This is a genomic window from Micromonospora sp. NBC_01699 (assembly GCF_036250065.1).
Lineage (GTDB): Bacteria > Actinomycetota > Actinomycetes > Mycobacteriales > Micromonosporaceae > Micromonospora_G.
In genome coordinates this window covers 2,300,222-2,357,892 of sequence record NZ_CP109199.1, presented here as the reverse complement: position 1 = coordinate 2,357,892, position 57,671 = coordinate 2,300,222, and the positions used below count along the sequence as shown (strand labels likewise).

Genomic DNA, 57,671 nt, shown 5'->3' with positions numbered 1-57,671 from the left:
TCCGCTGGAAAGTGATCTCATGTTTGCGCAGGTACTGCCGCAGACGTTCACGTCCCACCATGACGACCCGGTCCGGGTTGCCGGCGAGGTACTCGGCGAGCTTGCGGATGCTCCACCTGGTGAACGGGCGCCCGAGCTTCATCGGGCGGGTGTTGGCCGTCGCGACGATGAAGGCCTCATCGTCAGGACTGATCTGGCGGGGACGGCCACCCGCCCACCGAGGGTCCAGGCTGGGCATCCCCTGCTCGTTGAACCGGTGGATCACCTGCCGCACGGAATCCTCGTCGGCCTGCACGAGGCGGGCGATCGCCGGCACGGTGTTCCCTCCGGCCGAGGCGAGCACAACCATCGCCCGCCGCAGCCGGACAACCGAGCCGGTACCGCGACGCACCAGGCGTTGCAACCGCTGACCCTCTTGATCACTCAATCGGCGTACTCGAACGGGTTCTGCCACCCGCACAGCCTCGACCCCATCGAACCTCACACCATGAACCCGGTCCGGCGTGTCATTGGACCCGGCCAACGTTGGTGGTCAAGGCACTAGGTGGGGGGTGGGAGGGAGCGGCGCCAGGGGGTGTCCGGGGGGATGGGGGTGGCGGAGGAGTGGCGTTGGTGGGCTGGGGGGAGGGAGGTCCACCAGCGGTGGCGCAGGGTTGCCAGGTCGTCGGGGGAAACTCGGCCGGGGAGGCGGAGGCGGGCCATTCCGCCGTCGGGGTAGACGTCCAGTCGGACCTCGGTTGCGGTGCGGGCGTCGGGCAGGGGGAACCGGTGTCGGGTGTCCGGTTGCAGGCGGACGCGGGGCAGCAGGTCGAACCAGGCCCACTCGTCGGCCGGATCGGCGTACCGGGTGTCGATGCCGCGCAGCGCGGCGGCGCCGGGCGCGTTTCCCTTGAAGTGGCTGGTGTCCAGCTCGGCGAGGCGGATCCGACCGGGGGCGGCGAGGCGGACGCGTACCCAGTCGTTGCCGGTGTCCCGGCGTCGCGCGGTCTCCCAGCCCTCGCCCATCACCCGGGCCAGACCGGGCGCGATGAGCTGGTTCGGTGAACCGTAGAACCGGTTGCTGCAATCGGTCACCAGGCCGCCGTACTCCAGCGCCGCGAGGTCGACCAGGCCGTCGGGGAAAAGCCGGGGATCGGGTACGACGATGCCGTGCACCCGCAGCCGGGCCACCCCGCCATCCGGGTGGATGACCAGCCGTACGTGGGTGAACCGGTGCGGGTCCGTCACCGGGAAGGCGTTCTTCGTGTCGCCCCGCACCGCCGAGCGGGGCACGATCGGCAGCCAGTCGGCGGCGGCCAGCTCGGCCGGGCTCGGGTAGCCCTCCAGCCCGCACGCCTGCACGGAGACGTACGGCGGGTAGTTGCCGGTGAAGAAGGCGGTGTCGACCACCACCCCGGAGATGATCCCGGCGGCGCCGAGCCGGACGATCGCGTGGTCGTCGCCGGGTTCACGGCGGCGGCGGGTCTCCCAGCCGTCGTACACCTGGCCCTTGGCCCCGAAGGTCTGCGGGGTGAACGTCGGCGGGCCGGTGTTGACCAGGTTGTCCCGGGCGGCGAAGAACTCGTCGTTGGCGTCGACCACCGACCCGCCGAGCAGCCGGGAGGCGAGGTCGGGCAGCTCGGTGAAGTCGGCCATCAGGCCCCCCGGCGCAGGAACCGGCCGCGCGGCGGCTGGTCCGGCCGGACCGGGTCGCCGCGCAGCCAGGTGGCGCGGACCTCGCCGAACAACTTCCGACCGGCGTACGGGGTGGTCGGGTGGCGGTGCCGCAGCAGGGCCGGCTCGACGGTGAACCGGCCGTCGGGGTTGAACGCGACCAGGTCGGCGTCGGCACCGGGCTCGATCCGCCCCTTGGTCGGCAGCCCGGCGATCTCCGCCGGCCGGCGTGCCATCCAGCGGACCACCTCGGACAGGCTGTGTCCGCGCTGGCGGGCCTGGGTCCAGATCACCGGCAGGCCGAGCTGCAACGACGAGATGCCGCCCCAGGCGGAGCCGAAGTCGCCCCGGTCGAAGTTCTTCAGCGCCGGTGGGCAGGGTGAGTGGTCGGAGACGACACAGTCGATCAGACCGGCGGCCAGGCCGGACCAGAGCGCGTCCCGGTTGGCGGCCGAGCGGATCGGTGGGCAGCACTTGAACTCGGTCGCGCCGTCGGGCACCTCCTCGGCGGTCAGCGCCAGGTAGTGCGGGCAGGTCTCGGCGGTCACCCGTACCCCGTCCCGGCGGGCCTCGGAGATCATCGGCAGTACGTCGGCGGCGCTGAGGTGGAGGATGTGCACCCGTGCGCCGGTCGCCCGCGCGGCGGCGAGCACGGTGGCCACCGCCTTCGACTCGGCCTGTGGTGGGCGGCTGGCGACGAAGTCGGCGTACCGGCCGGACTCCGGCGCCGGCAGGATCTCGGCCGGGTCCTCGGCGTGCAGGACGAACAGCGCGTCGACCGCCTCCAGCGCCCGCCACAGCCCGGCCGGGTCCAGCGGCGGGAACTCCGGCACCCCGGAGTCGATCAGGAACGCCTTGAAGCCGAGCACCCCGGCGGCGTGCAGCCCCGGCAGGTCGGCGATGTTGTCCGGCACCGCGCCGCCCCAGAAACCGACGTCGACGTGGCAGCGGCCGGCGGCGGCCCGTCGCTTGGCCCGCAGCGCGTCGGCGGTCAGGGTCGGCGGCAGCGAGTTCAGCGGCATGTCCACGATGGTGGTGACCCCGCCGGCCAGGGCCGCCCGAGTGGCGGTCGGGAACCCCTCCCACTCGGTCCGGCCGGGCTCGTTGACGTGCACGTGGGTGTCCACCAGGCCGGGCAGCAGGGCCAGTTCGCCCAGGTCCTCGCCGGCCACCGCGTGGTAGTCCTCGATCGCGGCGATCCGCCCGTCGCGCAGGCAGACCGCCGCCGGGCGCTCCCCGTGCGGCGTCACCACCCGACGCGAGCGCAGTACCAGGTCGTAACGGGGGTCGTCGTTCCGGTCGTCGCTCATGCCCACCACCTTCCGCTGTGTTTGGCCGGCTCGCGCTGTGCTTCACCGGTCCGGGTCGGGCCGGGTCGGGCCACGGGTCACAGGGCCGTCAGTTCGGCCCGGTCGAAGCCGGCCTCGTCGGGGTCGAACGCGCCGCAGTCCAGGCCGCGCAGGAGGAATCCGGCCAGCGCCCGCGCGGTGGCCGGCTCGTCGAGCACCCCGGTGCTGCGCCGCTCCAGGTACGCCCGCAGCCGGTCCCGCGCCGCCACCCGCCCCTGCCGGAAGAAGCCGTAGGTGGCCCCGAACCGGGTCGGCAACTGCGCCGGGTGCATGTCCCAGCCCTGGTAGATCCCCTGTTCGAGGGAGCGGCGAACCAGCCCGGCGTGCAGGCTCCAGGCGGCCCGTACGTCGGCTTCGTCGCCGACCGGGAGCACGTTGGTCGAGCCGTCGGAGAGGCGTACGCCGGTGCCGGCGGCGACCACCTGCATCACCGCCTTGGCGAAGTCCGCCACCGGGTGCGCCATGCTCTGCTGCCCGGCGGCGACGCCCAGCGCCGCGCTGTAGTCGTAGGTGCCGTAGTGCAGGGCGGTGCACCGGCCGCCCGCCACGGCGATCATCCGGGCGAGGGTGGCGGTGCCGTCCGGGCCGAGTACGGCCGGCGGCGTCTCCACCTGCAACTCGAACCGCAGCGCCCGTACGGGCAGCCCGTGCGCCGCCTCCAGCCGCTCACAGAGCAGGACCATCGCCTCGACCTGCGCGGGTGCGCTGACCTTCGGCAGGGTCACCACGAAACCGGCCGGCGGTGGCCCGTCCAGCGCCTCCAGGAAGATGTCCAGGGTGCGTACGGCGCGGTGTCGGCTCGGGCGTTCCAGGCTCTTGATCCGCAGTCCGCTGAACGGCAGCGGTCCGGCCGCCCGCAACGCCTTCGCCGCGCTGCGAGCCGCCTCGTCCTCGACCCGGTCGGGCTGCACGCCGTACCCGTCCTCGAAGTCGATCCGCAGGTCCTCGATCGGTTCCCGGTCGAGTTTGCGCACCACCCGCTCGTGCAGTTCACCGTCGTACGGCGGCGGCGGAAACTGGGCCAGTACGGCGAGCGCCGCCGCGCCCCACTCCGGTACGACGCCGGGGTGCATCCGGTCGGCCGGCAGGTAGACGGTGTGCACCGGTTGCCGGCCGGACGCCGGTCCCGGATAGGTCCGGACCAGATCCGCGTCGACCGGCCCGAGCAGGGCGTCGAGTTCGGCGTAGACCGAGGGGTCGAGTGTTTTCCACTGTGGAGTGTTGTCGGCCACGGTCGGTATCCCCCATCCCGGAGTCACCCTGTGCAGCTGATCCTGCTAGCACCGTAGCCGTTCCGGCCCCCACAGTCAGCACCAAGACCATCACTTATGCATACCTATTGATGTATTGGGCCGCAGCTCCTAGGCTGACGTGCGGCATCGACCGTACGAAGGCCGATGCGCGAAGGCCGCCGGGACCTCGACCACGGGTCGACCACGCCCGGCTCGGCGACGTAGGGGGAAACGCTGGGCGGAGATCTCCCTGCCGAAGAACGCAACGGCCTGCTCGGCCGGACGGAACTGCTGGCCGGCATCGAACGACGGCTCGCCACGGGCGGCGGGGTGGTGCTCGCCGGACCCGACGGCATCGGCAAGTCCGCGCTGCTGGACGTGGTCGCCGCGACGGCGGCCGAACGCGGGGAACTCGTCCTGCGGCTCAGTCCGGCCGAACCCGAGCGGTCCCTGCTCTACTCCGGACTGGTCGACCTGTTCACCCAGCTTCCGCCGGACGCGGTGGAGGCGCTGTCGGCGCCGTACCGGGCGGTGGTCGAAGCGGTCCTGTCCGGCTCGCTCGGCAGCGAAGGCGAAGGCGGGTTGGCGTGCCGGCGGGCGCTGTGCCGGGTGCTGGAGACGGTGGCCGCCCGGCAACCGGTCCTGCTGGTGCTCGACGACACCCAGTGGCTCGACGCGGCCTCGGCCGGGATGATCGGCTACGTCGTACGCCGCACCGGTGACCAGCCGATCCGTACGGTGGCCGCCCGGCGGCTGGTCGAACCCGGCTCGGACCACTGGGCCAGCCGGCTCTGTCCGCCGCCGGTGCTGGAGCTGACCGTACCGCCGCTGGCCGCCGACGACCTGGCCGCACTGCTGGAGGCGCACGGGCTGCCGTGCCGGGCGGCGAGCCGGCTGCACGCGGACAGCGGTGGCAACCCGTACCTGGCGCTGGCGCTGGGCGGCGCCTTCGGACCCGACCCGGAACCGGCCTGGCGCCCGGTGCCGCTGCCCGAGCCGGTCCGGACCCGGCTGCGCCGGCGGATCGACGCGCTGCCGACCGGGGTGGCCGAGACTTTGCTGGTGGCGGCGCTGGCCACCCGCCCGACGGTGACGCAGTTGTGCCTGGCCGGACGCCCGGACGCCGAACGGGAGATCCGGCTCGCCGGCTCGGCCGGACTGGTCCGGCTGGACGGCCCGGTGGTCTGCTTCACCCCGGCGGGGGTGGCGACCGTGCTGGTCGACGAGGCCGAGTCGACGCGCCGGGCGGCGATCCACGCCGCGCTGGCCGGGGTCGCCACCGACCGGGCCGAGGATGCCCGGCACCGGGCGCTGGCCGGTTCGGGTCCGGACGCCGAGGTGACCCGGTCACTGGTCGCGGCGGCCGAGGCGGCCCTGCGCCGGGGCGCCCGAGGGCTGGTCGCCGAGCTGTACCTGCTGGCCGCCGACCGTACCCCGCCGGGCTGGCCCCGGCAGGAGTGGCTGGTCAGCGCGGCGGAGGCGGCGGCCTCGGCCGGGCAACCCGACCTCGCCGGCCGGGCCGCCGAGGCGGTGCTCGCCGGTGACGCCACGGCCGCGCACCGGGTCCGGGCCCGGATCGCGCTGATCGACCTGGCCGGACAGGCGCTCGGCGAGATGGACCAGGCGTTCGCGGCGGCGCTGGCCGACGCCGAGAGCGAGGTCGCCCTGCTCGGGCCGCTGCGACTCAGACTGGCCTGGCGGGCCCTGGTCGCCGGCACGCCGGACCGGGCGGTGGCCGAGATCGACGGGGCGATCACCGCCGCGCGGGCGGCGGGCGACCGGACCACCGAGGCGATGGCCCTCGGCGTACGGGCCCAGGTGCAGCGGGTACGCGGCCATGCCGACTATGTCGACACGCTGGCCCGTGCGCTCGCGCTGCCGGTGCCGGAGTTGACCGGCTGGCTGCACCTGACCCCGCGCTACCTGGCCGCCCGGTTCGCCCTCGCCGACGACCGGCTCGACGCCGCCCGTGCCGAACTGCTCACCATGCTCGCCACCGCCGAGCGCGGCGGCGGTGAGGAGCTGATCGGGGTGCTGCGCAGCCTGGCCGAGGTGTCGGCCCGTTCCGGCCGGTGCCGGGAGGCGTTGCAGCACGCCCAGCGGGCGATGCGGGTCTGCGAACAGACCCGGGGCAGCCCCGGCCCGTGTTGGTACACCCTGGCCGTGGCGGAACTGGCCGGGGGCAGCGTGACCCGCGCCCTGGCGTACGCCGAACGTGGGGTGCGCGCCTCCGAACAGGAACGCGACAGCATCTTCCTCTGCCGCAACCTGCACGTGCTCGGTCAGGCGCGGCTGCGCGCCGGGCAGCACCGGGCCGGGGTGGACGCGTTGCGGCGGCTGCGTGACCTGGAGGCCGAGCAGGGCGTCGCCGACCCGTCGCTGCTGCGCTGGCACGGCGACCTGGCCGCCGGCCTGGCCGCGCTGGGCGCGTACGACGAGGCGACCGAGACGATAGCGATGGGTCGACGGGCGGCGCTGCGGCTCGGCCACTGCCCCGGTGTGCTGGCGCAACTCGACCGGGCGGCGGCCCTGGTGCTCGCCGAACGCGGCGACCCGGGGTCGGCGGTGGACCTGTCGGCCGCCGCCGCGCAGTGTTTCGCCACCCTGGACCAGCCGATCGAACGCGGGCACGCGCTGCTGGTCCAGGGCGGTGCGGAACGCAGGCGACGGCGGTACGCGGCGGCCCGGGTGGCGGTCGGCGCCGCGCTGACGATCTTCCTCCAGGTGGAGGCGAAGCCGTGGGTGGAGCAGACGAACCGGGTGCTGGCCCGCGCCGAGGGGATCTCGACCGGACCGTACTCCCCCGACGCCGCGTCCCGTACCACCGATCGCCCCCGGACGGTGACCGGCGTGACCGCCGAGACCGGTGACCGGCCACCGGCCGGGCCACCGGGCGCGCCCGAGGGGCTCACCTCCACCGAGGCGCACATCGCCGGACTGGTCCGGCAGGGGGCGAGCAACCGGGAGATCGCCACCCGGCTGTTCATCAGCGTGAAGACGGTCGAGGCGACCCTGACCCGGGTCTACCGCAAGCTCGGCGTCCGGTCCCGCACCCAGCTCAGCTCGCGGCTGAACGAACGCTGACAAACGGCCCGGTTCGCGGCCGGACGAACGCTGACACCAGGCCGTTTGTCGATCGGCAAGGGATTTCCCTGATTCGGTCACCAGCGTCGATGCCTAGCGTGTCATCGCACGTCCTTGTCTCCACTGTCGACCCGACCGGCCGTCACCCACCGGTGCGACCGGCCAACCCCCGGCCTGACCCGCCCCATCCGGCGGAAGAAGGAGTACCCAGGTGAGACGTAAGGTTCTCAGCCACAGCCTGGTGGCGCTGGCCACCGGCACGGCACTGACGCTGACCGCGACGCCCGGTGTCGCGGCACCCGGTGCCGTGGCACCCGGTGCCGTGGCACCCGTGCCGGCCGCCCCGAGCGCCGCCCCCGCCCAGCTGGCCGCCACCGCCGCCGACCAGCTCGTCGACGGCGCCGCCGCCGCGCTGCACCGGTCGGCCGGCGACACGCTGCGCCGTACCGGGGTGCAGGTCGGCAACCGCGGGCTGCACTACGTCACGTACGAGCGCAGCTACCGTGGCCTGCCGGTGGTCGGTGGCGACGTGGTCGTCACCACCGACTCGACCGGTGCGGTACGCGGCACCTCCGTCGCGCAGCAGTCGACCATCACCGTCGACACCGCCCCGGCGGTGAGCACCGAGCGGGCGACCGCCACCGCCGCCGCCCAGCTCACCAAGGTCACCGAGGCGAGCGCTGCCCGCCTGGTGGTGCTCGCCTGGGGTGCGCCCCGGCTCGCCTGGGAAACGGTGGTGACCGGCTCGGTCGGCAACACCCCGAGCAAGCTGCACGTCTTCGTCGACGCCGCCACCGGCGCGATCGCGGACTCGTACGACGAGGTCAAGGCGGGCACCGGCACCGGTTACTTCAACGGCGCGGTCACCATCAACACCTCGGGCTCCGGTTCGTCGTACTCGATGACCGACACGACCCGGTCCGGGCTGCGCTGCGGCGGGCAGACCGGCACCGCGTACACCGGCACCGACGACGTCTGGGGCAACGGCTCCGGCACCAACCTGGAAACCGCCTGCGTCGACGCCCTGTACGGCGCCCAGCGCGAGTGGGACCTGCTCGGTTCCTGGTTCGGCCGCAACGGCATCACCGGCAGCGGCGGCAGCCCGCCGATCCGGGTCGGCCTCAACGACGTCAACGCCTACTGGAACGGCAGCTACGTCAACTTCGGCCACAACCAGGCCAACACCCGCCAGGCCACCCCGATCGACGTGGTCGCGCACGAGCTGGGTCACGCCGTCTTCCAGTACACGCCGGGCGGCGCGGGCAGCGGCAACGAGAACGGCGGCATCAACGAGTCGACCGGTGACATCTTCGGCGCGCTGACCGAGGCGTTCGCCAACAACCCGAACGACCCGCCGGACTACGAGGTCGGCGAAGAGGTCGACCTGGTCGGTGCCGGTCCGATCCGCTACATGTACAACCCGTCCCTGGCCGGCGACCCGAACTGCTGGTCGACCGCGATCCCGAGCACCGAGGTGCACGCCGCCGCCGGTCCGCTGAACCACTGGTTCTACCTGACCGCCGAGGGTTCCAACCCGGGCAGCGGCAAGCCGGCCAGCCCGACCTGCAACAGCTCGACCGTCACCGGCATCAGCATCCGCAAGGCCGGCGAGATCTACTACAACGCGCTGCTGGCCAAGACCTCCAGCTGGCGTTACGCCAACATCCGTACGGCGACCCTGAACGCGGCGAAGAACCTCTACCCGGGCAGCTGCACCGAGTTCAACACGGTCAAGGCGGCCTGGAACGCGATCAGCGTGCCGGCCCAGTCGGGCGAGCCGACCTGCGGCACCGCGGCGAACGACTTCTCCGTCTCGGCGTCGCCGACCGCCGGCAGCGTCGCGCCGGGTTCGGCCGCGACGACCACGATCAACACCGCGGTGACCGCCGGGTCCGCGCAGACGGTGGCGTTGTCGGCCAGCGGCCTGCCCTCTGGTACGACCGCAGCGTTCAGCCCGTCGTCGGTGACCGCCGGAAACTCGGCCACCCTGACCCTGAGCACGTCGGCATCGACCCCGCCCGGCACGTACACCGTGACGGTCACCGGCACCGGCAGCGTGACGCGTACGGCGTCGTACACGCTGACCGTGACCGGTAGCGGTGGTGGTAGTTGCTCCGGCACGAACGGCACCGACGTCGCGATCCCGGACAACGGGGCGGCGGTGACCAGCAGCATCACCATCGCCGGCTGCAACCGCAACGCCGGGGCCGCCTCGACGATCGCGGTCAACATCGTCCACACCTACCGGGGTGACCTGGTCATCGACCTGGTGGCGCCGGACAACACCGCGTACCGGCTGAAGAACAGCTCCAGCGACAGCGCGGACAACATCGTCACCACGTACACGGCGAACCTGTCCAGTGAGGTGGCGAACGGCGTCTGGCGCCTGCGGGTGCAGGACGTGGCCTCGATCGACACCGGCTACATCAACACCTGGACCCTCACCCTCTGATCCACCGGCTCTGCCGGCCGCCGCCCGTACGCCGGGCGGCGGCCGGTCCGTTTTACCCTGTCGACGGCGGCAAACTGGCGCCCGGCCGGTGCCGGATGCGCGACGATAGCGGCATGTCGAAGACGAACGATGCCGGCGGCGCCTATGTGAACCCCGGCGGCGAATTCACCCGCGACCAGCGTTACATCGCCACCCGGATCACCGCCGACGGGCGGGACGGCTACCCGGTCGAGCCGGGCCGATACCGGCTGGCGGTCGCGCGGGCCTGCCCGTGGGCGAGCCGGATGGTCATCGTCCGCCGCCTGCTCGGGCTGGAGGAGGTCCTGTCGATGGCCCTGGCCGGGCCGACCCACGACGTACGCAGCTGGACCTTCGACCTCGATCCGGGCGGCCGTGACCCGGTGCTCGGCATCGAACGGCTCCAGGAGGCGTACTTCGCCCGCTTTCCCGGCTACGAGCGCGGCATCACCGTGCCGGCGATCGTGGACGTGCCGACCGGGCAGGTGGTCACCAACGACTACGCGCGGATGTCGCTCGACCTCTCCACCGAGTGGGCCGCGTACCACCGGGCGGGCGCCCCGAAGCTCTACCCCGAGGAGCTGCGGGAGGAGATCGACGAGGTGAACCGGGTGGTCTTCGGTGACGTCAACAACGGCGTCTACCGCTGCGGCTTCGCCGGCTCCCAGGAGTCGTACGAGCGGGCGTACAGGCGGCTGTTCGACCGGCTCGACTGGCTCTCCGCCCGCCTCGACGGGCAGCGTTACCTGGTCGGGGACACCATCACCGAGGCCGACGTGCGGCTGTTCACCACACTGGTCCGCTTCGATCCGGTCTACCACGGGCACTTCAAGTGCAACCGGCAGAAGCTGACCGAGATGCCGGTGCTGTGGGCGTACGCCCGCGACCTGTTCCAGACCCCCGGCTTCGGCGACACGGTCGACTTCGACCAGATCAAGGAGCACTACTACGTGGTGCACCGGGACATCAACCCGACCGGGATCGTGCCGGTCGGCCCCGACCTGCGCGGCTGGCTCGACCCGCACGGCCGGGAGGCGCTCGGCGGGCGGCCCTTCGGCGACGGCACCCCACCGGGACCGGTGTCGGCGGGCGAAACGGTCCCGGTGGAGCACACCCCGTACGCCGGGATCTGAGCCGGCGCGGCCGGATCAGGCGGTCGCGGCCCGGTCCAGGTCGGGTCAGGCGCTCGCGGCCCGGTCCAGGTCGGCGCGGGTGAGCAGCGACCGCAGCGCGATACCGTCGCTGGCCAGGGCCTCGGCGCCGCCCTCCTGCCGGTCGATGACGCAGAGCGCATGCTCGATCCGGGCACCCAGCTCACGGAGTTGACCGGTGGAGATGGCAATCTGGCCACCGGAGGTGACCACGTCCTCGACGATCAGCACCCGAGCACCGTCGACGTCGGCGCCCTCGGCCAGCCGAGCGGTCCCGTACGCCTTCGCGGTCTTGCGGACGAACGCGCACGGCAACCCGGTGTGCCGACCGAGCGCGGTCACGATTGGGATGCCGCCCAGCTCCAGGCCGGCGAGCACCTCGGTCTCCGGCGGTACGAGCGCGGCCATCTCGGCCGCAAGCGCGTCAAGCAGTACGGGGTCGGCCTCGAACCGATACTTGTCAAAGTACTCGTCGGCAACGCGGCCGGAACGGAGCACGAACCGGCCGGACAGCCGGGCCACGGTGTTCACCCGATGGGCGAGATCAACAAGAGTCACGGGGCACCATCCTGACAGAGCCGCCCCCCACACCACACCCCTGGGCCGACCCTCCGCACTAATGTAGAGAAAGCGTGCCTATCCCTCCCCGAATAGCAACACTTTCTCTACACGAGTGGCACGACTGGAGGCGCCGGGCCGTGGTCGACGGCTCGGACGGGTGGGCGGTGCTACGGACGGTCAGCGGGTCTTGGTCAGCCCGAGGAACGCGCGCCACGCCTCCGGCCCGAAGGTCAGCGTGCCGCCGTCACGGTTCTTGCTGTCGCGGACGCCGACGATGCCGGGCAGGTTGTCGGCGACCTCCACACAGTCGCCGCCTGTGCCGTTGCTGCGGGTGGACTTGCGCCACCGGGCGCCGCTCAGGTCACGCATTGTCAATCTCCTTGGCGATCGTCGCTGTCAGGACACCGCAGGCGAACGCATAACGCATCAGCCTCGTACATCATCTTTGATGTACGTACGCAGAAGAAGATGTACGAGGCAAAAGCGTTAGTTTCCCTGGAGGCGCGGGGCTGCCCCCCGGCCCCCGAGCAGACGACAGAAACGTCATCTCCGGCGCTTCGTCAAGAAGGAAACTCTTGAGCGAAGCGCCGGAGATGACGTTCTGGTCGATGTCCTCTAAGGACGCTGTTGCGGACGTTCAGCGGGTCTTGGTCAGCCCGACGAACGCACGCCACGCCTCCGGCCCGAAGGTCAGCGTGCCGCCGTCGCGGTTCTTGGTGTCCCGGACGAGCACACGACCGGGCAGGTTGTCGGCGACCTCCACGCAGTTGCCGCCCGTGCCGTTGCTGCGGCTGGACTTGCGCCACCGGGCGCCGGTCAGGTCACGCATCGTCAATCTCCTTGGCGATCATCGTCATCAGGTCGGCCGACCGCCCCGGATCCAGGGCCAACTTGTCGAGCGCGTCCCACGCGTCATCGTAGACCGCGACCTCCGCCGGCTTGTCAAGGTAAAGCGCCCCGGTCAGCGCCTCGACGTATACGGTGGTCGGCTCGGGTGACCGCACGCCGACGGGCGGGAAGTCCAGGATGACGAAGTTTCCACTGGTGAGCCCGTAGTGGACGGCCGCCGTGGCGGGAACGATGCGGATCGAGATCCGCTCGGCCGTTGCCTGCTCGGCCAGGTGTCTGAGCTGCTGAGCCATGCCGGGTGCGCGACGGCGTATCGCGTCCTCGCCGAGCACCACGTCAAGTTGGGGCGGCGCCGGTGACCTGCGGCGAAGCAACTGCTTGCGCTCCACACGGACTTCGACCAGCCGCTCGACCTCGGCGGTGGGGATGCTGAGACGGGACCGGAGCAGCGCTTCGGCGTACTCCCTGGTTTGGAGCAGGCCGGGGACGGACGCCGGGTCGAAGTGGCGTAGCCGTGAGGCGGCTGCCTCCAGCCCTACGTACAGCTCGAACCAGGCTGGGATGACGTCGCCGTACGCGTGCCACCAGCCCTTGGCCTTGGACTCTGCGGCCAGGCCGACCATCGCCTCGGTCATCTCGGCCGAGACACCGTAGAGAGCGCACATCGCGACGACGTCCGGCTTACGGACTCCGACGGTGCCCGCCTCGACGCGGTACATGGTCGGTCGCGACCATTCCTGTTCCTTGGCCGCCGCCTCGATGCCCAGTCCTGCCGTCTCCCGCGCCTGCCGGAGCATGCGCCCCAGCTGCCTACGCGGAACAGACGATCCACTTTCCGCCATTCGGCCCCCTCTCTCAAATTCTTACGTCTGGTGTGCTGATTATGAATCGTCGGGGTGGCACCTGTCGATATGTAGAAAGAAAAAACTGATTGTCTCAGGCCGAAGTATTGCCGTTGAGGGAATCGGGCGTACAGAGTGGACCTCAGAGCGGTCCCGCTCGGTATCCGTACCCGGCTGTTTGCCCAGTTCAAAGGACGGGCGGGACTGCGCGGGACCGTTCCGTCCCCCGCCGGAGCGGCCCCGCTTCCAACCAACCAAGATGGAGGCGCAGCCTGTGAGCGACGACGAGATCAATTCGACCGCCGACCCGGAGATCTCCGGTGAGGGGTTGCCCGACCTGCCCCCTGCTCCCGGTACGCGGCGGCGCATGCCCAACGAGGGCCGGTACGACCAGAAGCGTCAGACCGTTCCGATGGAGCTGTTCTCGATCGGGATGTCCGGGCGCATCCGGCGCAACCCCACAGAGTGACCGATGAGCGGCGAGCTGAGCGTAGGGACGTTGGCGTGGATCGCTCGCGCGGAGGTGAAACGACACCGCAGGGGACCCCTGTGGCGCCCGGTCTGTCTCCACTGCACCCAGTACGGATGCCCCTACATGGACCGCGCGATCGAATTCCTCCAAGCCCTCCCGAAGGGCACGAGCACCGATACGCGGGACGGGGACGGGGAGTCATGAGCCGGCAGGATGAGCCGCTGACGAGGGCCGGGATCTGGTGGGCCGTACGGATGACACTCCAGGGTCACGTTGACGGTCGGCGCTGTCCCCAGTGCGTGGCCGATCACGAGTGCCGGCAGCTCGATTGGGCGGTCAAGGAGTGGACCGAGGCGAGACCGACCTCGCCGGTATCGGTGCTGCTCAGCGGGGCGGGCGTGATCGTGTGACTGACGGATTGGACGCAGTCAAACGTGTCTCTGCCGAGGGTGCCGCCGAGGAGAGCGGTCGGTCGCTGGTGAAGGTCACCGTCAACCTGGTACCGGGTTCGGCTCGTGCGCTTGAGCTGGCCTGCGGGCGTACCCGAGACTCCAAGACCGACACGATCAACCGGGCGCTGGTCGCCTACAACCTGGTCCTCGACCTGATCGACCACGGGGACGGAAGCCTCACCCTGCGAAATCCCGACGGGTCCCTCGAACGGGTGCACCTGATCTAACCGGAGGTGACAAAACCATGGAGTACGACCAACCAACCGAAGGCCAGGGCGCCCTACACCGACCCAACCAGGACTGGTACTGCACCGACGACGGCGAGGAATGGCCCTGCCCGATCTACAGACGACGCATGTGGTCCTGGTACCCACGCCGACAGGACCGCCTCCGACTACACATGATCATGGCCAGCTTCCGCGACAGCGCCCTGGTCGGCGGCATGTCCCGCCCCGTCGCCGACGCACGATTCCTGAGCTGGATCGACGGCCCACCAGTCCGACAGGTCAAGCGATCCATCTGACCGCTCGCCCCGCGACTGGCGCGTCCCCCGTACGCGACAGTCGCGGGGCGGCCTTTCCGTGATCGCTGCGGGGAGCCGACTCGCCAATGGTCGGCAAACCGGGCCCGCCTGGCTTCATGTAACCGGAAAGGCGATGTCGAAGACCTCGTCGTCGGCTGCGGCGGACGGGAAATCGGTCCAGTAGGTCTCGCGGGGCGCGCGGGCGACGGCAAGGCCATTGACCGCGATCCACTTTTCGATCGCCTCGTACACCCCGCCGAGCGCTCCACTGGTGACGTGGGATTTCGTTACTCGGGCGTACGCCTCGCGGTGTTCCGGGATGCTGCGATCACCTCCGGTCGCGACCGTCGCGCAAACCTCGACCGGCGTCGGCCCTTCGTTGGGATTGCCCTCGTAGATGGTGATGAACACCGGCTCGTCCGGACGACCGGACCGCTCCAGGAACGGCCAGTCCGCAGTGCCGAGCAGACCGCCGGCCGCCCGTGCCCGCTCCGCGACCAGTGCCATCGCGCCCGGCAGCCAGGCTTCCAAACCGGCCTGGTCAACCGTGCGCGTCTCCGTCACCACGTGCTGCTCCGGCACGTCGCGCAACCGAATCTCGACCATTATCGCCTCCAGTCCCCGGCCGGCACCCGCGCCGCCTGACCCCACAGTGCAGTCTCTCCCAAGGTCAGAGTCAAGGCGTCTGACCGGCCGGACGCGGGCCGGAGCTGTATCGATTATCCCTACGATGGTTGGGCCGCTGTAGCGGCCGACGACGCCCTGCACCGCTCTCGATCGTTGGAGACCGGACGATGCTGTGCTTCAGCCTGGGCAGTGATGCCGATGCTGGACAGCCGCGCCGCGCCTCGAACGGCTGATCGACCGTACGCGAAGGAACCCTTCGCCGGTCTGCGGAAGCACCACCACGAGCATCGACGATCCGGCAGGTCCATGGCAGCGCGCCCCGTGGTTGGCGCGATCGCAGCAGCGGGACCATCGTCAGTACGGCCAACAGACACGCCCACGGCGGATATTGCACAGCAAGGTAGAGGAGGCGGTGCCTGCTCACCCACCTCTGGTTCCCGGGATCGGGGGCGCGGTGCTCTGCCTGGTGCCTCCCGAGCCGGACACCGCCGTGGAAGCGTTGCCGAGCGGATATATCGTCGTCGGTATCGATGTCTCGACGTCAACAGGCCCATACGCCCGGAGCTTGAGCAAAGTGCTGACCGCTATCTCGGCCACCCGGCCAGACTCCTGGACGACGGTCGACCGAAATCGGGTGCCGCCTGTGTCGATCGTTGCGATCGCCTCACGAGTGCCATCCACCCCGACGATCACCAGGTCCCCAACGCCTTCGCCGGCAGCCGCCCGTTCCTGGACCGCGTCCACAGCGCCCAGCGCCATCTCGTCGTTAGTGCAAAACACGACGTGGACGGTGACACCCTTGCGGTGGGCCTCCTCCAGGGTCTGGCCGACTATCCGAGCGGACCGCCCCCGATCGAACCTGCCCTGGTCGTTGATGGTTATCTCGGCGGATGCGACCTCCGTCCGCAGCCGGGCTGCGAAGGAGTTCTGCCGGTCGGGATGCTCGGTGCTGGCGACCACGAGCACGTTCGGGTAAGGCAATTCGCGGTCCTTCAGAATCTTGGCCACCCATTCGGCCGACCGGGTGCCAATCTCGGTGTCATCGCAGCCCACCAATGCGGCGTTCGGTGGGTAGTCGCGCACGTGCTCAAAAGGCGATGAGCCGATGAACACGATCGGGATGCGCAAGCTCCGGCAGAATCGGTCGAACTCGACGTGGTTGGCCGCGCAGTCGGCGGCCATAACGAAGCCGCCGAGGAAGGACCGGGAGTTCCTCCTGAGCTCAGCGAGTTGTTGAAGCTGGCCGTGCCCGCCGTATTCGTGCGGCGGGATCTTGAGGACAAGGTCGACACCGTGTCGATCCAGTGCCCGGATCAGGTTCTCCAGTAGTTCGGCGACCCAGTGTTTCTGCACGAACGCCGAGACAAGGAGGAAGACCTGACGCCGGCCGGGATGATGGCGGTACCGGGTGACGGCGAACGCCGTCCCGCCGGCCGCGACAATCGCCGGGAGCACGAGCCAGACCGACGTAGCCCACCCAGTGGCCGCCCACGACGCGTAGACCTTGCCGGCGATAGCGAGGACCAGTCCGCTCACCAGCGATATTGACAACTCCCGGAGGAGTCTTCCCCGCCGCCCACCATCAACCACGCTGCCACCTCATCGAAACACCACCCGGATCGGACGATCAGTTGCAACGCTCTGCAATGCTCCGTCCACGATAGGCGATCAGGCAAGTAGGTCAATGCGAGCTAGCGACGCGCGGTCCGAGCACGGCTCCGTTGGCGCTACCAGCTCGAAGTACCGACAATCACGGCAACTCACCCCATGTAATTACGACTGTGCACGTTCGGGCGTACCCGATGGGGCTTGTTGGCCGAATAGCTGGCCCTTACTGGCGGCGGCCCTGGTGTGCGGAGACCGCAAGGATCTCGGCTACGACTCGGACGGCGGCATCCGGTCGGCCATGTGCGGTGGCGGCCTGGGACATCGCGGTTCGGCGGCGCGGGTCGGTCAGCAGGTTCATGATGGCGGCGCGGAGTTGGTCGGGGGTGGCCTGGTCTCCGTCGAGCATGACGGCGGCGCCCGCTTTTGCGAGGTGACGGGCGGTGATGCGTTGCTCGTCCCCAGCGGAGACCGGGTAAGGGATGAGGATGCATGCTTTGCCGAGGGTCGTGAGTTCGGCGACGGTGCCGGCGCCGCTGCGTGCCACGACGATGGCCGCCGCAGCGAGTAGGTCGGGCAGTTCGTCGTGAATGAAGTCGACGACGCGGTAGCGGTGCGCGACCTGCGCGGGGAGCCCGTGGGCGACCTGCTGCATCTCGGCGTGGCTGAGGCTGCCGCACTGGTGGACGATCTGGCAGTGCTGTAGCAGGTCGGGCAGCGTGCCGGTCAGCATCCGGTTGATCTGCTGGGCGCCGGCGGCGCCGCCGGTCACCAGCACGAGCGGGACAGCCGGATCGAGGCCGTACGCGGCCAGGCCCTTCGCGGGATTGCCGTTGAGCACCGCCGCCCGTACCGGGTTGCCGGTGACGACCGCCCGGCGGCGGGCCTTCGGCGGCAGGTAGTCGAGGGAGGCTTCGTGGCTGAGCAGGATCCGAGTGGCGACGCGGGCGAGGATGCGGTTGGCCAGGCCCAGGCTGAGCGTCTGCTCGTGCATCAGATATGGCACGCGGAACAGGGCCGCCGCGAGGCCGATCGGGACGGAAACGAATCCGCCGGTGCTGAGAACGACTGCCGGCCGGGTCCGGGCGACGGTGAGGGCCGCCTGCACGATGCCCAGTGGGATACGGAAGGCATCGACGACGTTGCGGGCCAGCTCACGGGGGTTGGGTGAGCGGCGGAGCTTGCCGGTGGTGATCGCCCGGAAGGGGATGCCGTTGCGTTCGGCGATCTTGGCTTCGAGGCCGTCGGCGACGCCGACCCAGAGCAGGTCGGGTGCGGTGCCGGTTTCGGCGAGCCGGGCCTGCAAGGCGTTGATCGTGGTGAGCGCGGGGTAGGTGTGCCCGCCGGTGCCGCCGCCGGTGACGATCATGCGGAGCGCGTGTAGGCGCCGGGTGCTGTAGAGGGACATGCCGAGCCACTCCGAGGATCGCGGTGCCGGACGGGTCGAGGCAGTTTACGGGCACGTCCGCGCGGGTGCAGCCTGGCCGGAACCGGGATGCTATCCGGCTCAGCTACGGAGGAAGGCGAGCAGGTCCGCGTTGACCCGGTCCTGGAGCGTCGCCGTCATCCCGTGCGGCGCACCGGGGTAGTAGATCTCCTGCGAACCCGGAATGAGCTGGGCCGACTTCGGCCCCGAGTCCTTGACCGGGACGATCTGGTCGTCCTCGCCGTGCAGGACCAGGGTCGGGATGTCGAACTTCTTCAGGTCTTCGGTGAAGTCCGTCTCGGAGAACGCCTTGATGCTCTCGTACGCGTTCTTCAGACCGGACTGCATGCTCCAGAGCCAGAACTGGTCCAGGATGCCCTGCGAGACCTTCGCACCCGGCCGGTTGGCGCCGTAGAACATCAGGGCCAGGTCCTTGTAGAACTGCGACCGGTCCTTGAACAGACCGGCGCGCAACTCGTCGAACACGCTGATCGGTAGCCCCTCCGGATTGTCGTCGGTCTGGAGCATCAGCGGCGGCACGGCCGAGATGAGCACCGCCTTGGCGGCCCGCCCGGTGCCGTGCCGACCGATGTAGCGGGCAACCTCGCCACCACCGGTGGAGTGACCGACGAGGGTCGCGCCGGTCAGGTCGAGCGCCTCGATGACGGCGGCGAGGTCGTCCGCGTACCCGTCCATGTCGTTGCCGGCCGAGGACTGGCTCGACCGACCGTGACCACGGCGGTCGTGCGCCACCACCCGGAAGCCGTTCTGCACCAGGAAGAGCAGCTGGCCGTCCCAGGCGTCCGCGCTCAACGGCCACCCGTGGGAGAAGGTCACGACCGGACCCTCGCCCCAGTCCTTGTAGTAGATCTCGGTGCCGTCCCTGGTGGTAATGGTGCTCATCGTCGCCCTTCCACTACGTCGGCGAGGCAGACGGGCACTCGGCACGGGCCGATCACCGGTCGAGCCGGGTCACACCCGACTCTAAACCGGTGGAAAGCCCCTGACCTGGGCTTCTACGGAACGCCTACTGGGTCTCGTCCAGGTTGTCGGCGTAGTACCCGATCGCCCGGCGGTACTCCCGTACCCGCGCGTCCCCGCTGGTGGCGACGACGACCTTGAGTAGGGTCCGCACGGCCTGCCGGGACTCGCCGACGTTGTAGAGCGCCATGGCCAGGAAGGTCAGCAGGGCGGCGTCCTCGGGGAACTCGTCCAGGGCGCGACGCAGCGTGGTCAGCGACTCGTCGTACCGGCCCAGCACCCGGTAGGTGCTGCCCAGCCCCAGGTACGCCCCGTGCCGGTCCTCGGCCGACAGCCCCGTACCGCCCAGCGCCCGCTCGTAGAACGGGACCGCCTCCGCCTCCAGTTCGGCGGAGTCGTGCGCCCATGCGGCCTGGTACGCGACCGCCGCGTCCTGCGGATGCCGATCCGCCAGATCCACCAGTCGCTCCCGTGCCCGCGCGCTCCCCTCCTCTCGCAGCCGCACCGCCTGCGCCAACACCGCCTCGTTCTGATCGCCCATGTCGGGGCACGCTGCCACGTCCCGGCCCCGCTCCACCAGATTGACGTGGCAGGAAATTGACTTCGCCGGGCCGCTCGGGTTTGCTGGCTCGGCTCGATCAACAACGGGGAGTGGACAACGTGGGGCAACGACTTCGTACGGCGGCGCTGGCCGCGCTCACCATCTCGCTCGCCGCCGGCTGTGCCGACGCCGGAAAGGGCACCCCGGCCACCGGTACGGCCTCGGCGAGCGCCGCGACGTCGACGCCGCCCGGCCCCCCGTGGTACGACAACGTCGCGCCGGCCGCCGCCGCCACGAAGGTCGGCGCCAGCCGTACGCCGTGCGTCCTGCCCGTCATCTTCGACCTGCCGGACCGGTGGCTGGCCAAGCCGGTCGAGGTCACCGGGGAGTGGGCGGCGTTGACGGAGTGGGGCGGCTCGACCATGCGCTGCGAGATCGACGCGAAGCCGGCCGGCAACATCGGGTTCCTCCGGGTCTGGACCGTCGACGACGACACCGTCCCGCCGCGCCAGGCGCTGGAGGAGTTCCTCGCCGACTACGGCACCCTTACCGAGGTGCAGTACCGGGACACGAAGGCCGGTTCGATCAGCGCGATCGAGGCGAGCTTCCTGCGGAAAGACGAGCTGGACGACGAGGCGACCCGGGGCGCCGCGCTGATGGTGGAGACACCGCTGGGCGCGGTGCTGCTGACCCTCGGCGGTTTCGACAACGACGAGGTCGAGGAGATGATGCCGGCGTACCAGCTGGCGAAGCAGACCTTCGCCGTGAAGAGGTGACGCCGGGGCGTGCCGTGGCCAGCTCCGCCGCACGCCCGCGATACCCGAGTCGTCCCGTGAGAGGATTTCACCCATGGGAAAGCAGCAGGACATCGGCGAGTCCGACCAGCACGGCGGGTCGGACACCGCTCATCGCGACATCGGCGGGAGTGTCGACGCTCGGCTTGCCCTCGCACAGCACCCCGCCACGACGCAGACGACGCTCTACGAGTTGGCCTCCGACGCGTCACCCGTGGTCCGCAAGGCGGTGGCGACCCGTACGGACGCACCGGCACAGGCTCTGCGGCCGCTGACCCGCGACCATGATCGTGACGTCCGCGAGGCGGTCGCGCGCAACCCGTCGACCTCGGTCGGCAACCTGCTGCGGCTGGTCCGCGACGCCGACCGGTGGGTCCGCTGGGCGGTCGCCGGCAACCCGGGCTGCGACGAGTCGGTGCGCCGGGCGATGGCCGAGGCACAGGACAAGGAGCTGCGCGGGCTGCTCGCCGAGAGCCGGGAACTCGAACCCGACCTGGCCGCGATGCTGATCAACGATGTCTCACCCGAGGTACGGGAACGACTCGCCATCCACACCCACGACCCCGACGTGATCACCGCCCTGCTGGCGGACCGGACGGCGCGCGTACGCAAGGGGGTGGCCCGCAACACCCGGACCAGCGTAGAGCAGCGCGGCGTACTGGCCCGCGATTCCGTGGTCGACGTCCGGGCCACGCTCGTCCGCTCGCTCGAACTGGACGAGGACGACCTGCACCGCCTGGTCGACGACCGCGCCGTCCAGGTACGGCTGTCGATGGCGACGTCCACCCTCGTCCCGCCGCACATCCGGCAAGCGCTCGAAGACGACCCCGACGAAAGCGTCGCCGCCGCAGCCCGAGACTTCGGCCGAACGCCCCGCAAAACCGCCACCGTCCGTACCCCCCGCGTCGGCGCCCGACGACCAACCACCGCCCCCACCCGCCACCGCGAAACCCCCCGCTAAACCACCCCCACCCCCACCCCCACCCCCACCCACCCCACCCCACGCGACGATCTTGCAGTTGTGGTGGTGCGCAAATCCGGATGAATGCGCCAATTCGGGCGCCACAAGTGCAAGATCGACGGAATTGGTGGTGCGGGCGGGGGGTGTGGAGGTTAGGGGGTGTTTGTTTTGAGGGGGTTTGTTAGGCGGGCGGCTCGTAGGGTCAGGTAGTGCTGTTCGGGGCGGCTGGTGGTGCGACCGGCTGCGGCTCGGTAGTTGTCGATCGCGGCTGGGAGGTTGCCGGCCATCTCGTACAGGTGCGCCCTGGCCGCGTAGAGGCGGTGGTGTCCGGCCATCCGGGGGTCGGCGTCCAGGGCGGCGAGGGCTTCGAGGCCGGCGGTCGGCCCGTACACCATGGCGGTTGCCACGGCCAGGTTGAGCGACACCACCGGGTTTGCCGAGTGGCGTTCCAGCACCTGGTAAAGGGCACGGATCTGCGGCCAGTCGGTCTTCTCCGCGCTCGGTGCCTCGTCGTGCAGCGCGGCGATGGCGGCCTGGATCTGGTAGGGCCCGACGGGGCCACGGGGCAGCGCGGCGATGACCAGCGCGACGCCCTCGGCGATCGCGGCGCCGTCCCAGCGGCCACGGTCCTGGTCGGCCAGGGAGATCAGCTCGCCGCCGGGGCCGGTCCGCGCCGGACTGCGGGCCTCGGTGAGCAGCATCAGCGCCAGCAGCCCGGCGACCTCGCTGTCGGTCGGCAGCAGGGCGTGCAGGGCTCGGGCCAGCCGGATCGCCTCACCGGACAGCTCGACCCGCCGCAGGTCGGGGCCGGCGCTGCTGGTGTGGCCCTCGTTGAAGATCAGGTAGAGCACGTGCAGCACGGCGTCCAGCCGGCGGGCCCGGTCGGCGGCGTCCGGCATCGAGAACGGGACGCCGGAGGATTTGATCCGCTGCTTGGCTCGGCTGATCCGCTGCGCCATCGTGGCCTCGGGCACGAGGAACGCGCGGGCGATCTCGGCCGTGGACAGGCCGCCGACCGCGCGCAGGGTCAGCGATATCGCCGAGGTCGGCGACAGCGCCGGGTGGCAGCACATGAAGAGCAGGACCAGCGTGTCGTCCCGGTCCGCGGTCAGTTCGAGGTCCGCCGGGGGCGCCGACATCTGGTCGTACGGCTCGCGTCGGGCGGCCAGGTCCTCCCGGTTGCGCCGGGCCTGCTCGCCGCGTACGTGCTCGATCATCCTGCGGTAGCCGACCTGGATCAGCCAGCCCCGTGGGTTGTCCGGCAGGCCCTCCTGCGGCCACTGCGTAGCGGCTGCCAGCAACGCCTCCTGCACGGCGTCCTCGGCGGTGGTGAAGTCACCGAACCGGCGGGTGAGTACGCCGACGACCTGCGGCGCCAGCTCGCGCAGCAGGTCCTCGACGGGTCGGTTGGGGTTCAGTTGTCACACATCCTGCGGCGGCCCGGACATGACCGGACGTACCTCGATCGGCATGTTGAGCGGGCGACCGCCGGGGCCGGGCGCGGCCGAGATCTGCGTGGCGAGTTCGATGGCCCGCTCCGGGGTGTCGGTGTCGACGATCCAGTAGCCGGCGAGGAACTCCTTCGTCTCGGCGAACGGCCCCTCGGTGATCACGGCCGCCCCGCCACCACCGGCCCGTACGATCTTGGCCTGTTCCGGCCCGGACAGGCCCTGCCCGTCGACCCACTCCCCGGCGGCCATCAGCTTGCCGTTGGTGTCGTGCATGAAGCCGATGTGGGCCTTGATCTCCTCGGGGGTCCAGGTGTCGATCGAGGGGAAGTCGGTGTTCTGGGCGCTGAACTGCATCAGCAACATGTACTTCATCGTGTCTGCTCCTCCGTCTGGCGCCCGTCTGCGGCGCTCTCACAGGGAGGTAGAAGCACGCGCGCCGTCCTCGACATCCCACCACAGATATTTTTGAACGCTTCCGGCGGCGTCAGCCCGTCAGGTGTTCGGGGCGTACGGGGACGGTGGTGAGGGCCAGGCCGGTGGCGGCTCGGATGGCGGCTACCACCGCCGGGGTGGACGAGATGGTCGGCGGCTCCCCCACCCCGCGCAGCCCGTACGGGGCGTGCGGGTCGGCCAACTCCAGCACGTCCACCAGCATCGGCGGCGAGTCGAGGATGGTCGGGATCAGGTAGTCGGTGAAGGACGGGTTGCGGATCAGCCCGTCGACCACCTGGATCTCCTCCATCACCGCCAGCCCGAGCCCCTGGATGGTGCCGCCGTGGATCTGCCCCAGCACCGCCTGCGGGTTGACCGCCCTGCCGACGTCCTGCGCGGTGGCGATCTCGACCACCCGGACCAGGCCGAGTTCGGTGTCGACGTCGACCGTGGCGCGGTGTGCGGCGAAGGCGTACTGGACGTGGGCGTTGCCCTGGCCGGTGAGCGGGTGCAGCGACTCGGTTGGCCGGTGCCGCCACTGCACGGTCTCCTCCAACGGCTCGTCACCGAGCAGTTCAACCAGGTCGGCGACGACGTCACCGGCACCGCTGAGCACCCGCCCGTCGACCAGGCGCAGTCCGGGATCGGCGGCGGGGCCGAGGCGGGCGAACAGCTTCTCCCGTACGGCCTGGCAGGCCGCCCGGACCGCGCCCCCGGTCATGTACGTCTGCCGTGACGCCGACGACGACCCGGCGCTGCCCACGGCGGTGTCGGCGGTCGCCACGGTGACCCGCCCGACGCCCAGTTCGGTACGGGCGATCTGCGCCTGCACGGTGACCAGGCCCTGGCCGACCTCGGCGGCGGCGGTGTGCACCAGCACCGCCGGCTCGCCGTTGATCAGCTCCAGCCGGACCCGCGCGGTGGCGTAGTCGTCGAAGCCCTCGGAGAAGCAGACGTTCTTGATCCCGATGGCGTAGCCAACACCTCGTACGACCCCCTCGCCGCGCGTGGTGTTGGCCACCCCACCGGGTCGTTCCCGTGGGTCGTCGGCGGCCGGTGGCGCCGCCGGTCGGTTCCGGACCAGGGCCAGCAGCTCGGCCACCGGTGCCGGCCCCTCGATCACCTGCCCGGTCGGCATCACCGAGCCCTCGGCCTGCGCATTACGGGTGCGTAGCTCCACCGGATCGAGCCCGAGTACGTCGGCGAGCCGGTCCATCTGCGATTCGTACGCGAAGCACGCCTGGACCGCGCCGAAGCCGCGCATCGCCCCGCACGGCGGGTTGTTGGTCCGCACCCCGTACGCGTCCATGGTCACGTTCGGGACCCGGTAGGGGCCGATGCCGAGGGTGGCGGCGTTGGCGACCACGGCCGGGGTGCTGGAGGTGTAGGCACCGCCGTCGAGCAGGATCCGGGCCCGGACGTAGACGAGTGTGCCGTCGCGCCTGGCGCCGTGCTCGTAGCGCAGGATCGCCGGGTGCCGGTGCACGTGCCCGAAGAACGACTCCTCGCGGGAGTAGACCATCTTCACCGGTCGCCGGGTGTGCAATGCCAACAGGCTGGCGTGCACCTGCATGGACAGGTCCTCGCGGGCGCCGAACGCACCGCCGACCCCGGCCAGGCTGAGCCGGACCAGCTCCGGCGGCAGGCCGAGGCAGGCGGCCACCTGCGCCTGGTCGACGTGTAGCCACTGGGTGGCGATGAACAGGTCGACGCCGCCGTCCTCGGCGGGCACGGCGAGCCCGGACTCCGGGCCGAGGAACGCCTGGTCCTGCATGCCTACCCGGTACTCGCCGGTGACCACCACGTCGGCGGTCGCCTCGGGGTCGCCGTACCGGACCGGGACGTGCCGGACCAGGTGCCCGCCGGCCAGTGCCGCCTCGGCGTCGGTGACCGGGTCGATCACCTCGTAGTCGACCTCGATCCGGGCCACCGCGCGGCGGGCGGTCTCCGGGTGGTCGGCGGCCACGATGGCGATCGCCTCGCCCTGGTAGTGCACGTCGGCCCAGGCCAGTACCGGCTGGTCGGCGATCTCCAGGCCGTAGGTCCTGGTGCCGGGCACGTCGTCGGCGGTGAGCACCGCGTACACCCCCGGCAGGGCGAGCGCCGCGGTCAGGTCGATGCCGCGCAGTCGGGCCCGGGGGTACGGGCTGCGCAGGGTCGCGCCCCAGAGCATGTCGTCGGCCCACAGGTCGGAGGAGAAGGCGAACTCCCCGGTGACCTTCAGCCGCCCGTCCGGCCGCCGAGCACTCCGCCCGACGCCACCCTCGACCACGCCGCTCTCCCGAGCGGTGCTGGGCGGAGCCGTGATCGGTGGGGCGGTGCTGGGCGGGGCGGTGCTGGATGGGGCGGTGCTGGATGAGGCGGTGCTGGATGGGGCGGTGCCGACCGGGGTGCTCATCCGCGTGCCCTTCGGGTCAGGGTCCGGTGGGCCCGGCGGGTTCGGCGGATCAGGTCCCGCTCGTCGGCGGTTCGCAGTTCGCCGCGCTCGACCACCGGTCGGCCGCCGACCAGCAGCAGTTCGACCGGGGCGGGCGGACCGAACACCAGCGCCGCGACCGGGTCGTCGATGCCGGTGTGGCCGAGCCCGTCGAGCCGCCACACGGTCAGGTCGGCGAGCTTGCCGGGCTCGATCGAGCCGATCCGGTCGGCCCGGCCGAGGCAGCGGGCGCCGCCGATGGTGCCGAGCGCCAGGGCCTGCCGGGCGGTGAGCGCGGTCGGGCCGCCGCGCAGCCGGGCGGCGTAGAGGGCCTGGCGCAGCTCGGCGCCGAGCTGGTTCGCCTCCTGCGAGGCGGGCCCGTCGACACCGAGCCCAACCGGCACACCGGCGTCGAGCAGGTCCCGGATCCGGGCGATGCCGGCTCCGAGCCGGGCGTTGGAACTGGGACAGTGGGCGACCGAGGTGCCGGTCGCGGCGAGCCGGCCGACGGCGTGGTCGTCGAGGTGTACGGCGTGCGCCAGCCAGACGTCCGGGCCGAGCCAACCGAGGCGTTCGGCGTACTCGACCGGGGTGCAGCCGTGCGTCTGGCGGCAGTAGTGCTCCTCCTCGATCGTCTCGGCGAGGTGGGTGTGCAGCCGTACGCCCCGGCGCCGGGCCAGCGCGGCGGCCTCGGTCATCAGTTTCGGGGTGACCGAGAACGGCGAGCAGGGCGCGACGGCGACCCGGATCATGGCGTCGTCGGCCGGGTCGTGGAACCGGTCGATCGCCTCCTCGGTGGCGGCGAGCGCGTCGTCGGTGTCCTCGACGATGTTGTCCGGCGGCAGCCCGCCGTTGGATTGGCCGAGGTCCATCGAGCCTCGGGTGGGGTGGAACCGCAGCCCGATCTCGGTCGCCGCCTGCACCTGCGCGGCCATCACGTCGCCCGCGTCGCGCGGGTAGACGTAGTGGTGGTCGGTGCTGGTGGTGGCGCCGGACAGGGCGAGCCAACCGAGGCCGGCGGCGGTGGTGGCGGCGACCACCTCGGCGTCGAGCCCGGCCCAGACCGGGTAGAGCGCGCCGAGCCAGCCGAAGAGGTTCTCCTCCTGGGCCAGGCCCCGGGTCGCCCACTGGTAGAGGTGGTGGTGGGTGTTGACCAGGCCGGGGGTGACCAGGCAGCCGGTGCCGTCGACCCGGCGTACGGACCGGTGGTAGCGGCCGGCGTGTCCCGCTCCGACGGCGACGATCCGACCCTCGTCCACGACCACGTGGCCGTCCCGGTACTCGGTGCCGTCGGCGTCCACGGTCGCGACCGCGCATCCCTCAATGATGATCATCGTGACCGTCCGTGGCTGCGGGGGTGGCGGCGGCCAGCCGTACGGCCGCCATGATGTGCTCGTAACCGGTGCACCGGCACAGGTTCCCGGCCAGCGCCTCCCGGATGTCCTGATCGGCCGGGGCCGGGTCGCGGGCCAGCAGGTCGTGCACCGCCACCATCAGCCCCGGCGTGCAGAACCCGCACTGCACCGCGCCGGCCGTGACGAACGCCCGCTGCACCCGGTCCAGCGTGCCGTCCGGGGCGGTCAACCCCTCGACCGTACGGACCTCGCGGTCCTGGGCCTGTCCGGCCGCCACCAGGCAGGCACAGACCGGCGTACCGTCCAGGTAGACCGTGCACGAGCCACATTCTCCCTGCTCACAGGCGTTCTTGGCGCCGGGCAGGCCGAGCCGTTCACGGAGCAGGTAGAGCAGGCTCTCCCCCGGCCATACATCGTCGGCGGTACGCGGTTCACCGTTCACCAGGCAGTTGACCCTCATCCCCGATTCCCCTCCCGATGGTCGCGCCAGGCCCAGTGCAGGGTCCGCCGGGCCAGTACGGCGAGCGCGTGCCGGCGGTAGGCGGCGGTGCCGCGTACGTCGTCGATCGGGCTGGCCGCCGCCGCGACCAGTTCACCGAAGCGGCGGGCGAGCGAGTCCGGCAACGCCCCGGCGTCGTCCCAGGGCAGGTCGGCGGCGAGCAGTTCCTCGGCGGCCCCGGCCCGCAACGGCGTCGGCCCGGCCGAGCCGATGCCGGTGCCGACCCGGCGGTGCACCGGGTCCAGGGCCAGCCCGAACGAGCAGACCGCGATCACCATCGCGTTGCGGGTGCCGACCTTCGCGAACTGCTGCGGGCCCCGGGCCGGCGGCACCAGGAACGCGGCGATCAGCTCGTCGGGCGCCCGTACGCTGCGCTTGGGTCCGGTGAAGAACTCGGCCACCGGGACCCGGCGGGTGCCGCGGACCGAGGCCAGCTCGACCAGGGCACCGGCGGCCAGCAGCGGCGGGTGCGCGTCCCCGGCCGGCGACGCCGAACCGAGGTTGCCGCCGACCGTGCCCCGGTTGCGGATCTGCGGCGAGCCGACCGTACGGGCGGCCAGCGCCAGCCCCGGCAGCGCCCGACCGAGTTCGCCGATGATCCGCCGGTACGTCACCCCGGCACCGACCCGGAGCAGTTCACCGTCGGAGTGCCACTGCGTCAACGCGTCGATCCGGCTCAAGTCGAGCAGCACACCCGGCCGGCGGCGGTCGAAGTTCAGCTCCACCATCACGTCGGTGCCACCGCAGATCGGCAGCGCCTCCGGGTACGCGGCCTTCGCCGCCAGCGCCTCGGTGAAGCTCGCCGGCGCCAGGAACTCCATCACCGCCCCCGGCCGTCCGCCGGGCCGACGGTCCCGTCGTCGGCCCGGCGGACGGTGCCCTCGATCAGCCCGTACGGGCGGTCGGTGGCGACGAACACCTCGTTCGGGTTGTCGAGCCCGAACGGGGTGAGGTCCACCAGCAGGTGGTGCCTGTTCGGCAGCGACAGCCGTACCTCGGTGATCTCCGGGCGGTCGGTGAGTACCTGGTGGCCCATCGCGTAGAGGGTCTGTTGCAGGGAGCGGCTGTAGGTGCCGACGAACGCGTCGACCAGCGCGCCGCGCGCACCCGCGTACGCGCCCTCCCAGTCCAGTTCGGTGTCCCGGTAGGACCAGTGCGCGTCGACGGCGGTGGCGAGGATCCGGTCGGTGGTCTCCGGCAGCGTCGTGTACGGGTCCTTGACGTACCCGGTGAACTCCGAGTCGGTCGAGTTGAGCAGCACCAGCCCGGTCAACCCGGCCTCCACCTCGGCCCGCGTGCCGGTGCAGGTGACCGTGGCGGTACGGATCTCACCGCCGGACCGCTGGAACGAGTGCGGGCCGAGCCGCTGCCAGCCGTACTCCTCGATGTGGACCGTCGCCCGGTCGATCGCCGGCTGGCCGGTGACAAAGTGCCGGGCCAGCAGCAGCCCGAACTCCTCGATCCGGTCGACGCCGTGGGCGCGGGCGAAGGCGTACACCGTGTTCTTCTGTGAGTCGGTCGGCAGGACCAGGGCGTTGTCGCCGGTCAGGTGGGTGTCGGTCAGGTCGCCGGCGAGCGTCACGGTCACGTTGAGGTCGCGCAGTTCGTGGCGGTCGCCGGAGCGGGCCACCCGGACCAGGCGCACCTCGGCCTTGCCGTACTGGTTGGCCCCGAGCACGATCGACATCAGCTCAGCTCCCTCGGTAGGTGGTGTAGCCGTACCGGCCCAGCAGCAGCGGCACGTGGTACGACTGGTCGGGGTCGCGGAGCTGGAAGGCGACGGTGATCTCCGGGAAGAACGTGTCGCCGTCGAAGTACGTCTCGACGTAGAAGACCAGCCGGTAGCCGCCGGCCTGGCAGGATTGCAGCGGCACCCAGTCGCGCAGCCGCCCGTCCGCGTCGGTCCGTCCCTGCGCCACGAGCGTCCAACCACCGGAGTCGTGGCGTTCGAACCGGACGTGCACATCGGCGGCGGGCGCCCCGCGTCCGGTGTCGAGCACGTGGGTGGAGATCCGGGCCCAGGTCTCGCTCACGACGCCGGCCCCGATGCCTCGGTCGGGATGGCTGCCTTGGTCGGGATGGCTGCCTCGGTCGGGACGGCTGCCTCGGTCGGGACGGTTGCCTCGGTCGGGACGGTTGCCTCGGTCGGGATGGCCGGCTCGGCGCCGAGCAGTCGTTCCAGTCGCAGCCGGGCGATCTTGCGCAGTTCCCCGTGGACGATCCGCCGTTCGGTGTGGTCGTCGTGGCCGAGTCGCTGCCGGGCCGCGGCGAGCAGTTCGTCCCGGCTCCGACCACTGGCGAAGATCAGGAAGAGGTGACCGAAGCGCTGCTCGTACTCCCGATTTGCCCGCGCCAGCGCGGCCTTGACCTGCGCGTCGGCGTCGGTGACGGCGGCCTGTTCGCGCCGCGACCAGGCCGACTCCCGATCATTGCCGGTGGGGTGTTCGCCGATCCTCGGGTGCGCGGCCAGGGCCAACGCGACCTCGTCCCAGGTCAGCGCGGCCAGCGCGGCGTCGGCGGTCGCGACCAGCACCCCGAGATCCGGGTACGGTCGCCCGGCGACCACCGCCCGCGCCCAGGCCGGTACGGCACAGCAGGCGAGCAGGTCGCGCTCGACCTCGGCGACCGGCCGGGTGTTGAAGCTGGCGAGGGTGTGGCCCGATGCGTCGATGACTTCCACCTCCCCGGGGGTTGGGTGAAGTACAACAGCCGGTCAGCACGAGATGAACCGGCAGCGACACCCAATTCGCAACACCCGGACCGTAGGGTTTCCGTAGCTTCCTCCAAACCCGAGCCGACTCCCCGTGGCCCGACCGGAAGGAACAGCCATGCTGCTACGCGAGGCGCTGCACCGGCCACGGTTGCGACTGACCCTGTTGACCGGCGCCGACGAGCTGGAACGACCCGTCAGCCGGGTGTACGTGACCGACCTGCCCGACCCCCGGCGTTACCTGTCCGGTGGCGAGATCGTGCTGACCGGCCTGGTCTGGCGGCGCGACTCCGGCGACTCGGAGGCGTTCGTCGCCGCCTGCGCACAGGCGGCGGTGACCGCGATCGGGGCCGGTGACGCGGTTTTCGGTTCGGTCCCCGACGACCTGGTCGACGCCTGCCGGCGGCACCGGATGCCGCTGTTCGCGGTGCCGGTCGAAGTGTCCTTCCGGGACGTCGTGGACGAGGTGAACCCCTCCCTGTGGGCGCAGCGGGCCAGTGGGTTGGCGACCGTGCTGGGCCGGCACCGGGGCCTGGTGGCGGCGATGGCGGCCGGTGCCCGGCTGGTCGACCTGCTGCCACCGGCCGCCGCCGAGCTGGGCGTGGACTGCTGGGTGCTGACCCCGACCGGCCGTTCGATCGCCGGCACCGCCGACCTGGCCCCGGCTGACCGGGCGGCGGTGGCCCGCGCCTTCCTCGCCGCCGGTCGGCTGCCCGCGCAGGTCATCGTGGACGGTCGCCGGCTCGCGGTGTTCGGGGTGCCCGGTCGTCCCGAACACCGGCTGGCCTCGTGGCTGCTCGCCTGCGCGGTCGCCCCGCGTCACCCGGTCCCGACCGGGGGCGGCACCGAGGCGGCCGAGGCGAGCGAGCTGGCCGACGCCGCCGCCGAGCTGACCAGCCTGGTCGCGCTCGAACGCGCCCAGGTCGACGAGGCGCTGCGGATCGAACGACGCCTCGCCGACCAGCTCGGCGCCGCCCTGACCGGCGGCGAACAGGTCGACCTACGGGGCAGGCTGCTCTCCTGCGGGCTGCCGTCGGAGGCGACGTTCCTGGTGCTGAACGCCAGCCTGACCGGTCTGCGTACGCCGCCGGAGCTGGCCGTGACCGTCTGCGCCGAACTGGTCGGACCGGCCGCCGAGCAGGTGGCGGTGACCGACGCGGGGTCGGCCGACACGGTGCTCGCCGTGCTGGCCGTCCCGCCGGAACAGGCACCGGCGGCGTTGGAGACGATCCGCGCCGGGGTCGCCGCGTACGGGCCGGGACTGGGCAACGGTCGGCTGGCGGTCGGGGTGAGCGGGTTGGCGGCCGGACCGGCGGCGCTGGGCGGCGCGGTCGAGGAGGCCCGGCACGCGAGACGTACGGCGGTCGCCCGCGACGAGCAGGCGACCATGGTCAGCGCCGACGAACTCGCCTCGCACCTGCTCCTGCTGGCCGGCGTACCGGCCGACACCCGACGGGCGTTCCAACGCCGACTGCTCGCCCCGCTGCTCGCGTACGACCGGACGCACAACGCGAACCTGCTCCGGACGCTGGATTCGTTCCTCGCCTCGGGCGGGTCATGGACCCGCTGCGCGTCCGTGCTGCACCTGCACGTCAACACGTTGCGCTACCGGATAGGCCGGATCGAACAGCTCACCGGCCGGGACCTGTCCCGGTTCGAGGACCGGGTCGACTTCTTCCTCGCCCTGCGCCTGCCCCGCTGACCGCCCCTGCCCCACCGACCCGTTGTGCAGGGGCGGGCGGGGGTGGGCGTGGATCCGGCCGTCGGTGTCGGAGAGGCGGGCACCGTTGCCGCCCCACCGGTTGGCCACTATCTCGGCGGCGATGCTGACCGCGGTCTCCTCCGGCGTACGGGCGCCGATGTCGAGCCCGATCGGCGAGGCGAGCCGGGCCAGCGCCATCTCCGGCACCCCCGCCTCGCGCAGCCGGGCCAGCCGGTCCCGGTGGGTACGCCGGGAACCCATCGCGCCGACGTACGCCAGCGGCAGGTCGAGCGCGACCCGGAGCACCGGCACGTCGAACTTCGGGTCGTGGGTCAGTACACACACCACGGTCCGCTCGTCCAGTTGCCCGGCCCGGGCCTGTTCGGCCAGGTAGCGGTGCGGCCAGTCGACCACCACCTCGTCGGCGTCCGGGAACCGGCGGGCGGTGGCGAAGACCGGCCGGGCGTCGCAGACCGTCACCCGGTAGCCGAGGAAGGTGCCCACCCGAGCGACCGCGGCGGCGAAGTCGATCGCCCCGAAGACGATCATCCGGGCCGGCGGCGCGTACGCGTTGAGCAGCAGGGTCAGCCCGGTGCCCCGACGTTGCCCGTCGGTGCCGTAGTTCAGCAACCCGGTCCGCCCGGCGGCGAGCAGCCCGCGCCCGTCGTCGCTGGCCGCGTCGTCCAGCCGTCCGGAGCCGAGTGACCCGTGCCGCCGGTCGGGCCAGAGCACCATCCGCCGGCCGATCCGATCCGCCGGCCCGCCCACGCAGGTCAGTACGGCCACCGGGGTCCGCGCGGCGATCGAGGCGGCCACGTCGGCGAGGTCGGGGAAGCTGTCCCGGTCCACCCGTTCGACGAAGACCTCGATGCTGCCGCCGCAGGTCAGTCCCACCGCGTACGCGTCGTCGTCGTGTACGCCGTACCGCTGGGACCGGGGCACCCCGGCGACCACCACCTCCTGGCACAGGTCGTAGACGGCGGCCTCGACACAGCCGCCGGAGACGCTGCCGACCACGCTGCCGTCCGGCCCGACCAGCATCGTCGCGCCGGGTTGCCGGGGTGCGCTGCGCCAGGTGGCGACGACGGTGGCCATGCCGACCGGTGCGTCCGCGTGCCACCAGCGCATCAGATCGTCCAGTACCTCACGCATGGCACCAGTGTGGCCGCTCAGCCATCGACCACCGCCACGGTCATCCGGTGCACCGCCGCGTCGAGGTCGGCCGGGGTGTCCAGGTCGGTGTCGTCGGCGACGTCGGCGCAGGGCACCACCACCAGGCCCGCCCCGTGCTCGCGCAGATATCCGCGGGCGCCCGAGTCGCCGATCGCGAGGGCGGACACGCCGGCCCAGTGCGCCCGTCCGAGCAGGACGGGGTGGCCGCGCCGGTTGCCGTACCCGGCGGTGGCGAGGGTGTCCGGGGCGGCCAGCGCGACCAGCCGGCGGACCGCCACCGGGGTGATGCCGGGCATGTCCACCAGCAGCACCAGCGCGGCGACCACTGTGCTGTCGTGCAGCGCGGCGAGTCCGGCCCGCAGGGACGAACCGAGCCCGGTCGCCCAGTCGGGGTTCTCGACCGGTACGGCGCCGGTGAGGTCGGCCTCGGCCCGTACGGTGTCGGCTGCGGCACCGAGCACGGTGAGCACCGGCGCGCAGCCCCCGGCGCGGGCGGTCGCCACCGCGCGCTCGACCAGCAGCCGACCGCCGTACTCGACCAGGGCCTTGGGCCGACCGTAGCGCCGCCCGGCACCGGCGGCGAGGACCAGCGCGGCCACCGGCTCGGCGACGTGTGTCGGCTCACATCCCACGCCGGGAGCGTAGCCGGACCCTCGAAATGACGTCCGTTATTACCGTTAAGCCAAATATGAGAGATATATACATCATACTTTCGGCTAGCTTCTGCATGGCTAAACAGGTTATGGTGGCTGCACTGATCGGCTTACAGCTAAACCAAAAGACCTACTGCGAACTTTTGAGTACGGCACTTGTCCTGTCCGCGGACGAGGTGCAGGGAGGACCACCATGACCGCGTCAACCACCACCGCCACAGCGACCAAGGCGACACCGAAGCTCGACCCGAACGCGCTCACCGATTCCGCCACCGATCTGCTCCTGGCGATGACCGCGCTGCCGGCGAAACACCCGTCCCGGGCAGCGTTGCGGGACCGGGCCATCGAAGCCTGGCTCCCCCTGGCGAACCACCTCGCCCACCGCTACGGCGGACGCGGCGAACCCACCGACGACCTGGCCCAGACCGCGGCCATCGGCCTCATCAAAGCGATCGACAAGTTCGACCCCACCCGGGGCGTCGACTTCGCCGGCTACGCCATCCCCACCATCATCGGTGAGCTGAAGCGCCACTTCCGCGACCGCACCTGGGACATCCGGGTCCCCCGCCGCCTCCAGGAACTGCGGTTGAGCATCTCCGAGGCCAACAGCACCCTCACCCAAACCCTCGGCCGCTCGCCGACCGTCGCCGACATCGCCGCCCACCTGAAGGTCACCGAGGAAGAGGTCCTTGAGGGCCTGGAAGGCGCCCGCGCGTACAACGCGGTGTCCCTGTCCACCCCGACCGGCGACGGCGAACGCGCCACCGAACTCGGCGACATGCTCGGCGGCGAGGACCCCGACTTCGAACAGGCCGAACTCCGGATCGCCCTCGGCCCCGCCCTCGCCACCCTCGACGAGCGCGAGCAGAAGATCCTCACCCTCCGCTTCTACGGCAACCTCACCCAGTCCCAGATCGCCGACCAGATCGGCGTTTCCCAGATGCACGTCTCCCGACTGCTGACCCGCGCACTGGCCAAGCTGCGCGGACAACTCGCCGAGACGTACTGAGAAACCTTGGGGGAGGTACCGGCGATACGCCGGACGGCAGGGGCCGGGCCAACATGGCCCGGCCCCTGCCGCGTCACCTATCGGTCAATCCGCCGATTTGACCGATTGGGCGTTCACCCTCCCGCCGGCCGCCACATCGGCCAGAACGGGGTTCCGTCGGGCAGGCGGAACGGTTCGGCGACCCGGTAGCCGTGCCGGGCATAGAGATCCCGGCTGTCGGTGCTGCTGGCGTCCAGGTACGCCGGCAGCCCCTGCTCGTCCAGCCGGGCGTGCCGGTGCCGGAGCAGCGCCGAGCCGATCCCGGTGCCCTGCCGGTCCGGCCTGACCGCGAGGAAGGCCAGGTGGTGGTGGGGCTCGTGCGGGTGGTTCGCCTCGAACAGGTCGTCGAGCAGCCGGAACCGCTCGGTGAACTCGCCACAGGCGGCGGCGACCCGGTCGTCGTAGTCGGCCGGCGGGGGTAGCGGATCAGCGACCGCCGGCAGCCACACCGCGGCCGCGCTGCGGTCCTCGGTCGTCTCCACCAGCCCCCACTCGAACGCGTGCTCGACCACTATGTGGAAGTTGTCCGTCAGGATCTTGTGGCGGATCGCCGGATCCGGCACCAACCAGGTGGTCGCGGCCAGCGGGACGAACGCCTCGGCGATCAGTTCGGTCAACGCGCGGGCCTCGGCCGGTTCGGCCCGCTCGATCTGCGGGCCGGTCACGGCCGGGCCGCCGAGCCGACCGGCTGCCGGTTGGCGTCGCCGTCCGGGACCGACCCGGCGGTCGCGCTCTCCGGGCCGAGGCCGATGGTGGCGTACACCTCCGGGCGGCGGGCCCGCAGCACCAATGCCCAGATCACGCCCAGCAGCGCGGCGACCGGGTAGACCGCCGGCAATGCCCAGCGCAGCGTCGAGTCGGGCGCCACACCGAGCAGGATGGCGAAGTTGTCCAGTGCGATGAACACGATGACCGCCAGGGCCACCGTGGCCAGGCCGGGGGCGATCAGCCGGTGCCAGCCGCTCTCCCCGGACGGGTTGCGGGCGAAGAAGGCGATGACCGCGATCGAGGTGGCCGTGATCAGCAGCAGCACCCCGAACCCGCCGCCGGTGCCGCCCCAGTAGAAGAGCTGGACCAGCGGGTCCCAGCCGGCGATGGCGTAGACGGCGATGACGATCAGCCCGAGTACGCTCTGCGCGATCGACGCCGCCCGGGGTGCGCCCGTACGGGGGGCGGTGCGGCCGAAGAGCGCGGGCAGGACCCGTTCCCGGCCGAGCGCGAAGGTGTACCGGGCGGTGGTGTTGTGGAACGAGATCATCGCCGCCAGCACCGAGGTCAGGAAGAGCACCTGCCCGATGCTGACGAAGGTCCCGCCCAGGTTGCCGTCGGCCAGGACGAAGATCAGCCCGACCCCTTCGGTACGCGACGACTCGACGATGTTGTCCGGCCCGGCCGCTACCGTCATCGCCCAGGCGCTGAGCGCGTACAGCCCGGCGATGATCGCGACGGAGAGGTAGGTGGCGACCGGGACCGTCCGCTTCGGGTCCTTGCTCTCCTCGCTGAACACGACCGCGGACTCGAAACCGGTGAACCCGGTGGCCGCCAGCACCAGGATCGCCCCGACGCCGGGCACGAACAGGTTCGACGGGTCGAGGGTCTCGAAGCTGACCGAACCGCCGGCCGGGCTGAGCACGTCGGCGAGGTCGAAGGCGAGGATGATGGCGATCTCGGTGAGCAGCAGTACGGCCAGCACCATGCCGTTGATGTCGACCCGCAGCACACCCAGCCCGGCCACCACCGCCCAGGCGACCAGGGCGATCACCCACCAGCGCGGCTCCTGGATCCCGAACAGTTGCTCAAGCACGGGCGCCGCCGCCGCGCCGACCGCCCCGTAGAGCCCCACCTGCAACGCGTTGTACGCGATCAGCGCCACCCAGGCCGCGCCCACTCCGGCCGGTCGGCCCAACCCACGGGAGACGTACGCGTAGAACGCCCCGGCGTTGGCGGTGTGCCGCGCCATCGCGACGTAGCCGACCGAGAAGAGCGCCAGCACCGCGCCGATCAGCAGGAAGGCCAGCGGGATACCGGTCACCCCGGTCACCGCGAACCCGGTGGTGACCACGCCGGCCACCACGGTCAGCGGTGCGGCCGCCGACAGCACGAAGAAGACCACCGAAGGAATGCCGAGCCGGCCGCTGGCCAGCGCGGAGGAGACGTTGCTCGGTCGGGAGGGGGACGAGGGAGGGGCCATCGAATCTGCTCCGGGGGTGAGGAGGGAGGCAGTGGCCGGACCGGGATTGCCCGGTCGGTCAGGGGCGACCGGTCGACCCCCGCCGGTCGGTCCCGCCGGTCGGAGGTGGCCGGTCGGGGCGACCGGTCAGGGGCGACCGGACAGCACGGCGGCCCCCACAGCCGCCTCGGTGTGCCGGGCCAGTTCGGCCAGGGGCGGCGGCAGCCCGTCGATCAGCTGGTTGAGCCGGTGCTGCACACCGGGTTCGGTGCCCCACAGCACCTCGCGCAGCAGGTTGGTCGCGGCGAGCAGGGCGAGCAGCAGTACGTCCGCCACCGGCAGCGGTTCGCTCCGGCTGAGCGACGCCCGCAGCCGGGTCACCGGCCAGGCGGCGGCGTTCATGTCGGCGGGCTGGTAGACGATCGTCGTACGCAGCAGCCGCCGGGTCTCCACCCGCCGGACCATGCCGGCGCGGGCGAGGCGCTCGCCGACCGACTCGGCCGCGCTGCTACCCAAAAATCCCAACCAGGTACGCACCAACCGGTGCTCCGGCTCCCCCACCAGCTGGTCGAGCACGGTGTGGGCCAGGGCGTCGTCCGGTGGTCGCCGGTCGACGATGGTGATCGAGCCCGAGGCGATGACGATCCGCCGGGACAGGAGTAGTTCTCCGAGCAGTCCGGCCGCGAGCCCCAGTCCGGTCGCGGACTGGTGCAGCCGGGGTTTGCCCTTGGCGTCGTCATGGGCGATCAGGAAGAACTCGTCCGCGAGAAGCACGACTCTCCCCTTCGTCCGACGAGTGTGGACTGTCCACATCGGAATTGGATAACCGTTGATCGACGCCGGGAAAAGGATGCACCGGCGGGCGGATGCAATGCAACTCCCGGATTCAAGTCGTTTCAAGACCGTGGTCGGGCCGGCCGGCACCGCCGTGCGAAACTCGGCGCCGTGACAGCCAGCCCAACCGTCCGCCGCCGCCGGATAGCCCGTGAACTCCGCCAGCTCCGCGAGCGTGGCGGGATGACGCTCGACCAGGCCGCCCGCCAACTGGACATGTCCAAGAGCAACCTGTCCCGGATCGAGAACGCGCAGATCGGCATCAAACCCCGCGATGTACGCGCCGCACTGGCGCTCTACCAGGTGACCGGGGCGGACGCCGAAGCACTGATCGAGATCGCCCGTGGGGCGCAGGAACGTGGCTGGTGGCAGAACTACAGCGACGTACTGCCCGACTGGTTCGAATTTTATGTCGGGCTGGAGGCCGAGGCCGCCGCTCTGCGGACGTACGAGGCCGAATCGGTGCCCGGACTCTTACAGACGGAGGAATACGCGCGGGCGATCTACCTACTGACCGCGGGCGACAGTGGCGTCGAACGGAAGGTCGCCGCCCGGCTGCAACGCCAGGCAGTGCTGCACCGCGAGCCGTCGGTGCGGTTGTCCGTCGTCCTGAACGAGGCGGTCCTCCTCCGGGCGGTCGGCGGGGCGACCGTGATGGCCCGCCAGCTGGACCACATGATCCAGGCCGCAGGGTTACCCAACGTTACAATTCAGGTACTTCCCTTCACGGCCGGCGGCCACCCGGCGATGACCACGCCGTACGTCATCCTCAGCTTCGCCGAGGCTGCCGACGCGTCCGTGGTTTACCTGGAAAACCTCACGATGGGGCTGGCTCTGGAGGAAGCCGATCAGGTGCTCGGGTATACCCTGCTGCACGAGAAGCTGTGCCGGATGGCGCTGACTCCGGCGGAGTCGATGACCCGAATTCGGGAGGCTTCTCTTAACTATCTGTGATCACTCCGGTGGCTCATCGGCAGAAGACAAGAGGTACCCATGACGGGGATCGACCTGACCCGGGCGCGGTGGCGTACGAGCCGCCGCAGTAGTGGCAACGGCAACTGTGTCGAGGTGGCCGTCCTCGACGGCGCGGTGGCGGTCCGGGACAGCAAGGACCGTCCGGGACCCGTACTGCTGTTCGGGCCGGCGGGATGGGCGGCCTTCGTCGGCGGTGCCGGCGACGGCTCGTTGCGCACCACCGACTGAGCGCCCCGCACCACCGGCCGACCGCTCCACGCCGTCGACCGACCCGCCGAGCCCACGTCGGCAGCGGCACCGGTGCGAGACTGGCCCGGTGCTACCCGAGACGATCACCGAAGACCTGCCCGTCCGCCATGTCCTGCCGGAGTTGCTCGAAGCGCTCCGGGCCGGCGGCGCGGCGGTGCTGGTCGCGCCGCCAGGCACCGGCAAGACCACGCTGGTACCGCTGGCGCTGCTCGACGAGGTGCAGGGCCGGATAGTGGTCGCCCAGCCGCGCCGGATCGCCGCCCGAGCGGCGGCCCGCCGGATGTCGGCGCTGCTCGGCGAGCAGGTCGGCGGGACGGTCGGCTACGCCGTACGCGGTGAGCGGCGGGTCGGCGCGGGCACCCGGATCGAGGTGGTCACCACCGGGCTGCTGGTGCAACGCCTCCAGCACGACCCCGAGTTGGCCGGCGTCGGCGCGGTGCTGCTCGACGAGGCGCACGAGCGGCACCTCGACTCCGATCTCGCGCTCGCCTTCGCCGTCGAGGTACGCGCCGCGCTCCGCCCCGAACTGCGGCTGCTGGCGATGTCGGCGACCGCCGACGCGGAGCGGCTGGCCGGCGTACTCGGCAGCGGCGGTACGTCGGGCGGGGACGCACCGCCGGCCCCGGTACCGGTGATCGAGACCCCGGCGGCGCTGTACCCGGTGGAGGTGGTGTGGGCGCCACCGCTGCGCCCGGTCGATCCGCCGCACGGGCTGCGGGTGGACCCGAAAATGCTCGACCACGTGGCGGCCACGGTTCGCCGGGCCCTGCACGAGGCCGACGGCGACCTGCTGGTCTTCCTGCCCGGCGCGGGCGAGATCGCCGGGGTCACCAGCCGGCTCTCCGGCGTACGGGGCGAGGTCGACGTGCTGCCGCTGCACGGCCGGCAGTCGGGGCGGGACCAGGACGCGGCGTTGCGCCCCGGCACCCGGCGCCGGGTGGTGCTGGCCACCACGGTGGCGGAGACCAGCCTGACCGTGCCCGGCGTACGGGTGGTCGTCGACGCCGGGCTGAGCCGGGTGGCGCGTACCGACCTGGCCCGTGGACTGGGTGCCCTGGTCACCGTGGCGGTGTCGAGGTCGGCGGCCACCCAGCGGGCCGGTCGGGCCGGCCGTGAGGGCCCCGGACGGGTCTACCGGTGCTGGTCGGAGGCGATCCACGACCGGTTGCCGGCCCAGCCGGAGCCGGAGATCGCCACCGCCGACCTGACCGCGTTCGCGCTGCAACTGGCCTGCTGGGGTCGGCCCGACGGGACCGGCCTGGCGCTGCCCGACCCGCCACCGGTGGCGGCCATGCAGGTCGCCCGGACCACCCTCGAAGCGCTGGGCGCCGTCGGGGGCGAGGGCCGGGTGACCACGCGGGGCCGGGCGATCGCCGCGGTGGGTGCCCATCCGCGCCTGGCCCGCGCCCTGCTGGACGGCACCGACACCCTCGGCGCGCAGCGGGCCGCCGAGGTGGTGGCGCTGCTCTCCGAGGACTCGGTGGCCGGTCGGGACGACGATCTGGCGGTGGTCTGGCGACGGTTGCGCGCCGGCACCGACCAGGCCGCCACCGCCCGCTGGCGGGCCGAGGTGAGCCGGCTGCGCGGCTCCGCCGACTCCCAACAACTTTCCGCCGCCATCCCGACCGGGGACAGCACCGCCGCCGGGAACCGGTCGGCAAACGGGGACGGCGGCTCCGGTGGGCGGCGGCTGCCGGATGATCTGGCCGCCGGGTTGCTGGTCGGGCTCGCGTACCCGGAACGGCTGGCGCGGGCGCGCAAGGCGGGCGCGACGACGTACCTGATGGCCAGCGGAACCGCCGCGGACCTGGCGGCCGGCTCGGGCCTGACCGGGTCGGCTTGGTTGGCGATCGCGGTCGCGGACCGCGCGCCGGGCCGGCGGGGCGCGCAGATCCGGCTGGCCGCCGTGATCGACGAGGCGACCGCCCGCGAGGCCGGTGGCCCGCTGCTCGTCGAGGAGCGCGAGGTGGTCTGGGCCGGCAACGACGTCCAGGCCCGGGACGTACGACGGCTCGGTGCGCTGGTGCTGTCCGAGCGCCCACTGAAGCCGGACCAGACGGAGCTGACCGCCGCCCTGCTCGAAGGCGTACGCAAGGTCGGGCTCGCCCTGCTGGACTGGACGCCCGACGCGGAGTCGACCCGGCTGCGGCTGGCCTTCTGCCGGGTTGCCTTCGGCGAGTCGTGGCCGACGGTGGACGACGAGTCGCTGCTGGCCGCGATGCCGCAGTGGCTCGCCCCGGAGTTGGCCGGCGCGCGGCGGCGGGCCGACCTGCGCCGGATCAACGTCGCCTCGGCGTTGCGCCGGCTGGTTCCGCGCGCGCAGGCGGCCCGGCTGGACGAGCTGGCCCCGGAGCGGTTGACCGTGCCGAGCGGTTCACGGATCAGGGTGGACTACACGGACCCGACCTCGCCCGTGCTGGCGGTGAAGTTGCAGGAGACCTTCGGCTGGGCCGACGTGCCCCGGCTCGCCGACGGGCGGGTGCCGGTACGGCTGAGCATGCTCTCCCCGGCCGGTCGTCCGGTCGCCGTCACCAGCGATCTGGCCTCGTTCTGGCAGACCGGCTATCCGCGGGTACGCAGCGAGTTGCGTGGCCGCTACCCGCGCCACCCGTGGCCGGACGACCCGAGCCGGGCCAAGCCGAGCGGACGGGTCAAGCCGCCCAAACAGTGACGCCGGCGGTGACGCTGGCGGCGGTGCCCAGAGCGGGCCGGCTCACTCGTCCGGGTCGTCGGCGACGTCGGCGACCACCACGGTGATGTTGTCCGGCCCGCCGGCCCGCAACGCCAGGTCGACCAGCCGGTGGGCGCAGGCGTCCCGATCCGGGTACGCCCGCAGCGCCTCGGCGAGCGATTCGGCCCGGACCACGTTGGACAGCCCGTCGGAGCAGAGCAGCCACCGGTCCCCCGCCCGCGGCGGCTGGGTGGAGTACGCCGGGTTCGCCGGTTCGCCCTGCAACGCCTGGGTGACCACCGCCCGGCGCGGGTGGCTGCGCGCCTGCTCGGCGTCGATCACGCCCTGGTCGACCAGCAACTGCACGAAGGTGTCGTCCCGGGTGACCTGGGTGAAATCGTCGTCGCGCAGCAGGTACGCGCGCGAGTCGCCGATGTGGGCCAGGGCGAGGCTGGTGCCGGCGGCGGAGAAGAGCAGGGCGGTGAGCGTGGTGCCCATGCCCTGCCGGGTCGGTTCCGCCTCGACCGCGGCACGGATCCGGACGCTGGCCTCGCCGAGCGCCTCCTGTAGCGCCGCCACCAGGTCGTCGTCCGGGGTCGGCCGGTCCACCGGGGCGATCGTCTCGATGGCGATCCGGCTGGCCAGGTCACCGGCGGCCATGCCACCCATGCCGTCGGCGACGGCGAGGAGCCAGGCGCCGGTGTGCACGGAGTCCTGGTTGCCGCTCCGGATCAGGCCACGATCGGTCACCGCGGCGGCGCGCAGCTTGAGGGTCATGGCAGGCAGCCTGCCAGGAGTGGGGCCACAATGTCTCTAGTAGATCACCGGAGCCGGCCCACAAAAGCCGTGAATTTACTTTAGGTAGTCATACCGTCACCCCGTGCGCTGCGTCGGCGGGCTGCTCACCGGCCGGCCGGAGCAGCGCGGGTCGGGGTCACCGGGTGTCCGGCGCGGGATCGCCCACTCCAGCGCCGTCTCCTCCACCTGCCAGCCGCGCACCCGTACGGTGCTGTAGGGCACCCGTTCGAGTTCGGGACAGAGCGTCTGCGACCACACCCGGTCGTTGCGTACGAAACGGACCGAACCCTGCTCGTCGAGCAGCGTGGTCATCCGGTCGTCCACGCTGATCACCCGCCCGATCAACACCTCCACCGCCCCGGACGGCAGGCCGGCGGTCGACAGGTCGGGCTCCCGCCCCTGCGGCACCGAGACGATCTCGACCGCCACGGTCGGCAGGATCGGCGCCCGCAGGAAGATCGCACCGAGCAGGAACGGCGCGGTGAGCGCCGCCGCGACCAGCACCCACCGGGTGAGCACCGGTGCGACCGGGCGCGGGACCGGGCCGGTCAGGAAGACGACCAGCACCGGCGGCAGGGCCAGCAGCAGCACCGTCACCGGCTCGTCGGCCCGTACCGCCGCGATCACCGCCGGCGCCAGCCACGCCCCGGCGAGCAGCGTCGCGACCAGCGGCAGGACCAGGCAGAACAGGTGCCGGCGGAGACGGTCGTCGGGGTGCCGTTGCCGGGTGCGCAGGCCGAGGATGGCCAGGGCCAGCATGAGCAGGCTGGGCAGGAACCGGAACTGCCAGGTGAGCAGGGCCAGCAGCACCGCCACCATGATCACCCAGCCGGGCAGCCGGGCGGTGGCGCGGGCCAGCAGCGAACGTTCGGGGTCGAACCGGTCCGCCGCGCTGACCCAGTACAGGGTGCCCAGCGCCGCCACCACCAACACGACCAGCGGCAGCACCCAGACCAGGGTGATCAGCAGGGAGCTGAGCAGACCGAGCGGGCTGACGTACTGCACCAGCACCAGCATCGTGGACAGGTCCTGCCGACTCAGGTGCCACAGTCGCAGCACCAGCAGTAGCAGCGGGAACGTCGGGACCAGGGTGAGCAGCCAGTGCTGGGCCTGGCGCGCGCTTACCGTACGGTCGCCACCGCCGTCCGCGGCCGGATCGCCGCCGTCTCCCAGGGCCACCGCCGTACCTCCACCTCTTCCACGTCCGGCTGCTGCGCGATGGCGACCGGCTGGGGCAGGTTCACCGGCTGCTCCGGGCGCAGGTGCCGGTCGAACGCGTCCTCCCACCGGCGGTCGCGCGGGTCGGTCAGCGACTCGTACAGCGAAAGGTTGACCAGGTCACGCAGGGCCTCGTTGGCACCGGTGTTGACGCCGTACATCTCCGACGGGTCGAGGCCGATGTCGTGGTGCGACAACTGCCCCGGATACCGGGCCACGAAGCCGGCCAGGATCGCGGCGTCGGTGGTGACCGCCTCCACCTCACCGGCGAGCAGCGCGTCCACACACTCGCTGATCCGTTTCTTGCTGACCAGTTCGACGCCGGCCTTCGACGCCGGTGACTCGGAGGTGGCGGTGGAGAGGCTGCACACCTTTCGGCCGCGCAGGTCGATCAGGGTGTCGACAGGCCCGCCGTAGTCCCGGCGGGTGATCACCGACTGCTCGGTGGCCAGGTACGGCGCGGAGAACGTGACCCCGCTGAGCCGTTCCCGCTCCTCGGTGATGCTGTACGAGGCGATCACCAGGTCGACGATGACAAACTGACCGTCGTTCGTACGCGCCTGCATCTTGGCCCGGTCCTCGCTCTCGATGGCGAGGAACCGTACGGCGGTCGACCGGAACCCGAGGTCGGCCGCGATCATCCAGGCGATGTCAATGTCGAAGCCGGTGAAGATGCCGGTCTTCGGGTCGAACTGGGCGATACCCGGCTGGTCGTCCTTGACCCCGATCAGCAGCTCGCGCTTGCCGATGATGCCGGCCTCGCGGAGCAGGTCCTGTTCGGTCGGTGGGCCGGTGAGCAGCACGGTGGTGACGACGGCCGTCACCGCCACCACGAGGCTCAGCAGCACCGCGACCAGCCGTACGCCGCGGCCCACCGAGGCGCGCCGAGATTCCCTGTCCTCCTGGGTCACCTGTTTCCCCCGATCGCCCCGTGGGCTCGAACCATCCATTTTGGCCTATCCGCCGAGTTCCTGACAGTCGACGGGTCGCGTGTGGGCTGTCGGTTAACCGATCCTGCCCGCGATCGGTCCGACCGATGGGCAGGCTCGGACCGATGGGTGGGTCCGGGCCGGCGGTCAATCCATTCAGGATCGACGATTGACAGTCCAGAAACGGCCTGGCAACATCGCTGTCATTGGGAGCGCTCCCACCTCTGTCTCTCGGAAGGAAGCTCCGTGACCCGACCCCGACGCCAGCGGCGGGCTGTCGCGCTCCTCGCCGCGACCGCCCTCGCCGTCACCGGCACCGGCCTCACCCCCGGCGCGGCCCACGCCGCCCCCACCGAGCACATCGCCAACGGCACCTTCGACAGCGGCACCGCCCCCTGGTGGGCAACCGACAATCTCACCCCGACCGTGGACGACGGACGACTCTGCGTCCAGGTGCCGGGCGGCCTGGCCAACCCCTGGGACGCCAGCCTCGGACACAACGACATCCCCCTGGTCGACGGCGCCGATTACGCGCTGTCCCTGCACGCCTCGGCCAGCGCCCCGGCCACCGTCAAGGCGAACGTGCAGCTCAACGAGGCGCCGTACAGCACGGTGCTGGCCCGGGACCTGGCGCTCGCCCCGGCCGGGCAGACCTTCGCGTACGACTTCAGCGGCACCCTGGACTCCACCAACGGGACCCTCACCTTCCAACTCGGTGGCAACGCCCAGCCGTACACGTTCTGCCTGGACGACGTGTCGCTGAGCAGCGAGGCGGGCACCGATCCGCCGGGCGACCCGGCCGGACCGGAACAGCTCGCCAACGGGAACTTCGACAACGGTAGCGACGGCTGGTTCTCGTACGGGACCACCACCGGTGTGCAGGACGGGCGGCTCTGCTCGGTGGTGCCCGGTGGGCTGGCCAACCCGTGGGACGCCGGAGTCGGGCAGAACGACGTACCGCTGCTCGCCGGGTCGGAGTACACGCTCGCCTTCGACGCCTCGGCGGCACCCGGCGCCAGCGTACGCGCGGCGGTGCAACTCGGCGCGGAACCGTACACCTCGTTCTTTGTCGCGGACCTGGCGCTGACCGCGACCCCGCAGCGGATCACCCTGACCTTCACCGCCACAGTGGACACCGAGTTCGCCCAGGTCGTGTTCCAGGTCGGCGCCAACGCCGCCGGCTACACCCTCTGCCTGGACAACGTCTCGCTGCGCGGTGGCGAGGAAGAACCGCCGTACGTGCCGGACACCGGCCCCCGGGTACGCGTCAACCAGGTCGGTTACCTTCCCGGTGGCCCGAAGAACGCCACCGTGGTCAGCACCGCCACCGAACCCCTGCCCTGGCAGCTCAAGTCCGCCGCCGGGACGGTCGTCACCCAGGGACTGGCCACCGTGCGCGGCCTGGACCCCGCCTCCGGCCAGCGGGTGCAGACGATCGACTTCTCCGCCTACCGGACCGCCGGCACCGGCTACACGCTGACCGCCGACGGCGAGACCAGCCACCCGTTCGACATCTCCGGTGACCTCTACCGGCAACTGCGCTCCGACTCGCTCCAGTTCTTCTACGTCCAGCGCAGCGGCATCGCCATCGACGGCGACCTGGTCGGCGACGAGTACGCCCGCCCCGCCGGTCACCTCGGCGTGGCCCCGAACCGGGGCGACACCGACGTGCCCTGCCAGCCCGGCGTCTGCGACTACCGCCTCGACGCGCGCGGCGGCTGGTACGACGCCGGCGACCACGGCAAGTACGTGGTCAACGGCGGCATCGCCACCTACCAGCTACTGAACGCGTTCGAGCGGACCAAGACCGCGCCGACCGGCGGCGCCGGTGCCGGACTCGCCGACAACACCCTGCGGGTGCCCGAACGCGACAACGGGGTGCCGGACATCCTCGACGAGGCGCGCTGGGAGCTGGAGTTCCTGCTCCGGATGCAGGTGCCGGCCGGCAAGCCGAAGGCGGGCATGGTCCACCACAAGATGCACGACCAGAACTGGACCGGCCTGCCGCTGGCCCCGGAGGCCGACCCGCAACCGCGCGAACTGCACCCGCCGTCGACCGCCGCCACGCTCAACCTCGCGGCGACCGCCGCCCAGTGCGCCCGGCTCTACGCCACCTACGACGCGCCGTTCGCGGCCAGGTGCGGCAGCGCCGCCCGGACCGCGTACGCGGCGGCCAAGGCCAACCCGGCCGTGTACGCCAGCCCGACCGACGGCAACGGCGGCGGCACCTACAGCGACAACGACGTCAGCGACGAGTTCTACTGGGCGGCGGCCGAGCTGTACCTGAGCACCGGCGGGGCGAACTACCTGGCCGACCTGACCGCCTCACCGCACCACACCGGCAACGTCTTCGACGCCAACGGCTTCGGCTGGGGCGGCACTGCCGCACTCGGCCGGCTCGACCTGGCCACCGTGCCGAGCGGGCTGGCCCCGCAGGAACGGGACCGGATCCGGGCCTCGGTGCGCACCGCCGCCGACGGCTACCTCACCACCCTGGCCGGTCAGGCGTACGGGCTGCCGATGCCGGGCGGCGCGGGCAGCTACTTCTGGGGCGGGAACGGCAACATCATCAACAACGCGGTGGTGCTCGCGACGGCGTACGACCTGACCCGGGACGTGCGTTACCGGGACGGGGCGGTGCAGGGGATGGACTACATCTTCGGCCGCAACGCGCTGAACCAGTCGTACGTGACCGGCTGGGGTGAGCAGGCGTCCCGCAACCAGCACAGCCGGATCTTCGGCAACCAGTACAACCCGGCCCTGCCGAACCCGCCGGCCGGTTCGATCGCCGGTGGCGCCAACGCCAGTCTGGACGACCCGTTCGCGGCGGACCTGCTGGCCGGCTGCGCCCCGATGTTCTGCTACGTCGACGACATCGCCTCGTATGCGACCAACGAGGTGGCGATCAACTGGAACTCGGCACTGGCCTGGATCGCCTCGTTCCTCGCCGACCAGGGCGCCGCCGCCGTACCCCCGGCGGCGAACTGCCGGGTCAGCTACGTCAACTACGGCGCCTGGCAGGGCGGTGGCGGGTTCACCGCACAGGTGACCATCACCAACACCGGCAGCACCCCGATCGACGGCTGGACGGCGAGCTTCGCCTTCACCGGCGACCAGCGGCTGCGCGAGGCGTGGATGACCCGGGCCACCCAGTCCGGCGCCACCATCACCGCCCGAAACGAAACGTACAACGCCCGCATCTCCCCCGGCGGCACGGCAACCTTCGGCCTGAACGCCACCACCCCCACCAGCGGCCCCAACCCCACGCCCGGTCTGTTCACCGTCAACGGCGTTGCCTGCACGTAGTCCCGCCCCTCCAGGCCGACCGCCACCCGCTACCGCGGGTGGCGGTCGCCCACTCCATGATCACCTGAGGGCGACGCGGCCCCGGCGCAGCGGGTGGCCGCACCGGGGCCGTCGGCCTTCGGGTGTCTATGGCGCGATCATCTCGACTCCGGTCGTGGGGTCACCGGTCGATGCCGAGGTAGCGGGCGACGTGCACGATGATCTCCTGGCGGTACGGGGTGAGCCGGTACAGCTTCTTGGTGAGCAGCTCGGTGGTGGCGGCGCTCAGGTTGGCGAGGTCGGCGAGGTTCGCGGGATTGCTTCTGATGTCGGGTTCGAGGCTTTGGATGAGGTCGTAGACGCTGCTGAAGCCTTCGCCTTGCAGCGCCTTGGCCAGGGATGCCGGGGCGGAGGAGGAAGCGGCGACCGGGTCGAGTAGGCGGCTGACGAAGGTGACCCGGTGGAAGACGCGCCAGCAGGGTGGTTTCTGGTCGGCCTGGTTGGCTTGGCGTAGGGCGGCGGCCTGGGGGGAGGTGGCGAGCCAGATTGGGTCGACCACCTTGCCGTAGAAGTCCTCGAAGTTGTCCTTGGTGACGTCGAGATAGAAGGTCATAAATCGGTACGCGTCGACCCTGCCGGGGGTGGTGACGGGCTGGTTGGTCGCGGGATCGTAGACGGCGGTCTCGCCGTTGGTGTAGCGCTGGAGATCCCGGCCGCCGGTGCATTCGACGTCGAGCCCGAACGTCTTCGTGGCCGTCTTCGCCCTGGTACGGGTGACGCTGGTGCCGCCCGCGATACTGGCCTCGAAGCCTATTTTCGTGCCGCCCGCGGCGCCGCCGATCTCGAACATGCCGCCGCCGCTGAGGGTGCCCTTGACGGAGTAGGACCCGCCGGTGGTCTCGGTGACCGCGTCGGTGGTCTCGGTGGATTCGGCGAAGAAGCCGCCGCCGGCGGTCCAGACGTAGGTGTTGGCCAGGTTGCGCCGGGCCGACGACCTGTTGGCCACTTCCTTGGCCTTTTCGGCGGTCCGGTCGGGGGCGTGTGTCTCGGTGGACACCGAGTCGTAGTAGCTCTGTAGTTGCTGGGCCTGGCGCTCGACGCGGCGTTTGAGGGCGTACGCCTCGCGGGGTTTGAAGTAGCTGTACTCGGCGCCGTCACCGGCGGTGGGATAGTGGGTGGGGTCGGGGAAGGGACCGGTCAGTCCGTAGCCGACGAGCCCGTCGAGGGTGCCCTGTTTGGTGTACAGCGGGTTGATCTGGAACTCGATGATGTTCCAGTCGCGGGGGATGTCGGGGTTGGGCATCATCCGGTAGGCGACCAGCGCACCGGTGTGTTCCAGGCGCAGCGCGAAGACGTCGGCGGTGTCGGACTGGACCAGGGCGTAGCCCGTGTTGGCCGGGATCCACCGCTGGCCGGCGGCGGGGTTGAGCGGGCGGTCCGGGACCTCCCACGCGCCGCTGAGGGCGACGGTGCTGGTACGGGTGGTGTTGCTGCCCTCGGACACCTCGGCGTCACTGGTCCAGCCGTTGGAGAAGTCGAGGCCGAATTCGAGATTGCCCTCCATGGCGAGTTTCGCGAGCGGTTGGGCGGTGCCCATACCCAGGGGGGCGGTGATCGACAGTACGTCCGCCGAGACCTCCCAGGAGAACTTCATCTTCGCCGAGACGTCCATGCTGGTCTCCCGGCTGGACGACAGGGTGTTGGTGACCTCTTCGGCCTGAACGAAGGAGACCGTGGCGGCGTCGACGTAGTCGTCGGTGCCCGGACGCTTGACGAGGTTCTCGGAGGGGACCGGCGGCGCCCCTTCGATGTAGCCGACGAGCTGCGGGTCGAACTGGGCCTGGCCGACCCACGTGCTGACGAGGTTACCGACCTTGTAGCCGGTGACCAGGTACCAGTTGCCGTCCTGCTGGTAGGCGTAACAGCGTTTCATCACTCCCTGGACGCCTCGGTACGGGATCCGTTGGACGTCGGCGTACTCGGCCACCGAGGGGGCGGCGCCGATCCTCTGGTGGAAGGCGGTACGGATGCCGGTCAGCGCGGAGCGGACCTCGGCGGTGTCGGTGGAGACGGGTGAGGTGGAGAGCACGATCGCGGGTTCTTTGCCGGCGGTGGTGGCCAGGTTGTTCCCGCGCGGTCCGGCGTCGAGGATCGGGGCACCGGCGACGGTGGAGGAGGCGTCGAACGGGTAGTAGCAGACGAGGTCCTCGGACTCCCCGCGCAGTCGGGTGAAGGCGTTGTCGAGAATCTGTTCCCCGGTCCGCGCCGTCTGCCACACCCGGATCTCGTCGAGGGTGCCGGCGAAGGCGTCGCGCAGGCTGTCGTCGGCGTTCGTGCAGCCGCCGATGGTGAACTGTTCGGCCCCATAGCCGGCGGTCACGGCGGTGTCCGTGGCCGGAGCCGGGTCGGCCGGGGTCGCGTCGCCGTTCTGGTAGAGCCGGAACCGGTTGCCGCCCGGGTCGGGTGTCTTGACCCAGCTGGCGCTGTGCAGTCTGCCGGTGTAGCTGCCGGCGACGTCGGCGGTGGTGTTCCCGGCGTTCTCCGGGAACGTCCACTGGGCGACCAGGCCCGGTGTGCTCTCGGTGACCGCCACACCGATCTTCGCCGCCTCCCGGGCGATGTTCCACAGCCGTACCTCGCTGAGCACGCCGCGCAGCCCGTAGCCGGTCTGGCCGATGCGGTAGCGGCCGATTTCGAGGACCCCGTCGTTGCCCGTCGGCGCCGGGCCGGTGAGTGCGGTGGTGCCCGCCTGTACGCCGTTGACGTAGAACTGGACGTCCGTCGCGTTCGGGTTGCCCGGGTTGGGTTTGCGGGTGACCGCGACCCGAGTGAACACACCCGCCTGGAGTTTGGTCGTGGAGACGGCGGTGCCCGGCTGGGTGCTCGCGTTGTTTTCGTAGGTGAAGGCCAGCGCCCCGTCGGGCTGCACGTAGAAGACGTACGGCACGGTCCCGCCGGCGCCGTCGGCCAGCCCGCCCTTGCTCACCAGCCCCTGGGTGTTGCCCAGCGCGTCGAGCCGGAGGGCAACCTCGATCGTCAGGTCGTTGACCACGTTGAGGGCGTCGGCACGGCCGGTGTCCAGCCACGCGGCGCCGTCGAAACGCAGCGCCCAGTCCTGCTCGAACACCGCCGCGAGGTGGCCCCACTGGCCGGCCGGGTAGACGTCCCGGCTGCGTACGAGCTGGTCGCCCACCCCGGCGAGGACCTTGTATCCGGGGAAGTTGGAGCCGACGACCTTCGGGTTCCCGGCGATCGTCGCGTCGTTGCCCCGCCCGGTCAGGTCCGTGGTCCGCCGACCGGCGAAACTCCAGTAACCGAGCAGACCTGCCTCCCGACCGGTCAGCCGACGGTCCTTGTCCGCCTTCAACTCATCGGCGGAACGGGCGCGACTCCAGATGCGTACCTCGTCCAACTGGGTGTACGCCTTGATGTCCCAGTGGGCGGTGACGATCCGCCCGAGCATGAGTTTGCCGGTCCCGGCGAAATGTGCGTTGGCGGTACGACGGGCGACTTCCACCCCGTCCCGGTAGATGATCTGGAGGCGGTTGGTGCCCTCCCGGTCGTACACGCACGCCCAGTGGTGCCAGTTCAGATCGAGGTAAGAGGAAGGAACGTCCACGCTGTCGCTGTAGAAATCCATCGAGAACACGTTGTTGGAGCGGAACCCGATGTGCATGTACTGGCTTGTCGCACCCGATGTGCCGAGGCCGATGATGTAGTCCTCCCGGCTGTTCGTCAGCCGCTTGGCCCAGAACTCGATCGTGAAGGAGGTGCCGGTCAGGTTGATGCCGGTGCCGCAGTCGAGGTAGTCGTTGCTCCCGTTGAACTCCAGCGCCGAGGGGTAGGGGGCGCCGGACACGCCGAGGGTGTAGCGGGTGGTGGGGGTGCCGGGCAGGTTGGCGTGCACGATGCGGCTCTGCCCGCCGGCGAAGCCGGGGTTGGCCCAGGCTTCCAGAGTCACGTCGCCGACCATCGCCGCCCGAGGACGCTGGGCTGCCGGGAGAGCGAGACGCTTGGCGCCGTCGAAGGCGTACGCCCGCCCGGGGGCGTTGCCCTGCCAGCGGTTGCCCCGGCCGGCCACCACGTCGGCGGCCGGGCCGTTGGGCACGGTGTCGGTGGCCGTACCGGCGTCGACCGCGACGATCAGCGAGCCCTGCTCCAGGCGTGCACCGGGGCGACTGGCCGTGGCCGAGACGTAGTCGTAAACCACGGTCCGTACCTGCGTACCCGCCGGTACCGTGGCCGGGCTGGTGGTCAGGGTGAGGGAGGAGACGGCGGGTACGGAGTCCCGCAGCTGGTAGACCACCCCGGCCACGCTGATCCGGGTGCCCGACGCCAGTCCCGCGGCGAGCGGCGCGGCCAGGTTCAGGGTGTTGGCCTGGACCGAGGCGACCGTGCCGAGCAGGTCCCCGGTCGGGGTGCCGTTGAGGACCGCCGCGAACTGGTCCGCGCGCCGGGGCACCGCGTTGAACGTCTCGGTGTGGGTCGTGTTGTTCGCCGTACGGGTCACCACCACCGTGCAGTGGGCAGCATCTGGGCCGGCCGAAACGGTGACCCCCAGCGCGGGCAGATCGACCCCGGTGTCCCGGCTTCTCAACTGGAGCCGGCCGGTTGGGAGCGTGATCTGCTTGATCGCCCGAAAGGCGGTGACGTCGTAGTAGACGGAGAAGAACTGCCCATCGGCACCACGGAAGTACAGCACCACCTCGCCGGTCGCGCTGTCGAGCAGGACCGGGGTGTTCTGGCTCCAGGCGAAGGCCAGCACGGCGCCGAAGATGCTCAGTCCGGTGGTGTCGACGGCGACGGTCGGCATCGCCAGCGTCACGTCGTCGCTGCCTTGCAGCCCTCCGCTGAGCGTGGCCAGCGTGGCCTGTCGGTCCGCCAACAGTGTCTGGTCCCGGGCCAGTTGCGCCTTCGCGTCCTCCTGGGATCGCACGGCGGCGTTGTAGGTCGAGGACGTCGAGTTCAGCGCCCCCAGCAGGTCGTTCGCCCGACCCGAACGATCGTGGGGCCACACGAAGTTGCCCTCGTCGTAGCAGTACCCGGAATTGACGAAGTTCCAGTACCTGCCGTTCCAGTATTCGTACGACGGAAAAGAATCCCGCACGGCCTTGTCCGCCTGGTCAAGGACACTCTGATCCATGACCAGCTTCGCCTGCGCGGCCGTGACCGCGTCCTGAGCCGCGCTGAGCACGTCCATGTCCTTGGTCGGATTCGGGCGGCCAATGATGGACAGCGCGACCGACCGGGGTACCCGCGCCAGCCGGCCGTCGGTGGCGAGAGCGAGGTCGAGGGTGGCGAGCAGTGGATCACCACCCGGGGTAGAAGCGTCGACCGTCGGGCACGCCAGCAGGATCCGCGCCTGCCGCTTCGTCGGGCTGGGTTGGTCGGCGTAGCCTGCGACGGTCTCCTCCTGCTGGAAGTACAGCACCGAGGCCACCCCGGCGGTCAGCGACCGGCCCGTGAAACCGAACGTCTCCCGGGACAGTCCCGGGCTGTCCCCCACCGGCGCACCCGAGGTCACCCACACCGCGGCGCCCCTGACGGTGCCGTCGAACCCGTTGTCGGTGTGATCGGCGACGCTGCTTCCCGTGCCCTCGTCGAAGCGGTAGTACGCGACCAACCCCGGCTCGACCCCGGCGAGACGACGACGGAAGTCGCGGGCCAGGTCGGCGGCCGTGCGCGCCTGACTCCAGACGCGCACCTCGTCGACATCACCACGGAAGAAGTCGGCCGCTCCGGTCCCCGACCGCCGGGCGCCGACATACGTCGCCACCCCGGAGGACGAGGCGGAGGTGAACGACATCGCCGCGCTGGCCACCTCGACGCCGTCGACGTACAGCCGGCCCTTGGCCCCGGTGCCGCCGGTGCCGCCGCCGAAAACCGCCGCGACATGGGTGTAGCGCCCGGTCGCCACCAGCGCATCGGGCGAGGTCAGCGTGTTACCGGTGCCGGGATGGGTCAACACCAGTCCCTTGGCGGCGGTCAACCGGAGCGTGAACGATCCCGCCTGCGTCCCGTCCCCGGCGGCCACGATGACCCCACCGGTGGCGGCCGGGTTGATCCACACTTCCACCGTGTACGCGCCCTGCAACCGCGCGCTCGGCGCACTGCCCAGGTCGATGTGGTCGTCCTGGCCGTCGAGGCGCAACGCGGTCCCCGCCCGGTCGGTCGACAGCGGGACCGGCACCAGCGGCTTCTTGGTGAACGGGTCCGAGCCGGGCTCGCGTTCGAGCACCGAGGCCGCGTATCTCGGGTCCGGGCTGGTGTAGAACTGGGTGCCCGCCAGGTTGAACAGCCCATCGTCGGCACGCTCGATGTTGAAGGAGTCGATACGACTGGTCAGTGTGTTCACCGCAAACAGCTGCCACCGCGAGACACCGTCGACCTGGGTGGGCAACAGCATCACCGCGAACCTGCCCTCGGTGACGTTACGGACGAAGGACAACTGCCGGGTGGGCTCGTAGAACGGGTTACCGTCCAGGTCCCGGGTGCCCAGGGTGTCACTACCGGAGGCGGGCGACGTCTTGCTCCGGCTACGCCGGTAACGCACCTCAAGCACCGGCTTGACCGTCGCGCCCACCTGCACGAACCGGTCACACAGGACGGTGCGGGACACCACCGGCACCCGGGCCCCACCCACCTGGACATAGTCCGTACGGCTCGCGTCCCCGGAGGCGCCGCCACCGGTCAGTCGGAACAGCGCGTCCGGATGCGTCTCGTGAACCGACTGGCGAAACAGCATCAGGTACCTGCCGTCCGAGACCACCTGGAACGGCGCCTGGACGCCCAACCGGGCCGTCGTGGACAGGAACGGGTCCAGGTCCTCGGGCTGCACCTGCATGCCGGCGGCCACCTCGACCCGCCCGCCCAGCTTGACCGGCGGCACGCCGACCGTCTCGCCGCCACCGAAAGCGACCTCGGTGATCTCGCTCGGGAACGTCAGCGGCGGCGGGTTGTCGCTCCAGTACGAGCTGTCGATCTCGCCCCGCGCACGGCTACCCAGCTCCAGGTTCAGCACGTTGTAGTAGATGCGCCCGGAGTCGTCCATCGCGAACGCCACTGTCGTACCCTGATGCCGTACCGTCGTCGTGAACACGTATTTTCTGTCGCTGTAAACCCTGACCAGGTTCTTGTTCGGCACTCTCTACCCCCAAGTCGACGAACCACGTTCATGGGCGGAGGAACTGCGGAATCAGCCCGGAGGCATACCAAACCGGGCCTTCTGGAAACACGGTCTACAACGGATTCCGCATTGCCGATCAGGAATCCGTGCGATTACGGCGATTCGACGCGAGAATCGACGTCCGGGATCTGCGGGGCCGCCCGCCCCGCCCACCCGGAGAACACCTCGGAATCATAGGTGCTGAATTCCCTCGGGGCTACACCCGCAATAAGTATTACGAATTTACAAATCGGTCGGGCGCACCCGACGACGTCCAGAACAACAACCGGTGCCGGTCGACGCTCACGCTCGGGCACACCGCCCGACCTGCACCTCCAGCCGGATTAGCCCCCTGAGTGAGGGAGAGTATTCAGCCAGGCTGGTCGGTGTCGTTGATTTGACACGGGACGGTATTGCGAAACAAGCGTCAACAGGGGCCAGCCGACGGGGCGCCGACGAATCCGACATGTCTTATGTGGCGCGCACAGCGTCAGCCATCAAAGCCCGATGTCGGAAATAGAGCATGTCCCGAAAGGTGTCCAATCAAACCCGGCTCCGGCAAAGCGGATGCGGCAGCAGAAACCCTCACAAAGATTTCGAACAACCGACTCATTCGATTGAACAACCCGGTGAGGACGGTGCAGGTGAAGGTAATGGTGTCGTTGGTCGGGTTGGGGTCATTGGGGGTGTTGAAGGAACCACCGCCACAGGAGACGAAGGTGGTGAACGAGGTCAGGGTGCCCGGCCCGCCGGTGGACAACAGGTCGATGCGGGCATCGTTGGAGGTGCCGGAGATCGTGATGGTGGTAGCCGCTCCGGAGACCACGGCGGTGGGGCTGGCGGTCACGGTGAGCACCGCGGCGACCTCCGGGACCCGGGTAGGCCAAGGATCATCCAGGGGCTGCGGGACGGGGGTCAGCCGACCTGTTCGTCGGCGTAGCACCAGCGCCAGGACTCACCGGGCTGGAACGACTGGATGACCGGGTGGCCGGTGGCGTGGGAGTGGGCGGTGGCGTGCCGGCGCGGTGAGGAGTCGCAGCAGCTCACTCGGCCACAGGTCAGACACAGGCGCAGGTGCACCCAGTCGGACCAGCCGTTCTCCAGGCAGTCCTGGCACCCGTCGGTGCTCTGCGGCTCCGGCTGGGCCGCCTCGGCCAGATGTGCGCAGCTCATCGCTCACCCTTCCGTCGCAGCAGCGACTCTTCCAGATCCAGATCGCGGTACGCCCGCACGAGCACCTCTTCCGTGATCCGCCCCTCGTCCCGGGCGGTCCGGAACACCTCGCGCTCCGCGTCGATCATCTCCTGCCGCAGCCGACCGTACGCCTGCGACGGGGTTTCGCGTTCGGCGCCCCCCAGCCGCTCCCAGGCACTGTTGCTGCGCTGCTCGACCAGCCCCCGGAGGCGTTCGACCACGGCGGGCGGAGCGTCCTCGGCGACCGCCTCCAGCCGTTCCCTGGCCGCCCTGCCGGCCTGCTGCTGCACGGCGGCCTCGGCGAGCGCGTCCTTGGCCGGGTCGTCGGCCGGGATCCGCAGCAGCCGGGCGACCATCGGCAGGGTGGCGCCCTGGATCCCCAGGGTCACCACGATCACCACGAAGGCGAGCCAGACGAACAGGTCCCGGGGGTAGGCCAGCTCGTCGCTGGGCAGCGGCAGGGCGAGCGCCGCGCCGAGGGTGACCACCCCGCGCATGCCGGCCCAGGACAGGACGGCCGAGACCCGGGCCGGCAGCGCGGTGCCGTTGCGGCGTACCTGCGGCACCAGCCGGACCAGCAGGCTGGCCGGGAAGATCCAGAGGAACCGGGTGATGAAGACCGTGCCGAGCACGGCGACGGTGACCAGCACCAGCGTGCCGATCTCGGTGTCGAGCCGGCTCAGCAGGTCCCGCAGTTGCAGCCCGACGAGCAGGAAGACCAGCCCTTCGAGCAGGAAGGTGGCCAGCCGCCAGAAGGCCATCGTCTGGAGCCGGGAGGCGGCCGAGAGCAACACCGGCAGCTTGTGTCCGAGGGCGAGTCCGACCACGACCACGGCGACCACCCCGGAGGCGTGGATCTCCTCGGCGGCGAAGACCACGATGAACGGGGTGAGCAGGGACAGGGTGTTGTCCAGCAGCGGATCCTTGATCCGTTTGTGCAGCCAGCCGATGACCACGACGCCGATCAGCCCGACCAGCAGCCCGCCACCGGCGGTGACCAGCACCTGGCCGGCGACTCCGAAGGTGTCGAGCCCGCTGCCGATCGCGGCCAGGGTGGCCACCCGCAGCAGCACCAGCGCGGTCGCGTCGTTGATCAGGCTCTCGCCCTCAAGGATGGTCACCACCCGTCGGGGCAGGCCGATCCGACGCGCGACCGCGGTGGCCGCGACCG

Annotated in this window: 48 protein-coding genes and 1 pseudogene (2 of these 49 running past the window's edge); 15 read left to right on the top strand and 34 right to left on the bottom strand. The window is 71.1% G+C overall.

From position 1 onward, the window contains the following. The 4 genes from OG792_RS10590 to OG792_RS10575 form a co-directional block, all read right to left on the bottom strand. On the bottom strand, positions 1–454 hold the start of the coding sequence (locus OG792_RS10590; protein ID WP_329109139.1) for an IS630 family transposase. The gene continues 665 nt to the left of window position 1, outside the view; the window shows 454 of its 1,119 coding nt (coding positions 1–454); the start codon lies at positions 452–454; the stop codon falls past the left edge of the window. An 86-nt stretch (positions 455–540) separates the two neighbouring features. Then, the gene (gene alc / locus OG792_RS10585; RefSeq protein WP_329109138.1) at positions 541–1,635 is read right to left on the bottom strand and encodes an allantoicase; all 1,095 of its coding nucleotides are present in this window, start codon (positions 1,633–1,635) and stop codon (positions 541–543) included. Beyond that, the gene (allB, locus tag OG792_RS10580; protein ID WP_329109137.1) at positions 1,635–2,963 is read right to left on the bottom strand and encodes an allantoinase AllB; all 1,329 of its coding nucleotides are present in this window, start codon (positions 2,961–2,963) and stop codon (positions 1,635–1,637) included. Before allB ends, alc begins: the two co-directional genes overlap by 1 nt. Positions 2,964–3,040: 77 nt before the next feature. Then, positions 3,041–4,234, bottom strand: coding sequence for a DUF6986 family protein (locus OG792_RS10575; RefSeq protein WP_329109136.1), 1,194 nt, complete (start codon positions 4,232–4,234; stop codon positions 3,041–3,043). Positions 4,235–4,468: 234 nt separating this feature from the next. Between OG792_RS10575 and OG792_RS10570 the strand changes: the two genes are divergently transcribed. The 3 genes from OG792_RS10570 to OG792_RS10560 all read left to right on the top strand — a co-directional run bounded on the left by OG792_RS10570 (position 4,469) and on the right by OG792_RS10560 (position 10,921). After that, complete coding sequence (locus OG792_RS10570) at positions 4,469–7,318, top strand: AAA family ATPase (RefSeq protein ID WP_329111191.1); 2,850 nt, start codon at positions 4,469–4,471, stop codon at positions 7,316–7,318. A gap of 211 nt (positions 7,319–7,529) precedes the next feature. Continuing rightward, positions 7,530–9,770, top strand: a complete 2,241-nt coding sequence (locus OG792_RS10565; protein ID WP_329109134.1) for a M4 family metallopeptidase — start codon at positions 7,530–7,532, stop codon at positions 9,768–9,770. Positions 9,771–9,865: 95 nt separating this feature from the next. Then, positions 9,866–10,921 carry a glutathione S-transferase family protein gene (locus OG792_RS10560; RefSeq protein ID WP_329109131.1) on the top strand — a complete coding sequence of 352 codons (1,056 nt, stop codon included), beginning with the start codon at positions 9,866–9,868 and terminating at the stop codon, positions 10,919–10,921. A 45-nt stretch (positions 10,922–10,966) separates the two neighbouring features. Here the strand turns inward: OG792_RS10560 and pyrE are convergent, their stop codons facing one another. The 4 genes from pyrE to OG792_RS10540 all read right to left on the bottom strand — a co-directional run bounded on the left by pyrE (position 10,967) and on the right by OG792_RS10540 (position 13,146). After that, positions 10,967–11,497: an orotate phosphoribosyltransferase gene (gene pyrE, locus OG792_RS10555; protein WP_329109130.1), complete on the bottom strand. Its 531-nt coding sequence runs from the start codon at positions 11,495–11,497 to the stop codon at positions 10,967–10,969. A gap of 180 nt (positions 11,498–11,677) precedes the next feature. Next, on the bottom strand, positions 11,678–11,869 hold the full coding sequence (locus OG792_RS10550) for a DUF397 domain-containing protein (RefSeq protein ID WP_329109128.1): 192 nt from the start codon (positions 11,867–11,869) through the stop codon (positions 11,678–11,680). A 268-nt stretch (positions 11,870–12,137) separates the two neighbouring features. Continuing rightward, on the bottom strand, positions 12,138–12,329 hold the full coding sequence (locus OG792_RS10545) for a DUF397 domain-containing protein (RefSeq protein ID WP_329109127.1): 192 nt from the start codon (positions 12,327–12,329) through the stop codon (positions 12,138–12,140). Continuing rightward, positions 12,322–13,146, bottom strand: a complete 825-nt coding sequence (locus OG792_RS10540) for a helix-turn-helix domain-containing protein (RefSeq protein WP_329109124.1) — start codon at positions 13,144–13,146, stop codon at positions 12,322–12,324. The genes OG792_RS10545 and OG792_RS10540 overlap by 8 nt, the downstream gene beginning before the upstream one ends. A 319-nt stretch (positions 13,147–13,465) precedes the next feature. Here OG792_RS10540 and OG792_RS10535 point away from each other — a divergent pair, with 319 nt between their 5' ends. The 4 genes from OG792_RS10535 to OG792_RS10520 all read left to right on the top strand — a co-directional run bounded on the left by OG792_RS10535 (position 13,466) and on the right by OG792_RS10520 (position 14,638). Then, positions 13,466–13,660 (top strand): hypothetical protein, encoded by a 195-nt coding sequence (locus OG792_RS10535; RefSeq protein WP_329109123.1) that lies wholly within the window; start codon positions 13,466–13,468, stop codon positions 13,658–13,660. 203 nt (positions 13,661–13,863) lie between these two features. Further along, a complete protein-coding gene (locus tag OG792_RS10530) occupies positions 13,864–14,073 on the top strand; it encodes a hypothetical protein (protein ID WP_329109122.1) in 210 nt (69 codons plus the stop codon). After that, a complete protein-coding gene (locus tag OG792_RS10525; RefSeq protein WP_329109121.1) occupies positions 14,070–14,342 on the top strand; it encodes a hypothetical protein in 273 nt (90 codons plus the stop codon). The genes OG792_RS10530 and OG792_RS10525 overlap by 4 nt, the downstream gene beginning before the upstream one ends. 17 nt (positions 14,343–14,359) lie before the next feature. After that, positions 14,360–14,638 (top strand): hypothetical protein, encoded by a 279-nt coding sequence (locus OG792_RS10520; RefSeq protein ID WP_329109120.1) that lies wholly within the window; start codon positions 14,360–14,362, stop codon positions 14,636–14,638. A gap of 114 nt (positions 14,639–14,752) precedes the next feature. Here OG792_RS10520 and OG792_RS10515 read toward each other — a convergent pair whose 3' ends face one another. From OG792_RS10515 to OG792_RS10495, 5 genes are all read right to left on the bottom strand, one after another. After that, on the bottom strand, positions 14,753–15,244 hold the full coding sequence (locus OG792_RS10515) for a GyrI-like domain-containing protein (RefSeq protein ID WP_329109119.1): 492 nt from the start codon (positions 15,242–15,244) through the stop codon (positions 14,753–14,755). Positions 15,245–15,685: 441 nt separating this feature from the next. Beyond that, positions 15,686–16,801, bottom strand: coding sequence for a substrate-binding domain-containing protein (locus tag OG792_RS10510; RefSeq protein ID WP_329109117.1), 1,116 nt, complete (start codon positions 16,799–16,801; stop codon positions 15,686–15,688). A gap of 295 nt (positions 16,802–17,096) precedes the next feature. Further along, positions 17,097–18,278 carry a UDP-N-acetylglucosamine--N-acetylmuramyl-(pentapeptide) pyrophosphoryl-undecaprenol N-acetylglucosamine transferase gene (locus OG792_RS10505; RefSeq protein WP_329109116.1) on the bottom strand — a complete coding sequence of 394 codons (1,182 nt, stop codon included), beginning with the start codon at positions 18,276–18,278 and terminating at the stop codon, positions 17,097–17,099. Positions 18,279–18,377: 99 nt separating this feature from the next. Then, positions 18,378–19,199, bottom strand: a complete 822-nt coding sequence (locus tag OG792_RS10500; RefSeq protein WP_329109115.1) for an alpha/beta fold hydrolase — start codon at positions 19,197–19,199, stop codon at positions 18,378–18,380. Positions 19,200–19,323: 124 nt separating this feature from the next. Next, positions 19,324–19,818: a tetratricopeptide repeat protein gene (locus OG792_RS10495; protein WP_329109114.1), complete on the bottom strand. Its 495-nt coding sequence runs from the start codon at positions 19,816–19,818 to the stop codon at positions 19,324–19,326. A 119-nt stretch (positions 19,819–19,937) separates the two neighbouring features. On the opposite strand from OG792_RS10495, the gene OG792_RS10490 reads away from it, so the two are divergent. Next, positions 19,938–20,594 (top strand): lipoprotein, encoded by a 657-nt coding sequence (locus tag OG792_RS10490; protein WP_329109113.1) that lies wholly within the window; start codon positions 19,938–19,940, stop codon positions 20,592–20,594. 73 nt (positions 20,595–20,667) lie between these two features. Beyond that, positions 20,668–21,573: a hypothetical protein gene (locus OG792_RS10485; protein ID WP_329109112.1), complete on the top strand. Its 906-nt coding sequence runs from the start codon at positions 20,668–20,670 to the stop codon at positions 21,571–21,573. A 152-nt stretch (positions 21,574–21,725) separates the two neighbouring features. On the opposite strand, the gene OG792_RS10480 is transcribed toward OG792_RS10485, so the two are convergent. The 9 genes from OG792_RS10480 to uraD form a co-directional block, all read right to left on the bottom strand. Next, positions 21,726–22,991: an RNA polymerase sigma factor gene (locus tag OG792_RS10480; RefSeq protein ID WP_329111189.1), complete on the bottom strand. Its 1,266-nt coding sequence runs from the start codon at positions 22,989–22,991 to the stop codon at positions 21,726–21,728. A 3-nt stretch (positions 22,992–22,994) separates the two neighbouring features. Further along, entirely contained in the window at positions 22,995–23,396 is a 402-nt protein-coding gene (locus OG792_RS10475; protein WP_329109111.1) for a YciI family protein, read from the bottom strand. Positions 23,397–23,508: 112 nt separating this feature from the next. Next, complete coding sequence (gene pucD / locus OG792_RS10470) at positions 23,509–25,854, bottom strand: xanthine dehydrogenase subunit D (protein ID WP_329109110.1); 2,346 nt, start codon at positions 25,852–25,854, stop codon at positions 23,509–23,511. Then, the gene (locus tag OG792_RS10465) at positions 25,851–27,206 is read right to left on the bottom strand and encodes an 8-oxoguanine deaminase (protein ID WP_329109109.1); all 1,356 of its coding nucleotides are present in this window, start codon (positions 27,204–27,206) and stop codon (positions 25,851–25,853) included. Before OG792_RS10465 ends, pucD begins: the two co-directional genes overlap by 4 nt. Beyond that, positions 27,193–27,687: a (2Fe-2S)-binding protein gene (locus tag OG792_RS10460; protein ID WP_329109107.1), complete on the bottom strand. Its 495-nt coding sequence runs from the start codon at positions 27,685–27,687 to the stop codon at positions 27,193–27,195. Before OG792_RS10460 ends, OG792_RS10465 begins: the two co-directional genes overlap by 14 nt. After that, positions 27,684–28,547 carry an FAD binding domain-containing protein gene (locus OG792_RS10455; protein ID WP_329109106.1) on the bottom strand — a complete coding sequence of 288 codons (864 nt, stop codon included), beginning with the start codon at positions 28,545–28,547 and terminating at the stop codon, positions 27,684–27,686. The genes OG792_RS10460 and OG792_RS10455 overlap by 4 nt, the downstream gene beginning before the upstream one ends. After that, complete coding sequence (gene pucL / locus OG792_RS10450; RefSeq protein ID WP_329109104.1) at positions 28,547–29,413, bottom strand: factor-independent urate hydroxylase; 867 nt, start codon at positions 29,411–29,413, stop codon at positions 28,547–28,549. The genes OG792_RS10455 and pucL overlap by 1 nt, the downstream gene beginning before the upstream one ends. A 4-nt stretch (positions 29,414–29,417) precedes the next feature. Further along, positions 29,418–29,759, bottom strand: a complete 342-nt coding sequence (uraH, locus tag OG792_RS10445; RefSeq protein ID WP_329109102.1) for a hydroxyisourate hydrolase — start codon at positions 29,757–29,759, stop codon at positions 29,418–29,420. Then, a complete protein-coding gene (gene uraD / locus OG792_RS10440) occupies positions 29,756–30,406 on the bottom strand; it encodes a 2-oxo-4-hydroxy-4-carboxy-5-ureidoimidazoline decarboxylase (RefSeq protein ID WP_329109101.1) in 651 nt (216 codons plus the stop codon). The genes uraH and uraD overlap by 4 nt, the downstream gene beginning before the upstream one ends. Before the next feature lie 148 nt (positions 30,407–30,554). Here uraD and OG792_RS10435 point away from each other — a divergent pair, with 148 nt between their 5' ends. Continuing rightward, positions 30,555–32,138 carry a PucR family transcriptional regulator gene (locus OG792_RS10435; RefSeq protein ID WP_329109099.1) on the top strand — a complete coding sequence of 528 codons (1,584 nt, stop codon included), beginning with the start codon at positions 30,555–30,557 and terminating at the stop codon, positions 32,136–32,138. A 120-nt stretch (positions 32,139–32,258) separates the two neighbouring features. Here the strand turns inward: OG792_RS10435 and OG792_RS10430 are convergent. Together OG792_RS10430 and OG792_RS10425 are read right to left on the bottom strand one after the other, a co-directional pair. Next, positions 32,259–33,266, bottom strand: a pseudogene (locus OG792_RS10430) (XdhC family protein); the annotation flags it as partial. A gap of 41 nt (positions 33,267–33,307) precedes the next feature. Continuing rightward, positions 33,308–33,943 carry a nucleotidyltransferase family protein gene (locus OG792_RS10425; RefSeq protein WP_329109098.1) on the bottom strand — a complete coding sequence of 212 codons (636 nt, stop codon included), beginning with the start codon at positions 33,941–33,943 and terminating at the stop codon, positions 33,308–33,310. Positions 33,944–34,157: 214 nt separating this feature from the next. Between OG792_RS10425 and OG792_RS10420 the strand changes: the two genes are divergently transcribed. Further along, entirely contained in the window at positions 34,158–34,973 is an 816-nt protein-coding gene (locus tag OG792_RS10420) for a SigB/SigF/SigG family RNA polymerase sigma factor (RefSeq protein ID WP_329109097.1), read from the top strand. A gap of 113 nt (positions 34,974–35,086) precedes the next feature. Here the strand turns inward: OG792_RS10420 and OG792_RS10415 are convergent, their stop codons facing one another. From OG792_RS10415 to OG792_RS10405, 3 genes are all read right to left on the bottom strand, one after another. Continuing rightward, on the bottom strand, positions 35,087–35,677 hold the full coding sequence (locus OG792_RS10415) for a GNAT family N-acetyltransferase (RefSeq protein WP_329109096.1): 591 nt from the start codon (positions 35,675–35,677) through the stop codon (positions 35,087–35,089). Beyond that, positions 35,674–37,203: an APC family permease gene (locus tag OG792_RS10410; RefSeq protein WP_329109095.1), complete on the bottom strand. Its 1,530-nt coding sequence runs from the start codon at positions 37,201–37,203 to the stop codon at positions 35,674–35,676. Before OG792_RS10410 ends, OG792_RS10415 begins: the two co-directional genes overlap by 4 nt. A 126-nt stretch (positions 37,204–37,329) precedes the next feature. After that, positions 37,330–37,956, bottom strand: coding sequence for a GOLPH3/VPS74 family protein (locus tag OG792_RS10405; RefSeq protein WP_329109094.1), 627 nt, complete (start codon positions 37,954–37,956; stop codon positions 37,330–37,332). Positions 37,957–38,127: 171 nt separating this feature from the next. Between OG792_RS10405 and OG792_RS10400 the strand changes: the two genes are divergently transcribed. From OG792_RS10400 to hrpB, 3 genes are all read left to right on the top strand, one after another. Beyond that, the gene (locus OG792_RS10400; RefSeq protein WP_329109093.1) at positions 38,128–38,970 is read left to right on the top strand and encodes a helix-turn-helix domain-containing protein; all 843 of its coding nucleotides are present in this window, start codon (positions 38,128–38,130) and stop codon (positions 38,968–38,970) included. 39 nt (positions 38,971–39,009) lie between these two features. Continuing rightward, the gene (locus OG792_RS10395) at positions 39,010–39,219 is read left to right on the top strand and encodes a DUF397 domain-containing protein (RefSeq protein WP_329109091.1); all 210 of its coding nucleotides are present in this window, start codon (positions 39,010–39,012) and stop codon (positions 39,217–39,219) included. An 88-nt stretch (positions 39,220–39,307) separates the two neighbouring features. Further along, a complete protein-coding gene (gene hrpB, locus OG792_RS10390; protein ID WP_329109090.1) occupies positions 39,308–41,911 on the top strand; it encodes an ATP-dependent helicase HrpB in 2,604 nt (867 codons plus the stop codon). Positions 41,912–41,953: 42 nt separating this feature from the next. Here the strand turns inward: hrpB and OG792_RS10385 are convergent, their stop codons facing one another. From OG792_RS10385 to OG792_RS10375, 3 genes are all read right to left on the bottom strand, one after another. Continuing rightward, positions 41,954–42,688 (bottom strand): PP2C family protein-serine/threonine phosphatase, encoded by a 735-nt coding sequence (locus tag OG792_RS10385; protein WP_329109089.1) that lies wholly within the window; start codon positions 42,686–42,688, stop codon positions 41,954–41,956. Between the two features lie 96 nt (positions 42,689–42,784). Further along, positions 42,785–43,888, bottom strand: a complete 1,104-nt coding sequence (locus OG792_RS10380; protein WP_329109088.1) for a hypothetical protein — start codon at positions 43,886–43,888, stop codon at positions 42,785–42,787. After that, positions 43,831–44,838, bottom strand: a complete 1,008-nt coding sequence (locus tag OG792_RS10375; RefSeq protein WP_329109087.1) for a transporter substrate-binding domain-containing protein — start codon at positions 44,836–44,838, stop codon at positions 43,831–43,833. The genes OG792_RS10380 and OG792_RS10375 overlap by 58 nt, the downstream gene beginning before the upstream one ends. A 264-nt stretch (positions 44,839–45,102) precedes the next feature. Here OG792_RS10375 and OG792_RS10370 point away from each other — a divergent pair, with 264 nt between their 5' ends. Further along, positions 45,103–48,162 (top strand): glycoside hydrolase family 9 protein, encoded by a 3,060-nt coding sequence (locus tag OG792_RS10370; RefSeq protein WP_329109085.1) that lies wholly within the window; start codon positions 45,103–45,105, stop codon positions 48,160–48,162. Positions 48,163–48,322: 160 nt separating this feature from the next. Here the strand turns inward: OG792_RS10370 and OG792_RS10365 are convergent, their stop codons facing one another. The 4 genes from OG792_RS10365 to OG792_RS10350 all read right to left on the bottom strand — a co-directional run. Continuing rightward, entirely contained in the window at positions 48,323–55,204 is a 6,882-nt protein-coding gene (locus OG792_RS10365) for a LamG domain-containing protein (RefSeq protein ID WP_329109083.1), read from the bottom strand. 592 nt (positions 55,205–55,796) lie between these two features. Then, complete coding sequence (locus OG792_RS10360) at positions 55,797–56,162, bottom strand: hypothetical protein (protein WP_329109082.1); 366 nt, start codon at positions 56,160–56,162, stop codon at positions 55,797–55,799. A gap of 59 nt (positions 56,163–56,221) precedes the next feature. Beyond that, complete coding sequence (locus OG792_RS10355) at positions 56,222–56,479, bottom strand: UBP-type zinc finger domain-containing protein (RefSeq protein WP_329109081.1); 258 nt, start codon at positions 56,477–56,479, stop codon at positions 56,222–56,224. Further along, positions 56,476–57,671 carry the 3' portion of a Na+/H+ antiporter gene (locus OG792_RS10350; RefSeq protein WP_329109080.1) on the bottom strand. Its footprint extends 376 nt past the window's final position, so the window shows 1,196 of its 1,572 coding nt (coding positions 377–1,572); the start codon falls outside the window, past its right edge — the gene reads right to left on this strand; it ends in the stop codon at positions 56,476–56,478. The genes OG792_RS10355 and OG792_RS10350 overlap by 4 nt, the downstream gene beginning before the upstream one ends.

Excerpts from the sequence above, each read along its gene's own strand:
- alc (WP_329109138.1), bottom strand. The coding sequence starts at position 1,635 with ATGGCCGACTTCACCGAGCTGCCCGACCTCGCCTCCCGGCTGCTCGGC.
- allB (WP_329109137.1), bottom strand. The coding sequence starts at position 2,963 with ATGAGCGACGACCGGAACGACGACCCCCGTTACGACCTGGTACTGCGC.
- OG792_RS10560 (WP_329109131.1), top strand. The coding sequence starts at position 9,866 with ATGCGCGACGATAGCGGCATGTCGAAGACGAACGATGCCGGCGGCGCC.
- OG792_RS10550 (WP_329109128.1), bottom strand. The coding sequence starts at position 11,869 with ATGCGTGACCTGAGCGGCGCCCGGTGGCGCAAGTCCACCCGCAGCAAC.
- OG792_RS10545 (WP_329109127.1), bottom strand. The coding sequence starts at position 12,329 with ATGCGTGACCTGACCGGCGCCCGGTGGCGCAAGTCCAGCCGCAGCAAC.
- OG792_RS10540 (WP_329109124.1), bottom strand. The coding sequence starts at position 13,146 with ATGCTCCGGCAGGCGCGGGAGACGGCAGGACTGGGCATCGAGGCGGCG.
- OG792_RS10530 (WP_329109122.1), top strand. The coding sequence starts at position 13,864 with ATGAGCCGGCAGGATGAGCCGCTGACGAGGGCCGGGATCTGGTGGGCC.
- OG792_RS10520 (WP_329109120.1), top strand. The coding sequence starts at position 14,360 with ATGGAGTACGACCAACCAACCGAAGGCCAGGGCGCCCTACACCGACCC.
- OG792_RS10515 (WP_329109119.1), bottom strand. The coding sequence starts at position 15,244 with ATGGTCGAGATTCGGTTGCGCGACGTGCCGGAGCAGCACGTGGTGACG.
- OG792_RS10505 (WP_329109116.1), bottom strand. The coding sequence starts at position 18,278 with ATGTCCCTCTACAGCACCCGGCGCCTACACGCGCTCCGCATGATCGTC.
- OG792_RS10500 (WP_329109115.1), bottom strand. The coding sequence starts at position 19,199 with ATGAGCACCATTACCACCAGGGACGGCACCGAGATCTACTACAAGGAC.
- OG792_RS10495 (WP_329109114.1), bottom strand. The coding sequence starts at position 19,818 with ATGGGCGATCAGAACGAGGCGGTGTTGGCGCAGGCGGTGCGGCTGCGA.
- OG792_RS10485 (WP_329109112.1), top strand. The coding sequence starts at position 20,668 with ATGGGAAAGCAGCAGGACATCGGCGAGTCCGACCAGCACGGCGGGTCG.
- OG792_RS10475 (WP_329109111.1), bottom strand. The coding sequence starts at position 23,396 with ATGAAGTACATGTTGCTGATGCAGTTCAGCGCCCAGAACACCGACTTC.
- pucD (WP_329109110.1), bottom strand. The coding sequence starts at position 25,854 with ATGAGCACCCCGGTCGGCACCGCCCCATCCAGCACCGCCTCATCCAGC.
- OG792_RS10465 (WP_329109109.1), bottom strand. The coding sequence starts at position 27,206 with ATGATCATCATTGAGGGATGCGCGGTCGCGACCGTGGACGCCGACGGC.
- OG792_RS10460 (WP_329109107.1), bottom strand. The coding sequence starts at position 27,687 with ATGAGGGTCAACTGCCTGGTGAACGGTGAACCGCGTACCGCCGACGAT.
- OG792_RS10455 (WP_329109106.1), bottom strand. The coding sequence starts at position 28,547 with ATGGAGTTCCTGGCGCCGGCGAGCTTCACCGAGGCGCTGGCGGCGAAG.
- pucL (WP_329109104.1), bottom strand. The coding sequence starts at position 29,413 with ATGTCGATCGTGCTCGGGGCCAACCAGTACGGCAAGGCCGAGGTGCGC.
- OG792_RS10435 (WP_329109099.1), top strand. The coding sequence starts at position 30,555 with ATGCTGCTACGCGAGGCGCTGCACCGGCCACGGTTGCGACTGACCCTG.
- OG792_RS10420 (WP_329109097.1), top strand. The coding sequence starts at position 34,158 with ATGACCGCGTCAACCACCACCGCCACAGCGACCAAGGCGACACCGAAG.
- OG792_RS10410 (WP_329109095.1), bottom strand. The coding sequence starts at position 37,203 with ATGGCCCCTCCCTCGTCCCCCTCCCGACCGAGCAACGTCTCCTCCGCG.
- OG792_RS10395 (WP_329109091.1), top strand. The coding sequence starts at position 39,010 with ATGACGGGGATCGACCTGACCCGGGCGCGGTGGCGTACGAGCCGCCGC.
- OG792_RS10385 (WP_329109089.1), bottom strand. The coding sequence starts at position 42,688 with ATGACCCTCAAGCTGCGCGCCGCCGCGGTGACCGATCGTGGCCTGATC.
- OG792_RS10355 (WP_329109081.1), bottom strand. The coding sequence starts at position 56,479 with ATGAGCTGCGCACATCTGGCCGAGGCGGCCCAGCCGGAGCCGCAGAGC.